This window comes from Pseudomonas sp. AO-1 (assembly GCF_019775695.1).
Classification (GTDB): Bacteria; Pseudomonadota; Gammaproteobacteria; order Pseudomonadales; family Pseudomonadaceae; genus Aquipseudomonas; species Aquipseudomonas parakoreensis.
The window spans coordinates 910,408-968,078 of record NZ_CP079947.1 but is presented as its reverse complement, the minus strand read 5'-3'; the positions used below and the strand labels follow the sequence as shown (position 1 = coordinate 968,078).

Here is a 57,671-nt window from a genome sequence, read left to right as displayed (position 1 = left end):
CCTGCAGGCCGCACTGCAACTCGCCGCTTAGTCCCACTTACTCAACTGTTAAAGCGCCTGGTTAGCTTCTGCTGGCCGGGCGTTTTTATACCGCACAGGAAAACATCATGGGCACGCAAACTCTGCAACAACCCAGCAGCAAACCCCGTCCGGCGTTGCGCCTGGTGGGCACCAAACAACTGCCGCGTGAGGATTGGCTGGCGGTACGTAAACGTGGAATCGGCAGCTCGGATGCAGCCGCTGCCGTCGGGCTTAACCCGTACAAATCCCAGCTGGAACTGTGGATGGAGAAAACCGGCCGTGATACCTCACTGCCCAAGCTCGATCCGCAGGATGAGGAAAGCCCGGCTTACTGGGGCAACATTTTAGAGCCTATCGTGGCGGCGCATTACACTCGGCGCAGTGGTCATCGGGTGCGGCGAGTCAATGCCGTACTGCAACACCCAGACCCGCAACTAAGCTGGATGCTGGCCAACATCGACCGTGAGGTGATCGGTGCGTCAGAAGTGCAGATCCTCGAATGCAAAACGGCCGGTATCAATGGCGCACGCCTCTGGAAGGAGGGTGTGCCCGAGTATGTGCAGTTGCAGGTCATGCACCAGCTGGCCGTGACTGGCAAGCAGGCGGCGGATGTGGCGGTACTGCTGGGTGGCCAGCACCTGGAGATCCACCGCATCGACCGGGACGAGTCGATGATTGCTCGGCTGATCGACTTGGAGCGGTTGTTCTGGGATTACGTAGTCAGTGACACCCCTCCTCCGGCCGATGGTTCAGCTTCAGCCGAAGCGGCGTTGCGTTGCCTTTACCCCGAGGACAACGGTCAGACCCTGGACTTCAGCCAGCACACGGAGCTGGCCACCACCTACCTGGAGCTCAAGGTTGTTCGCCAGAGCATTGCTCAGCAAGAGACGCTCGAGGCGCAACTCAAGCAAATCCTGCAGCAGGCCATGGGCGAAGCCACCCGTGCGGAGTTTGCCGAAGGCTATATCAGCTGGAAGAAGTCCAAGGACACCACTGGGCTAGATGTCGAACGGATGCTCAAGGACAAACCCTACCTGCAGGTCCGCTATCCCAAGATCAAAACAGGCAGTCGCCGCTTCCTGATCGGCTGAACCATTCCCCCTCACCCAAGCCACCTGGACCGTTTACGTCCCGGTGGCTTTTTTACTTTCAGATCAAGGATAACCGTCATGCTCAAAGGTTTAGCCATTACCCCACCCGTGCTCGGGCGCATTTCCATCGGCAAAGTCGTCGAGAAAAACGGCAAGCGCCTGCCCGAGAAAGACGATCAATTCACCATCACCTCGCAAGTACAAAGCCGCGACGGCTGGTTAATGCACCCGCTCAATGAGGAACTGCGCAATGGCCAGGACGGCAAGCTGCGCAGTATTCCGATCCGCTTGCTGTTCAACGAGCCGGACCTGAACTTTCGCGCGGACTACAGCCTGTTCGACCGCACTACTGGCCGACCACTGTGCGTCGGCAATGGAGAGACCTGCAAGCGCCTGACGAAGGATGGCATCCACTCGTTGCCCTGCCCTTCGCCAGATGCATGTTCATTGGCTCAAGGCCATGCCTGCAAGCCTTACGGACGGCTGAACGTGGTGATTGGCGACGATGATCCGCTGGGCAGTTTTGTCTTCCGTACCACCGGTTTCAACAGCATCCGCACTCTGGCGGCACGTCTGCAGTACTTCAGCGCGATGTCAGGTAATCGCCTGGCCTGTCTGCCGCTGGAGCTGCGTCTGCGTGGTAAGTCCACTCGGCAGAGCCACGGTACACCGATCTTCTACGTCGATATCACGGCTCGCAGCGGCCTGAGCCTAGAAGACGCCTTGCTGGAAGCCAAGCAACTGGAGGAAACCCGGCAAGCCGCAGGCTTTGATCAGACCGCCTTGGATCACGCGGCACAACAGGGCTTTAGCAACGGAGCCTTTGAAGACAGTGATGAGGACACCGGGGCCATCGTCGAGGAGTTCTTCCCCGCAGCTGAAGATCAGACCAGCAAGGCAGAAGCCGCCCCCAAACCAGCGACCCCTGCCAAAACCTCACTGGTACAAAAGCTGGAATCCAAATCCCTCCACAGCGGCAGTGACCACTCTGCTCGCGCCCACTGATCACACTTCCAACCTGACCCAAGGTCTTCCAACTCAAGAGAATTCCCATGAAATATCACAAACTCAAAGCTGGTGAAACGACCGGTACCTACGTCATGGAATCACCAGTCACCGAGGCCGACATCCTGCAGATGGCGCAACAACTGGCAATGAGTCGTCTGTCTAAAGGCCGGGCATTGACTGAGTCGAAGCAGGTCTTCAGCCACCTGCAAACACTGCTGCAGTACCACGAGTACGAAGTCTTTGCTTTGCTATTGCTCGACACCAAACATCGGGTTATAGGCTTCAGGGAGCTATTCCGAGGCACCCTGGATGGTGCTAGCGTGTACCCGCGAGAAGTGATCAAGATCGCTCTAGAGCACAACGCCGCGGCCGTAATTATGGTTCACAACCATCCTTCTGGAGATCCCGAGCCCAGCCAAGCAGATCGCACGCTGACCACAACCCTCAAGAACGCTCTGAACATGGTCGGCACCCGAATATTGGATCATGTCGTCGTAGGCCATGAAGGTTGCGTATCGTTGGCTGAACGGGGTTATCTCTAGCCGATTCCGCATAGAAGGTTGTCCCTGGCATCACCAGGGGCAACCTTCAGGACGGGAAACCTTTTATTTTTTGCCCTGGAAAGACTACGTAGCCCGCCGAGAATGCCGGATCGGCAGCTGTTATCGGGACTATCGACAGGTTTCAGCACCTGACCGATGTTCTTGGTCGGCGGTTGATGGTACGCCTTTTAGCAGTCAACTGGAGCCGATTGGCCTTGCGCAACGCCCCTCCGGAACTCGCTACGAAAGATGTCCCCGCAAGCGCGGCAGCCAGTAAAGAAAGGGGGCTGCAGGCCTTAAGAATTGCGCTCGTTAAAAATCGATCGACGCTATTTTCACGCATCGGACGCCGACGCTATCAGCAATCCACGCGGAATCACTCAAAACGCAAAAAACTTTACAGTAAATAAATTTACACTGGCGCCTCGTATCAGGCATCATCTGGACCAGCTCACATTCAGGAATGTCAATGCCGCTCCCCAAACACGAAGCCCTCCTCAGGCTACGCGCGATAGAGCTAATCAGCTATTGGGAGGGTCGCCTGGTCACCACTCAGTTGATGACATGGTTTGGCATCAGCCGCCAGCAAGCTTCATCCGACATCAATCGCTATAACTGCGAATTCAATCCAGGCTCGCTAATTCACAGCCCTGCAGTTAAAGGCTATGTCCCGACGGCTGGCTTTCAGCCCGTACTGAGCGCTGGGCACATCAATGAGTACATGGCACTCATCGGCGATCAATCTGATCAGCCCGTGTCTGAAATTTTGGAAGCTCACCCCAGCGTCACTACTGTCCAACTTCCAGACCGTGCAGCCCGCCCTGAAGTGGTTCGCGAGTTAATCAGAGCCTGCCGCAATGCCGGCAGCCTGAAAATACTCTACGCCTCCATGTCCAACCCGCAAATTCATGAACGTGTGATTTCACCTCACACTCTCGTTTATACGGGTTTCCGCTGGCACGTTCGCGCTTGGTGCCATAAGCGCCAGGCCTTCCGCGATTTTTTACTCTCACGTATCTATCGCACGCCAAAATCGTGCGACGCTCACGCTCCCTTATCGAGTACAGACAGTGGCTGGCACGACCAAGTCAACCTGACACTAATCCCTAATGAACTACTCAGCGATGCCCAAAAGTCTTTAGTTGAGCGCGATTTCGGTATGCCAGAAGGCCGCCTACAGCTAACAGTTCGTACAGCACTTGCCCACTACACCCTTCAACGATATCAGGCTGCCATCACCTCAGAAGAAGCCGAGCGAGTACGCGAGCATCCATTGCAATTGCTTCCAACTGATCGCGCCAAGCTAACTCCCCTCCTCTTTAGCAGTGATGGGGAATAGGCATGCATAGCTTCCATTACGACTCTGACTTAATCGGCGGCTCGTTGCAGGTGCGTGAATCACGCATCGTTGCAGACCTGCTGCTGCAGGACGCCAGCCCTGAGCAATGGCATGAGGTCATACAGCAACAGAACCGGCTGCAGAAGCGCGCACCGGCTTCGGCCAAGCGTGTGGCTCAAGCCATCCGCAAGCGTCTGGAGCGATTGGATGCCCCTTTCTGGCGGGCAATTCGAGATGGAGATGATGAACTCGCTACCCAAGTGGTGTTCTGCTCGGCCTTGGAGCGCAACCTGCTCCTCGTCGAATTCATCGAGACCGTCCTCAAAGACGCTTTCGTCACCCGCGCCGGCGTGCTCGAATCCTACCACTGGAGTGAGTTTCTGGATGAACGCAGCCATCGAGATTCGGCCATCACCACCTGGACGGAGTCCAGTCGCAAGAAGATGGCGCAGGTCGTCTATCGCATGCTGACCGAGGTCGGCCTGTTGAAAAGCACCCGCAACATGAAACTACAAAACCTGATGATTCGGTCAGAGGTCCGCGTATTACTGGATGACAGCTACCGCAACCGCATAAAAGCCTGTTTGGAAGTATCCAATGCCACCGGATAGTGGGCGTGGAATAAGGAGTGTTCGCATGAATCAGCAACTGCAGGATCGGCTAAACCAGATCGCAGACAAAATCCTCACCGAAGAGTTCCTGAGGAGCCAAGGATTGGGCAATGAGCTCGGTTTCTGGATCTTCGACTACGCCCCCGAGGATGAGCTGCAGGTGCGCGAATACCTCAGTTTTCTGCAGGGGTTCCTCGCCAAGAAGCAGAGCCAGCTCAAAGTGGCTCATATCAATTTGCTGCAGGCTATGCGCGAATATCTGGATCAACGCAGCTTCACTGAAAAAGCCATTCAGATGCAGCAAGCCAAAGGTGACCTCGCGCTGCTCAAGGCGCTGTCCGGACCGCTGCATATGGACAAATTCGCGCCCTTCCTAATGGAACACAGCGACGCCGATCAACACGACGTGGTGCTAATCAGTGGTGTTGGCTCAGTTTGGCCGGTTCTTCGCGCCCACAACCTTCTCAACAAGCTACACGCGCTGCTTGGCCACAAGCCTCTGGTTCTTTTTTACCCCGGTCATTACTCAGGGCAGTCACTCGCCTTGTTCGACCGCATTCCCAGCAACAACTACTACCGCGCCTTCAAGCTGGTTCCCTGATAAATAAGGACGATTGCCGTGAGCATTAAAGATATTTTCTTCAAGGAACTCGATCGCCCGATCAACGGCGTGGTTAAGGCGGATCAGTCCGACGACGCAACCGTGCACCAAGAGCTGGATGAATACGTTGTCACCAACGAGCTGGAAAAACACTTCCGCAGCTTCTTCGAATCCTACAGTACTGACTTGAACGATCCCTCCATCGCCAACCGCGTGGGCGTATGGATCAGCGGTTTCTTCGGCTCGGGTAAGTCGCACTTCCTCAAGACCTTGTCATACCTGCTGGCCAACATCGAAGCCCGCGATGCTCGGGGCAAGGCTCGCAAGGCTGTTTCTTTCTTTGATGCGAGCAAACTGCGTGATGCCACCATCCGTGCCGACATCGACAAGGCCGTTGCCAACAGTGCCGATGTCATCTTGTTTAACATCGACAGCAAAGCCAGCTCCAACGATGCTGGCAACCCGATCCTCAATGTCTTCCTACGGGTGTTCAACGAGCATCAAGGTTTCAGTGGCGACCATCCCCACATCGCCCACATGGAGCGTCATCTGGCCCAGCGCGGCGTCTATGAGCGATTCAAGCAAGCCTTTAATGATTCCACCGGGATGGACTGGACTGAGGAGCGTGATGGCTATCAGTTCTACCAGGATGACATTGAGCAAGCGGTAGCCGCAGCCCTCGATCTGTCTGCTGAAGCCGCGCACAAATGGTTCGAAGATTCCGAGCAAACGTTCAGCGTCTCAGTCGAGAACTTCTGCAACTGGGTGCGGGAATACCTCGACACCCAGCCAGCCAAACACCGCGTGCTGTTCCTGGTGGACGAAGTCGGCCAGTTCATCGGCAGCGACACCAAACTGATGCTAACCCTGCAGACCATCACCGAAAACCTCGGCACCATCTGCAAAGGCCGCGCCTGGATCATCGTCACCTCTCAAGCCGATATGGATGCCGTACTGGGCGAGCTGTCCGCCTCCAAGGCCAACGACTTCTCGAAAATTGCCGGGCGCTTCAAAACCCGACTTTCACTGTCCAGCTCCAACACTGACGAGGTCATCCAGAAGCGTCTGCTGCGTAAAACACCGGAAGCTGAAGCCGAACTTCGCGCCCTCTGGGAACATAAAGGCGACATCCTGCGCAACCAGATCACCTTCGACCGCTCCGGCCCGACCCTGAAGAACTTCGATGGTCCGGAAAGCTTCATCAGCAACTACCCCTTTGCGCCGTACCACTTCCAGCTGGTGCAAAAGGTCTTCGAGGAAATCCGCAAGGTCGGTGCCACCGGGGCGCACCTGGCCTACGGCGAGCGTTCCATGCTCGATGCCTTCCAGATGGCAGCCATGGCCATTGCGGAGAAACCGCTCGGCGCGCTGATTCCCATGTACAGCTTCTACCGCGCCGTCGAAGGCTTCCTCGATACCGCCGTCAAGCGCACCATCGATCAGGCGGGCGAAAGCAGCGTCCTCGACGCCTTCGACGTACAAATCCTGCGCACCCTGTTCATGATCCGCTATGTCGACTTGATCAAGGGCACCCTCGACAACCTCGTCACCCTCTCCATTGAACAGGTCGACGAAGATAAACTAGCGCTGCGTCGCCGCATCGAAGAAACCCTCCAGCGCCTTGAAAAGGAAAGCCTGATCACCCGCAATGGTGACGAATTTGTCTTCCTCACAAACGAGGAGCGCGACATCACTCGCAAGATCAAGGCCACAGAGATCGCCGGCTCAGAAGAGAACAAGGCACTGTCGGACCTGATCTACAAAGACCTGCTCAAGGACAAGAACAAGTTCCGCTACAGCGTCAACAAGACCGACTACAGCATCGGTCGCTACCTCGACGGCCACAGCCTGGAAGGCCGCTACGAGCACGACCTCCGTGTCGAAGTGATCTCGCCACTGGATCTCGACTACGCGCTCTATGGCGAAGCCGGCTGCATCAATAAAAGCAACGAAGCTCCTGCCGGCATGGCACTGTTCAAATTACCTGACAGCAAGGAATTCTTCACCGAGCTACGCACCTGGCTGAAGACCAACAAATTTATCCGCCTCAACGACGACGGCAGCCAGCCTGAGCTGAGCAAGATCCTCGCCGAACGCGGCCGCGAGAACCAGGAGCGTAAAAAGCGCCTGCGCTTGCTACTAGAAGAGCTGGCCGAGCGCGCAGAGATCTATGCGCAGGGGCAGCACCTGAAGCTCAACAGCAACAATATCGTCAGCAAGTTCGACGAGGCGTGCCAGTATCTCCTTGAAAACACTTTCACCAAACTGGGCTACCTGCGAGTACTACAGCAGGAGCCAGAGCGTGAACTCCACGCCATTCTGCACACCAACGACATCGGCCAACTCGGCCTGACCCTCGATGGTGACGAAGGCAATCCGCAGGCCATCAAGGAAGTTGAACAGTTCATTTCGCTGCGCGCCTCCGGTAACGAACGCTTGCTGGTCTCAGACATCATCGAGCGCTTCAGTAAGCGTCCCTATGGCTGGCCGGATGGAGAGATCCTGCTAGTTCTCGGTCGCCTGGCCGCTTCAAGCCGTATTTCGTTCCACGCCGCAGGCCCCAGCATGCCGCTGCCGGACGCCTTCGAGTACCTCACCAACAGCCGTAAGCGCCGTGAAGTCTCGGTGCAGAAGAAGCGCCAGACCGACGAAGGACTGCTCAAGCAAGCACGTAATCTGACCCAGGAGCTATTCAACGCCCTTGGCCCAGCAGGCGAGAAGGAGTTGTTCGAGTACTACTGCGTGCACTTCGGCAACTGGCGCATCAACCTGGAAAAATACAAAGCAACGGTTAGCGCCGGGCGGTTCCCTGGCAAAGAGGCCATAGAGCAGGCCTTGTTCAGCCTGCAGCGCCTTCTAAGCAACACCGACAGCGTCGATTTTTTCAAAGCTGTGGTCGACAACAAGGATGACTTCCTGGATCTGGAAGAGGACTACCGTGATCTACATGAGTTCTTCACCAATCAGCTCCATACCTGGCAGCAACTTCAGCAAGCTTTGCGTCGTTTCGACAAAAATAAACAAGCGCTGGATAAAGACGAGAAAGCCTGCAAAGCACTGACCGAGCTGAGGGCCATCGAGCAGAACGCCTCGCCCTATGGCCAGCTGCACCAGGTCGCTACTCTGGTTGAAACTGTAGAAGCCATTAACGCCGCAATACTGTCTGAAAAGCGTCAGTACGCTCTGGCTCGTGTCGACGAGAAAATCGCCCAATTGCAGGCCGAGATTGCAAAGAGCGGTATCGAAACCGCCGAGCTGAGTAACCGTCTTCTGCGCCCACTGCAACTGGTCAAGGCGGATCTGGAAACAGAAACCAGCATCGCCAACATCTACATGCTGCAAACCCAAACCGCTGACGAGCGCCTGCATGACGGTGTATTCGATCTGGAACGTGCCATCCAGGTCGAGGCCGAGCGCCAGCAGAAACTTCAGCAGGAGCAGGCCAAGGCCGCACAATCAGCCAATTTGGCAAGCGGAGTCAAGGAAGACCGAGCGCCTGCCTTGGTGCCCACACCCAAACCTGTAACGCCGCCCAAGCCAGTAGTCGAGGTAACCGCCACCAGCGTGTTCAACAAGCTCGGCAACGGCCTGTATCTAGAAAGCCAGAATGACATTGAACGTTTTATCGAGGCACTCAGGGTTGAGCTGGAAGTTGCAATCAAACAAGACACGCGCGTTAGGATCCGCTGAAGCCATGGTCAGCTATCAGCGGTGAGCGTGAGCCGAAGGAGCAAAAGGACTTGCTCTAAAAGCTGATAATGTCACCAGTCTGAACGGATAATCGGCCACTGAGCCAGCGCCATCACATTCGGGTTAGCACAATATGATCAAATCCATCTGGGTAGATAATTTTAAATCACTGGTGAAGTTCGACCTACAACTGGCTAGTTTCACCTGCTTAGTAGGATTAAACGGAGCCGGTAAATCCACTGTTTTACAAGCCATAGACTTTATCGCCCGGTTAATGCTCGGCGACTTGGACGGCTGGCTGAAACAGCGTCAGTGGGACAAGGCCGACATCAACTCCAAACTAACCAAACGCAGCAATATCGAATTCAGGATCACCTTTGAAGATGCCAATTTTGGCACTCTGGTCTGGAGTGGCAGCATCAATAGAACCACCCTAAATTGTACGCAAGAGCACGTAACAGCCGATGAAGCGACCTTGCTGAAAGTGGAAGAAGGCAGCTACAGCATCGTTAATCCCGCTGCTCCACAGAAAAGTCTGGAGCGCAGCAAAATCGTTTTTGAGTATCAAGGTTCGATTCTTTCAGCACTAAAAGACTCCCAACTCAGCCCAGAATTGCTCGCACTTAAATCAGCCGTCAGCCAAATCCATTCGCTGGATTTGCTCTCACCGGAGCTGCTCAGATCTAAAACGCGAGACGCAGAAGGCCATTTAGGGCTTGGTGGCGAAAGACTTTCTGCCTATATCCACGAGGCCCGCCCTGAGCAAAAGGAGCGCCTGCGCCAGCAACTGAGCACGGTTTATCAACAGCTAGAAAAAATTGAAACCCGCGCCCTGCGATCTGGCTGGAAGCAGCTGGATATTGTCGAGCGCTTCGGCGATCAGGAACTAAAAACCTCGGCCCGCCACATGAACGATGGCATGTTGCGTCTGATGGCGATCCTCTCTCAACTGGCATCACAGCATCACTTTCTGCTGTTTGATGAAATCGAAAATGGCATAAACCCAGAACTCGTTGAGTATCTGGTCGATCGGCTGGTCAGTAGTAATCACCAGGTCATGGTCACCACCCATAGCCCGATGATCATCAACTACATGGACGACCGCGTCGCAGCTGAAAGCGTGGTCTATCTATACAAAACACGTGAAGGCTTCACCCGTAGCATCAAGCTCTTTGACATCCCGTCCCTGAAAGAAAAACTGCAATTCATGGGGCCAGGCGAGGCATTTATTGATACTGATCTTACCCATCTCTATCAGGAAATCGAGTCAGTGCAACACGTGAACAAAGGGGGCATGGATGCATCTTCTATTGAGCGGTGAAGGCCCTGGTGATATTGGCACGTGTAACCCGGCGGCGGACCATTGCACAGCGCAGCAATTCCGGCCTGGCCCAATGGCCTGGTTCGTTGACCAGCTGGTAGAGATCTTTCAAGGTTATGAGTTCTCGCACCTCGGTAATGAATGCGTCACTTACTTGTCAGAAAGCTATCTAGCAGCCAACAAACCCGTTCGCTCACGCAAAAGCATGTCAATACCGGGCAAGAAAAGTCCGAAAGAAACTCATTACTACTATGCCAACGCCCGTGCTCTGGCCATAGCAGCGACAGACAAAGCAACTGAACTCACCGACACAGTCATTGCTGTGCTATTTCGTGATGGCGATGGCACTGCATCGGCCGGGCGCGGCCAGTGGCGCGAAAAAAGGCAGTCGATGATTGCCGGCTTCCAAGCAGAAGCCTTTGCATTTGGTGTGCCCATGATCCCTAAGCCCAAATCTGAAGCCTGGTTACTCTGCGCAGTCAAAGCGAGCCCATACCAACATTGCAATCTGCTTGAGTCCGAGTCAGGTAATGATCGCGGCATGAACCCACTGAAAGACCAATTGGGAGTCGCGCTTGCTGCGGAAAACAGCACCCAGCAAATAAATCAACGTGTCATCAGCGGCGAGATAGATGCCCAGCGTATTGACATGGACTCCTTCAACGAATTCAAAAATGCCTTACAAGATGCCGTGCATAAGGCGATGAGGCAAGAGAGAGATCGTGTGTGACCATCGGCTCAAGTCGCTCCGCATCGCTCGGACCAATACATAGGGAAAGCCCATGAACACTAGCAACATTAAGCGCTACGCCCCCAAGGCGCGTACCGCCTTTATCGCCGCCATGACAAAGCGCGCGGCGCTCTTTGGCATCCGCGAATCCAGCATCCCTAGCCAGGGCATTGAGCCGCTGGAGCAGAAAGGCGATCTAGCCCTGATCGGCGATCGGCCTTTCCCGGCCAGCATCATCCGACCCCGCGCTGCGTTGGTGAAAAAGGTCGAGCAAATGGGCTTTGCCCAGGCTATGGAGCAAGCAGCTTACAGCTGGTTCAACCGTCTTTGTGCTATTCGCTACATGGAGCTAAAGGGCTATTTGGATCACGGTCGTCGTGTGCTCAGTCACCCAGATCATCCCGGCGGCTTCCAAATCCTTGATGAGTGCCTGGATTTTGAGTTGGAAGGGCTGGATAAGCAGCGCATCGCCGAGCTCAAACTCGACGGCACCAAAGACGAGGAACTCTATCACGAGCTGCTGCTGGCTCAGTGCCACGCCCTTCACCAAGCCATGCCATTCCTGTTTGAGGCTGTGGACGATGCCTTGGAGCTGCTGCTGCCGAACAACCTGACCAAGACCGACTCGTTGATTCGCGAACTGGTGGAAGCTATCCCCGAGGAGAATTGGGGCAACGTCGAGATCATCGGCTGGCTGTACCAGTTCTACATCTCTGAGAAGAAAGATCAGGTCATCGGCAAGGTGGTGAAGAGTGAGGACATACCCGCTGCCACTCAGTTGTTTACCCCCAACTGGATCGTCCAGTACCTGGTGCAGAACTCCGTGGGCCGTCAGTGGCTGCAAACCTACCCTGACTCGCCACTGAAAAAGAAGATGCCCTACTACATCGAGCCAGCCGAGCAGACGCCCGAAGTATGGGACCAGCTGGCCGCCATCACACCGGATAACATCGACCCGATGACCATCAAGGTACTCGACCCTGCCTGCGGTTCCGGGCATATCTTGGTCGAAGCCTACAAGGTGCTCAAGGCCATCTACGAAGAGCGTGGCTATCGTTCGCGCGACATTCCGCAGCTAATTCTGCAACACAACCTCTACGGCCTAGACATCGATGACCGCGCCGGCCAGCTTGCCGGCTTCGCCCTAATGATGCTGGCCCGCGAAGACGACCGCCGCATTTTTACTCGCGAGATTCAACTCAACGTCCTATCCATGCAAGAAAGTCGCCATGTTGATTTCGACAAGCAGTGGAAGGCCCTTAACCTGACCAGTGAGTGGCGGCTCGGTCAGTCACAAAGTCTATTTGAAAGCGAGCAGAGGGATCTGAGTTCCGCCAGCGCCGACAACCGCTACCAATTTCTTCAAAATATCCTGGCGCGCTTTATCCAAGCAAAGACCCTCGGTTCGTTGATAGAGGTGCCAGCGGAGGATGCCAAGCAGCTAAGCGAGCTGCTGGTGCAATTGCGTCAACTGGCCAGAGACGGTGATGTGATGCAAAAACCGGCATCGGAGCAGCTGATTCCTTACGTACAGCAAGCTTGGCTATTGGCGCAGCGCTACGACGCGGTGGTGGCGAATCCGCCATATTTAGGTTCAAACAATTTCAATGCAACATTAAAAAATGAACTTAAGAGAAATGGATACAAAATTACCAGAACTGACCTCTGCGTGGTATTTATTCAACGATTATTGAGACTGTGCAATCCAGATAAAGATGTTTCAATGGTAACCATGCGGAGCTGGATGTTTACCGACTCATATGAGGATTTTAGGCTATCCATCATCAACGAAACCACCATCAAATCCCTTATACACCTTGGCTCAGGAGCATTCGAATCCATTGGCGGAGAAATTGTATCCACAACAATGTTTACATTCGGAAATGGTTACAAAAAAAGATACATATCCAACTTCAAGCAGCTCTCAGATGCAAATGGAAATAGCAAAGAAAGTGAGTTTTTCAACTCGCAAAACAACTACACCCTAGTTCAGAGCGAGCTAACAAGAGTCAAAAGCCAGCCATTCGTATTCTGGAAGGGAGACTTCCTAGCCAAACTATATGAAAAAAACTTGCCAATAGGCGAATACTGCTCAATCAGAGAAGGAATACATACTGGAGACAACCCAACATATATAAGAAGCTGGTGGGAGGTTAGCAGTCGTAAAACACTAAGAACCGCAGAAAGCATCAGCGACATTGATGATTTCGATGCAAAATGGATCCCGTACAATAAAGGCGGCGGTTGTTATCGGTGGTATGGCTACTATGAATTTGTTCTGGCTTTCGACAAACGTTCTAGAGAGGAAATGGCTAAACTTAAAAGTCATGTCAGGCCTAGTCAAAATTTATACTTCTTGGAAGGAGCCACATGGTCTGACATCGGGACAAAAGGCTTTGGAGTAAAATACTATCCAAAGGGCTTCCTTTTTGACCAAAAAGGCCCTGCCTGCGTTTCAAAAAATATTTATCATCTGATTTCCGCTTTAAACTCAAAAACTTTCACACACATAGCGGAGACATTGATGCCCACTGTTACATATAGGTGCGGCACTGTATCCGAAATCCCTTTACCATTAGTTACGGACGAATCAACACCCAAACGAATTACTGAAGAAGCCATCTCAATAGCAAAGAGCGACTATGACAATCAAGAGTTAAGTTTTGACTTCAAAAGACACCCTATCTCAGGTGGGGCACGAAGCATTTTTGAGAGCCTCGCTAACTTCAGGAGCATCTCAAACAGGAAAACTGAACAGCTTATTGAACTGGAAGAGGAAAACAATCTATTCTGGTCAAACGCCTATGGCCTTTCTGGTGAAATCAACAGTAAAGTGATAGCAGGTGATTTAACCCTATTTTCTAATTTGCCATACAGATATCGTGGAGCTATAGAAAAAGGCACCTCTCTAGAGGAAGTTGAAGGCCAATATCGCTCAGAGCTTTTAGTGGAAATAATCAGTTATTTTATTGGCTGTGTTATGGGCCGCTACTCCCTCGACTGCGAAGGACTGGTCTATGCCCATGTCGGCAATCTAGACTTTGCCGAATTAATTGCTGCGGGTGCCTATAAAACCTTCCCCGCCGATAGCGACGGCATCCTGCCACTCACTGATCAGGAATGGTTCACCGATGATGCCAGCAATCGCTTCCGCGAGTTTGTCCGCATCGTTTGGGGCGAAGAGCACCTGCAAGAAAACCTCAATTTCGTCGCTGAAAGCCTGTGTCTACAAGCCATCAAGCCCAAGCGCGGCGAGTCTGCACTGGACACCATCCGCCGTTATCTTAGTATCCAGTTCTTCAAGGATCATCTTAAGACCTACAAGAAGCGACCGATCTACTGGCTGTTTAGCTCCGGAAAGCACAAGGCCTTCGAGTGTCTGGTATACCTACATCGGTACAATGAAGTCACCTTGGCGCGCATGCGTACCGAGTACGTCATTCCCCTCACTGCCAAACTCAATACTTATGCTAACAAGCTCGAACAAGATATCAACGCTAGTACTAGCACTGCCGAAAGGAAGGCTCTCGAAAAACAGCTAACCACGCTGCACAACCAACAAGCCGAACTATCAACCTTCGACGAAAAACTTCGCCACTATGCAGACCTGCGCATCAGCCTAGATCTGGATAACGGCGTGAAGGTGAACTACGGGAGGTTTGGGGACTTGTTAGCGGAAGTGAAAACCGTGACAGGGGAAAAAGCTTGAAATTAAATCCGTTAGCCCACAGGAGAAGGACTATTAGGCCCTCTGTGGGCGCAACCAGTAGACAAATGAGCTGCGATCCAACAGGTTAAGCCCATAGCCATAAAATGTCGATTGCAGGAGCTGAGCCCCCCCTTCGGTTAGTAGGTGGGGTTATGGATCAGTTACGCTTTTTCGGCCTCAGCTCTTAAAATTCGTCATGTAGAAAGTAAAAATAACTGGAACCAGAGCAAGTGCCTGAAGCAATTTAAACGAAGGAATGGCGCAAACCATTTTCATGACATAGAGCCATGCGGCATCGGGTTGCAGCGCCAAATGAGAAGCTAAAGAAGCGCAGAGTGTCTAAGCATCTTGCACGAGAAGGGGGAAACTCACGGAGCAAAACAGCCTGTCCGGCAGGCTGCAGTTAAGCCAGGAAGGGATTACTGATGGTATTGCGCAGAAAGCTCATGCACCGCACGCAGGAAGGCGCCAGCGTGTTCCGGGTCGACTTCTGGGGTGATGCCGTGGCCGAGGTTGAACACATGGCCACTGCCTTTGCCGTAGCTGGCGAGGATGCGGGCGACTTCGGCTCGGATTGCTTCCGGTTTGGCGTAGAGCACGGTGGGGTCCATGTTGCCTTGCAGGGCAACTTTGTTGCCGACGCGCTCGCGAGCGTTGCCGATGTCGCAGGTCCAGTCCAGACCCAGGGCATCCGCGCCGGAGTCGGCGATGCTTTCCAACCACAGGCCGCCGTTTTTGGTGAACAGGATCACCGGGATTTTGCGGCCTTCGTGCTCGCGGATCAGGCCGCTGACGATTTTGCGCATGTAGGCCAGGGAGAATTCCTGGTACGCCGCCGCCGACAGGTTGCCGCCCCAGGTGTCGAAGATCTGTACCGCCTGGGCACCGGCCTTGATCTGGCCGTTGAGGTAACTGGTGACCGACTGCGCGAGTTTGTCCAGCAGCAGGTGCATGGCTTGCGGGTTGTCGTAGAGCATCGCCTTGGTCTTGCGGAAGTCTTTCGACGAGCCGCCTTCGACCATGTAGGTGGCCAGGGTCCACGGGCTGCCGGAGAAGCCGATCAGCGGCACGCGGCCGTTCAGCTCACGACGGATGGTGCTGACGGCATCCATCACGTAGCCGAGGTCTTTGTGTGGATCAGGAATCGGCAGGGCTTCGATGTCAGCCAGGGTGCTGATGACTTTCTTAAAGCGCGGACCTTCGCCAGTTTCGAAGTACAGGCCTTGGCCCATGGCATCGGGAATGGTCAGGATGTCGGAGAAGAGGATCGCCGCATCCAGTTGTGGATAACGGTCGAGCGGCTGCATCGTGACTTCGCAAGAGAACTCCGGGTTCATGCACAGGCTCATGAAATCACCTGCCTTAGAGCGGCTGGCGCGGTATTCCGGCAGGTAGCGCCCAGCTTGACGCATCATCCACACCGGGGTGACATCTACAGGCTGCTTGAGCAGGGCACGAAGGAAACGGTCGTTCTTGAGGGCAGTCATGTTGGCATCCGCAAAAAAAGTACGGGTATTTTCTCAGAGCGCGACGCAAAAGGCACGGCAAGAGCCGTGTATTTTTCACGGGGAAATCGGTCTTCCAAACGACACAGCCCCTATGGGAGTAGGCTCTTCGCAACCGAGGGGGATCTTGAGATAAATCACCATCTCAAGCAAGTCGGCTCGGCTCTCTGGCCCATGGCACAGGCGAGACGCTCGACCAGAGCGCTGGAATCTGGCTCGTGGACTTCAGCCGATGACACGGGACGGCATCTGAATGTCAGGAAACAACCCCAAATCGTGGATAATCGGCCCTTATCTGGCGGAGCAAGCATTTGTGCAAAATATGCAAAAACGTTTGCTGGCCTAAAACAACAACTCGGCAACTGACGCCAAGTACGCCACGAGAGGACACTGCTCATGTTGAGCAGTCCACAGCAGCCAAGTCGGCTGTAGAATTCAAGCCACCCCTGAACTTCCTGACCGGCGACAACAGCTTGGGCAACTGGGTTACGAATTGAACAAGGATTGAACGAATGAACACCCAGCAACTGATCCAAGGTCTGCAGCGGGCTTTTTTTGCGGAGAACCAGCGCATTGTTTTTTGGTACGACCCCGAACGGAGTTTTACCGAAGAGCTAGCGCAGCTGGATCTGCCAGATGTGCAAGTGCTAAACATGCAGGGCGAGTCCACCTTCGGCACCAAGCTCAAGCTGGAGCTTGAGGACACTGAAGGTAAGTACCTGCTCTATTTTCCTTGCGCCGAACCAGACGTAGATGGTGACTGGCTGCTGGACATCAAGCTTTACTCGCGCAGTTTCTATGCTGACAAGGTCTCCCTGATCTTCAATGACCTGGGCTTGCACCAACAGGTGCTCCGGGAGCATCTAGCCAGCCGTGAGCGCTTCCTTAGCAGCAAGGCTCGCCTAGCCAGCCTGAAGCGCTTGACCCAACCAACTGACACCGAGCATGAGTTGGATCTGGCGATGATTGCCGTTGTGCTGTGTGCAAGTGGCAGTGACGTCATGACGCTGCTTTGCACCCTGGCTGATGGTGCCGTACGTGACGATCTGGGTCTTGAGCAGAATCCTGCGGCCATCGATGAGCTGTACAAATTCGGCCTAATGCCGGCATTGCTGCAGGCCCTGCGTGAAGAGGTTGGCTATCAGGCCTCCATCGAGGAAATCAGTGGTGATAAACCGTTCAGCTTTGGGTATTTCCTTATTCGACTGCTAGCGACTGGGTTCTGCGAAAGCATCGGCGAAATACCCAGCTGGGCATCAGCGATTGCTATTCCCTCGGCCAGCGCACGCGCTACTTCACGCGCACTACTTTCCCGCTGGCGTGATAGCTCACGGTTTTACCAAGCCTACGATGAGATTTCCGGCTGGGTCGGTGAGGCTCTGCATATCACCCAGAAGATTGGTGAAATCTCCTTGGAGAGCTTGGCCAATGTTGCGACCTTCGAAGCCGTCGAGCGGCAGATCATTGTCGACCTGACCAAGGCTATTCCAGAGGCTGATCCGCGTGACCTCGGTTTGTTTGCGAAGATCATCTCCGAGCGACTGGATAACTACTGGGCGACTCGCCATAAGGACGATGAGACACGCCGCAAGTACCGGCGGCTATACACGGCGCTGTCAGCTGCAATCGACCTCTTTACGCAGCGTCACCAGCACGCTGCAGGCTTTCACTTTGCCAGTACCGAGGCGTTGTACAAAGCCTATGAAAGCGAGCTGTACCGTTTTGACACGGCTTACCGCCATTATTTCGCCGCCTCTCAGCGCGCCCACGTCGAGCTGCTGAAGAAGCTTGATGAGGCCGTCGAGCAGTGCTATGCGTATTGGTATCTCGATCAGCTCGGACGCTCCTGGGGCGACCGAGTTGAGGCCGAACAGCGCTTGGATTACTGGAAAATACCTGGCGTTCCTAACCAGCATAATTTCTATGAGCGTTGGGTAGCACCCTTATTGGAGGGGCATCGTAGCAAGCGCGTTGTAGTGATTATCAGCGATGCCTTCCGCTATGAAGCCGCCGTCGAGCTGTGCCAGCGCATCAATGAAAAGCGCTACAGTAAGGCCAGCCTGAATAGCCAGTTGGGCGTATTGCCGAGTTACACCACGTTGGGCATGGCGTCCCTGCTGCCACACCAGACGTTGGAGTATCGCGAGGGCAGTGATGGTGTTTTTGTAGACGGATTCAATACTGGCAACACCATCGCTCGCGACAAGGTTCTTGCCCAGCATGGCGGCATGGCCGTGACGGCACTGCAGGTCAAAGAGTGGTCCCGTGACGCTGGACGTGAAGCGCTAAAGGATCAGCAGCTGGTTTACGTCTATCACAACGTGATCGATGACCGCAGCGACAAGGGCGGTGGCTCCGAGGTAGATACCTTCCACCACGTCGAGTTCGCCATTGAGGAGCTGACCGAGCTGACCCGCAAGATCCTCATGCACTTCAACACCAGCACGGTGTTGATCACGGCCGATCATGGGTTCCTCTTCCAGCAGAGCAAGCTTGAGGCAGCGGATCGCACCTCACTCGCAGAGAAGCCGGATAGTGCGATCAAGAGTAAGAAACGCTATGTCATTGGCCATACGCTGCCTGCTGCCAAGGATGTCTGGCAGGGATCGACCAAGCAGACTGCGGGCACAACATCGGACACTCAGTTCTGGATACCCAAAGGCGCGAATCGTTTCCACTTTGTCGGCGGTGCACGCTTCGTCCATGGCGGAGCCATGCCTCAGGAAATCGTTGTTCCTGTGCTGACGGTCAACCAGTTACGCGGTGAGAAAGCGGAGAAACGCACCAAACGCAAAGTCGGGGTGATCTCGCCGAAGTCAGCCCTGAAGATGGTCACCAATATCCAGCGCTTTGACCTGATCCAGACCGAGTCGGTCAGCGAACAGGTGCTGTCGGTTACGGTTGCAGTGGCGATCTACGAAGGGGAGCAGCCGGTCTCCAGTGAGGAGGTTGTGACGTTCGACTGCGCGACGGATTCCATGAGCGAGCGCCTTAAACAGGTACGCCTGTCACTATCAGGCAGCGACTTCGACCGGCAGAAAGATTACTTCCTGGTGATCCGCGATAAAGATCTGAACACTGAGCTTGAGCGCTACCGTGTGACGATTGACCTGGCCTTCACCGACGACTTTTTTTGAGAGCACGAGACTAAATGGAAACCCAAGTGGATAAAGATCTCGATCAGTTGCTCAACGAGCACTTCGCCGGTCGCGTGGTGCGCAAGGATCTGACCAAGCTGATAAAGGAAGGTGCGAACGTACCGGTTTACGTCCTTGAGTACCTGCTGGGTATGTACTGCGCGTCCGATGACTCAGAGGTGATCGAACAGGGCCTGAAGAACGTCAAGACGGTTTTAGCGGAAAACTATGTTCGCCCGGATGAGGCCGAGAAGGTCAAGTCTCTAGTTCGCGAGCGCGGTACGTACAAGGTGATTGACCGGGTCACCGTGCGATTGAATGAGAAAAAAGATCGCTACGAAGCCTCTTTCAGCAACCTCGGCATCAAGGACGCTGAGATCTCTGCCGGCATCGTCAAGGAATACGAAAAGCTCCTTGTGGGCGGCATCTGGGTGATCGCAACCCTGAGCTATTACCACGAGGAAGGCCAATCGGGGTCGCCTTTTGGCGTCACGCTGCTCAAGCCGATCCAAATGCCGAACATGAACATGCGGGAGCTGTTCGCCGGGCGCGCAGCGCTGAATACACTGCAATGGCGCGAGGCTTTGATCCGCTCCATCGGCATGGAGCCCTCGACCCTGGATGAGTCCGTGCAGTGGCATTTACTGGCCCGCATGGTTCCCTTCGTGGAGAACAACTACAACGTCTGCGAACTCGGCCCACGCGGTACAGGCAAGAGCCATATCTACAAGGAGTGCTCACCGAACAGCATGCTGGTGTCCGGCGGCCAAACCACCGTCGCTAACCTGTTCTACAACATGAGCAGTCGCCGCATCGGTCTGGTCGGTCTTTGGGATGTGGTGGCCTTCGATGAGGTGGCCGGCATCAACTTCAAGGACAAGGACGGCGTGCAGATCATGAAGGATTTCATGGCCTCCGGTTCGTTTGGTCGCGGTCGCGAGCAGATGGAAGCCTCAGCCTCCATGGTCTTCGTAGGTAACATTAACCAGAGCGTTGAATCGCTGGTTAATACCAGCCATCTGCTGGCCCCGTTTCCTGAGCAGATGATCGACGCAGCCTTTTTCGACAGATTCCACGCTTACATTCCTGGCTGGGAAATCCCGAAAATGCGCCCGGAATTTTTCACCAACAGGTACGGGCTAATTGTCGATTACCTGGCTGAGTTTTTCCGCGAAATGCGTAAGCGCAGCTTCGCCGACGCCATCGACAAACACTTCAAACTGGGCAACAACCTAAACCAGCGCGATGTGATCGCAGTACGCAAAACAGTATCTGGCCTGCTCAAGCTGCTCTACCCGCACGACGTATTCACCAAAGAAGACGTGCGCCAGTGCCTCGAGTACGCACTACAGGTCCGCCGACGAGTGAAGGAACAGCTGAAGAAGATCGGTGGAATGGAGTTCTACGATGTTCACTTCAGCTACATCGACAACGAAACCCTCGAAGAACACTTCGTCATCGTGAAAGAGCAAGGCGGTGGTGGTCTTATCCCTGAAGGGCCAGGAAAGCCCGGCTTTATCCACACTATAGGCTTGAGTGGCAAAGGCATGCCCGGGTTATATCGCATCGAACTGCAGGTGACCAAGGGTACTGGCAAGCTAGCTACCTCCGGCCTATGGAACTCCAGCTCTGCCAAAGAACAGGTGAAGATTGCCTTTGACTACTTCAAGGCCAACGCCTCGCGCATCAGCGCCTCAGCTAAGGTGCTGGAGCACGACTTCCATTTACATGTTGTTGAACTGCAAAACACCGGCCCTCTTACACATATGGCCCTACCCAGCCTAGTAGCTTTTGCGTCTGGCCTCATGGGCAGGCCTGCGCAAGGTCAAATGGTCGTGCTCGGCGATATGAGCTTGGGCGGCAGTATCACGCCAGTTGAAAGTATCGCCGAGTGCCTGCAAGTGGCTTTTGACGCGGGAGGCAAGCGCGTTGCGCTTCCAATGAGCAGCGCCAAGGACATCCCCAGCATCCCAGCCGAACTGTTCACCAAATTTCAGACCAGCTTTTATGGCGAACCAGTAGAGGCTGTATTTAAGGCAATGGGTGTGGATTGAAACAGGCCCATCTATTAGCCCGCTTGCGACTTTGAGGCGGGCTGCTTGAGACTTACTCTAAAATCTCATCCGCACCACAACCAAACGCGCAAACTTCCACTTAGCTAACCAAGTGGAAGTTTGTATCTTTAACACGCAAAATTTCCGAGCAAGCCATTTCAAAAACAGGGTCTTACTAGTGCATTTCAATCCACAGATGTCGTAACTCGATAGACCCCAACCCACCAGTCCGAGAGTGGCAAGACTGCAGAAGCCCTAGTTTCAAAGCAGTATCATGCTTACTTAAAATAATTCTATCTGCCCCTCTCCAACCAGGCTTCTTAGCTCGAACGAGAATATTAGTCCAATGACTCAACTTTTTCTCCCAAGGCAATATTGCTTCATCCTGAATAAAGCCAATCATTGCACCTAATTTGTGTGAGGCTCCGTGGTGCCCTTCTTTGAAACGGGCAACCCCTCCAGTAGAGTAATGCCTACTACGCAGATATTCCATCTTGTCACGATAAGTTCCGCTAGGTGTAGGAAGTCGCTTACACTCGATCGGCAATAGCGGATCGAAGTCGTAATGTTTTCTTCCATCAATCCAAACAACACACCCGCTGGGAGCAGGAACAAGATCAATTTTCCGACCAGCAGTTACGTCGTCAGGCTCCTCTGTCCGAAATTGGATATAGTCCCATTTAGAGTTACGTGACGCGCTGTTCATATGAGCGCAAAAATTAGACGTTAATACCGTTTCGGACGTTGCGGGCTTACGCTCTGAACGATCACGCCATCTAGGTAGCTCACCCGCGATAAACTCAATTAGCTTAAACAGCGACGCAGACTCTAGAAAAAAACTTTTCGTAATAGAACCAGACTGAATTTGAGGCGATCCATCATCTGCCAGCATATATTAGAATCCTTGCATTCGCAGATCAGCCAAGGTCTCGTCAGCATCCCGCAAAGCAATGGAACGCAACCAATATCGGAGTCGGTCTGGCTTCAGCAAAAAAATAAAACTACGGTCGTAAATACGTGCAATACGTGTAATAGATAAAGCAGATCCACGTTGCTCGCACAGAAGAGAGTTCAACTTACCCTGCAATCTATCAGCACCTTCCCAATCGACATGCCCCTCACCAAATGCAAATGGATAGCAGATCACACCTGGCCATATCTGCGGCTGAAGAGGCGTAAGCGGAACATCCCCATACACAGCATTAATTTGGCTGACATAGCAATCTGCAAAGCGTTGCAAAGCAGCCTCACCCTTTTCCTTCAATAAGCTGGACTCATCACCCAATCGAACGAAATCACACTGATACTGCACAATATCTGAAGCTATAATTTCCTCATTCTCACTCAACTCCAATGAGGCACCATCCCAATAAGGCAATGACATTACGTCAGCGCTAGATAACGCTGTTGCCTTGCGAGTGAGTAGCCGTGTACTGATACCCGCAGCATATGCTCGCAGCGCTGTATTTTCACTGGAAATCCAGTTAGAAACTCGCTCCAAACCGTCACGAGGCGCACCATTAGCAGCAAAGCCCACCAACTCGCTTTTGTAGGTAAGATACTCCCCCCCCCAAACCGCATGTTGGAGATTAGCGTGCTTTCTAATTACAAGAAATGGTGGAGTAAATCGTGCAACCGAACGAGGTCCTTCTATTTTTTTCTCTGGAACCACGCCAATTTTTGTCACGTCAACACCGTCATCTGCCACCGCATTGGGGGGTAACAGTGGACGCCCAATCAAATGTTCCGCAGGACTTGACTTCCCATCAGCGCCCTCAATAAATCCTTCCCCAAAGTCCCAACCTTGCTCGCCCGCATAATCACGTAATGTTGGATACTCCATCAGGCGCTTCATAAAGCTAAACACCCGACCACCACCAAGCAAATTCGAACGCCAAATTACCGGATATTTACGTAATAGAGTGCGAGGCACCCAATGCATGTCATAGTAGTCAATATCAAAAACTTGTTCAGCGTCTGCTCTGCCAGTCCTTCGAAAAATCGCATGCAGGATTTTATTTTCTGGCTCAGGACGCTTAGCCTCCGCTACTACCACTACAACTTTTGTATCAGCACCACCCTTCTGAAACAAGCCGCGCACCGATATAAAGTCCAGTAACTCACGAACATTCCACCTATCTAAAAATGAATCACGAAATTCAGCCGACTTCTGATTATAAATAAAGCCATATTGCTGAAGCATGGCGAGAACACCACCCTCAACAACTAACCCCATAGCTTCATGAAGAAATAGATAAGCAACTTGATTGTCCGGCAATCGCCCGTGACTATCATCCTGATCATACCTATCACGGCTTCTCCGCGCTCCCGGCGTAGCTAGTCGAGATACAAAGGGAGGATTACCAACAACAACACCAACCTTATTAGACAACAACCCTTTTTCTTTAGCTTCGAAGAAACAACTATGATGAAGAGAAGATCCATTCAAAGAAGGAAATAGCTTAACGCTCACCCGAATTGCTTCAGGCTCCAGAGCGTCACAAAGAGCGAGACACAAGCTGAATGCTGCGAGCTCAACCGCCCCTTTTTCGAGATCAACACCATGAACATGCGTAAGAAGTGCTCGAAGCTCGTCGACATTCGGTTTAGCCCACGAATTTCGGCTACGCCAGTGCAAGACTAGGCGCTTATATGCTTCTACGAGGAATACCCCAGAACCACAGGAAGGGTCTAAAATAACCTCTTCTCGCTCAATCAAACGATCTAGTCGACCCCAACTCAAAGCTTCTTCTAAGATAAGCCGCACAAGCGCTGGCGGCGTATAAACCGAACTACTACTATCGGTTACAAATAGTTGATAGATATGGCTAATTAGCTCAACAGGCAAATCTTTAAATGAATACAATTTCCAGAAAGATAGCTGACCACTAGCTTCTTCATGCGCCTCAATTAGGCGCGCAAACCTGACCATATCTGGCGATGATACTAGCGCTTCACGCTCCTCATCTGTCAACGTGAAAACATGCCCGTTAAAACGTGCTTCCAAGTCCTTAAGCATAGCTACTAAGGCCGGCCCATCCTCAAGCACTTCAAAGAATCGAGTTGCACCAGACTTTTGTTTTGAGAAATAGTCTGGCAATAAAATCTTGCGCTCTTCAAGGTAGGCAATTAGAAGCGACAAAATGAGAAGATGACGGCGCAAGTCTTTACTAAGTAGATCTTGCTGGCTCAAGTCTTTACTAAGCTGCCTCACCGCCTCAACCAAACTTCTATGAGCGGACTTAGACGAAGATAGCATTAACTTACAAACAACTGGATCATCCCAGAGTGTTCCATTACGTAGCTGGGTGGCATCCCACCAAGCACTCGCAGAGGCCACTTTGGCAGCAAGATCAAACATCTTTATAGGACGGCAGACTGGGACGCCTTCTGGAGTCGCGAAGTCGGGCTTATGTGCACAACGGAAAAGTTGAACTAGCCCAGGACTCTTTCGGTAAACAAGGGGTACACCACCCCAGCTCCAAAGACGTTTATGAAGCTGAGCGAAAGCACCATCTTCATCTGGCCCCGAAGAAAGAAATATGAAAGCTTGTGCTACAGGTGCGCGTCCACTACGACTTGCCTCGAAGAAAACCGCATAGGCCCCATATGCACGAGCTTTCTCCATCATTGCTACTTCTTCAGGCCATTTACTCTCGCCGCCATAAGTAGCGACGATCACTAAGCCGTCAACGTCGCAATCTCGCTCCGAACCAAGCGATGCAAGCCAAGACTCTGGTTTAGAAAACTCACCCACGAGCGGCCTCGTCATGCACGGTACATTTATGATCGTTCATGATAGCTCACGTTGTTTTTTACTCAGGGCAAAACCTTCTTTGAGCAGATCCACCATGGTCATTCCTTGACTTACGGCATAGCCTTTGAACGCTTTTTTGAAATCCGGATCGACTTTAAAATTCAGCGAACCGAACCTCTCAGCCTCGTTTTGATAGCTCTTTACAGAACCTGTCTTACGCATCTTTTAGCCTAAAAACAACAGATTAAGCTCGGATTATCATAGTAATTCTGCATTTCTTGCAAGCCAGAAAGCCAGAAAGCCAGAAAGCCAGAAATTCCACTAATAGGTTTTGGGCATCAAATGAGAAGCCCAGGTCAATCTGGCACCCGAGCAGCACCTACCCCTCACGTTAAGGGCTCGGCAGGGCGTTATCGGGCCGCTTAGGTTACTATTCTGCCTAAGGCTCAGGCTCCTCTGTAAGAACGAAACCTCAAAGTGGGGGGGCAAATGGGGGGACAAAAATACAATTTGCCAAAAGCACCAGCAAAATAAGGCCAAAACAGCACAACAATGCTGGCCACAAGCCGGCTTTTTAATGCCTGAAAGAAAGCCAGGCCTACCGTCTGAAACCTGAATTCCCATTTGCCTGGTTCGGTGCCCCCTGCTACCGTAACGACAAACGTCATTACAGGTATTGCATCATGGCCTCCATCAACATCCGCATTGATGATGAGCTGAAACAACGCTCCTTCGCCGAGTTGGAGAAGCTCGGCGTCACACCTTCAGAGCTTCTGCGCCAAACACTTCAATACGTTGCTGATCGGGGAAAACTGCCGTTCAAGACCGCACTTATCAGCGAAGAAGATGAAGCGCTCATTGCCGTTGTTAGCGAACGTCTCGCTTCCCCTCAACGAGTCAAGGTAAGTCTGGATGACCTATAGTCTTGAATTCGATCGTCGTGCTTTAAAGGAGTAGAACAAACTGGGCGATACGGTTCGCCAACAATTCAAAAAGAAACTCCTAGAGGTATTGGAGAGTCCTCGAATAGAAGCCAATCGACTTCGCGAGCTACCGGATTGCTACAAAGTGAAGCTGAAAAGCGCTGGATATCGCTTGATCTACCAGGTGCTTGATCAGGAGATCGTTGTGTTTGTAGTCGCTATCGGGAAGCGTGAGCGAGAGGCTGCTTACGAGGCCGCACAGGATCGATTGGAGCCTGAGTGCTGATAACTCCACTGTCGGCGCACTGAATTTGTGCAGCAAGCCACTGCACAAATTGATTCCCCCTCACCCTTGGTGCACCTCGGCAACCAAACGCTTGCCACCCCCTCCACACATTGCTAAATCCCACCCAACACCCATACCCTCTGTTTTGCCCGCATGCCCGCCATCGGCCGGAGCTGACAGTTCAGTATGGGCGTGGCGACCACTCGCGAGTCCGGCTACGACCGGTCGCGCCAACTCTCGGAGGCCGATCAGGTGCTATACGGTACTAAAGACCAGAGAAGAAACCGCGTACAAACCCTGCGTTCTTTATACCTGAGCCTTTCGCAAGACTAACCGGACAGTGCCCGCCAGTCAGGCATCGCACTAAGCCATTAGCACATCCGCCCTAATTGCCCCGCGCCCAACCTCACCACTAAATTTCCATTCTGTTTTTGTGCATTACAAAAGCGCCAAGGAATGGAGCAACACCATGTCGTCGTTTTTCAAACTCACTCAATCCGCTGTTCTGCTGACCGCACTCCTGACCGCTACCACTTCAGCCTTGGCGGACGAGCCGAAGCTTGTTGGTGACTGGTGGATCATTTACGGCAACGGTATTCCCCACAAGAACATCATGTATGTCGCCGACAGTACTTCAGTCGTGCCGTCGAAGCAGACCAAGGGGGCCAAGTTGGTCGCCGTGACGCTGGTCTATGAGGAACCCGGCAAACCGATGATCGATGCCTACAACCTCGAAGTTCAGTGTTCGACGAATAAGGTCCGAATGCTCAATGGCCAGTCGGTTGATCGCATCGCTTACATGATGCGCAACTTGAAAGTTAACGACCAATGGCAGCAGCCGAAGGAGTTCTGGGTGCAGCGCACCAGCGAGTTTGTTTGCTCACCCAATAAAAAGGACATGATTGCGCTGGGCAAGATGGAGTACCTGCAGATGATTCAAGGTATGCAGCAGATGTTCTTCAAACTGGCGCCGATTCAGGAGAAAGGCCAGATGATGGACAACCTCGACTCGATCCTGGGCAACAAGTAAGCGGCGGGAATCACAATGAACCCATGGACTAAAACGTTATTGGCGCTGCTGATAACGCCCGCTGTTTTGCTGATCAATGGTTGCCACTTGATTGCCCAGTCGCGCTGGGAAGGACGCGATGTTCAGGAAGCGCTCGATCTGTTCGGCAAACCCGACTCGATGAAAAAGCAGACCGGCGCCAATGGCGAGAACCTCGCTGTGCTCACTTGGTATAAATCGTCCAGTTGGACCACCACGGAAGCGGCCGGTACTTCAATGAATCACACCGGTAACGGCATGGTTTACACCGAGTATTACCAGACGGTCGGCCACAGTTCCGATTGCAAACTCGAAGCCACAGTCAATAAGGCGAAAAAGATCGTGCTGTTCAGGATCGAGGACGGAAAGATCATTCACGGCAAGTGCATCAACGTGCCGTTCGTGCCTGGTTACATTCCGCCTGGTTTCTAGTGCAACCCTGAGCAGGCTGCTGCTCAGGGATAGCTGAACGACTTCACAAGCGTCAGTTCACCCACCGCTCGCATCGGCACCACAAACGTCTCCATCTTCTCGCTCGGCGTCCCCTCTTCGGTAATCACCGTCACCTGCGCCGTGGTCAGCGGCTGCACCGCCTCTTCCCCGCCCTCATCATCCCCGCGATAACCACCACCGAAGTAGTTCACATACACCAGATACTGGCCCTTGATCGGCGCCGGCATGGCGAAGATTTCCGGGCCATAGCCGGTGGTGACGTCGACGTCGAGCGCGGCGCCGTTGGGTGCGACGCGGTCGCCGTACCAGATGTGCGCGCCGTCGGGGGTGATCAGGTGCAGGTCGAGGTCGGTGCCGTCGCTGTCCCACGACAGCAACACGCGCAGTTTGGCCGGGGTGGCGCCGCCGCTGGCGTTGAGGAACTGCGTGCGGTGGCGTTGCTGGCCGTCGGGGCTGCGCACTTCGACGCTGTTGCTGCCGTTGGGGAAGGAAAACGGGCGGTCGAAGCGGCCGCTGTCGTCGATTTTCAGCGGCATGCTGACGCCGTTGACGATCAGTCGCCCAGGCTCCTTGCTCTTGGGGGTGGCTTTGATTTCGCCGCTGATGCGTGCGGTGTTGGCCTGGCCGACCGGGGTGTTGACCGACGAGGCCGGGTAGTTGACGGTCTGGCGGAAGTTCTCGCCTTCGCCCTCGGGCGCGCCGGTGCGCCAGCCGCCGACCGGGGTATCGAGTTTGACGCTGTCAGCGGCCATTGCCATCGGCCATGCATTGAACGCGCAGAGCAACAGCAAGACCTGTGGATAACGGAGTGTCATGGTCTATTCCAGCAAGAGGTGACGGGCGAGCCCTTCGATGTAGGTTTCATCCTGGCCGTTGGGATGTGCTTCAAAGGCCAGGTGCAGGTATTCGTGAGTCAGGTCGAGGCGATCCTGCAGCGTGAGCACGCCGCGCACATAAATGCGCTGGCGTTCGCGATCGACAAACGGGTGGCCGAACGCCAGTTTGCACACGGCGAAGGTGCTGACTTCGTTGTAGCCGGTTTCGCTTTCCAGCGTGGGACGCCAGCCGCGACGCTGCTTTTGCAGCCAGTCTTGCGCGGCGGGCAGTGCTTCGCAGGAGGCCACCGGGTTGTCCCAACGGCTGAGGCTCGCGCGCGGATAGGCGTGCAGCAGAATCGCGTCGTAGCGCTGACCGGCATTGGCCTGCTCGACGGCCTGTTGCCAGGCCAGTCTGTCCGGGCCGGGCTGGTCGGAGTGATAGGTGACGGTGCTGCCGGCCAGCACCAGATCCGCTGTCCATGCGGCGATGTTGCGCGACTCGGCGGAGGCCGGACGCGGAGCGACGCGCTGACGGTTGCTGCTGTCGTCGATGCTCAGGCAATCGCCGTTGCGCGTGGCGTTTTGCAACAGATAGGTGCGGATCGCCACGGCCAGCGCTTTGGCGGCTTCGGCGGGTTCCGGTTTGGCTTCACGCTCAAGGACGCGGGCGACGTATTCTTCGCGATCAAGTCTGGCGACCAGTTTGTCGTTGAGCAGAAACAGTTCGCCGGCACTGTGGATATCCAGCGCATTGCCGTTGGCGAATTCGACGCGGTAGTCGCCCTGCAAAGGCCCAGAGCCAGCGACGCGCTCACCCGACAGGACTCGCGAAAGCGGATAACGCGAGAACAGTCCGACCTCAACACAACGCCCTGCTTCCGCCGGCCAGGAAGCAGGCAACAGCGTCGCCAACGCCTGCCCGTAATGGCGCAAAACCATCTGACTGGTGCCACGCCCACCGGCCCAGATCGGCGAGCCGTCCGCCGTCCAACCGGCGAAACCACCCTGGCGCGATTGCGGATCCTGATCGCCGAGCCAGCTCCAGGTTTTCACCCGCAGGCGCCCGCCCAGCTCACCGACGACATTGCCGTCCGCCGCGTTCAGCACGACGTCGAGCAACACGCGGCGCATCTGCTCCTGTGCCGGCAGCAACGACAACACTTTCAGCAAATCAGCCACGGAAACCCGGGTAGCCGGTTGCACGCCTGGCAAATCCAGCAACCACGCCGGCGCCTGCCGCGCCTGCCAATACGTGCGCCAATCGGCAGCTGCGATGCCCAACCGCGCAGGCTCGAAGTACAAGCCGCAGGATTTGACCAACGCCTGATCACGCTCGATCCTGCCGCCCGCCGAACAGCAATAAACCTCGTCCTTCGACTGCCCGCGACATTCATACGCCGGCTCGCGCGCACCGGTATCCACCAGCCACGCGTAGACGAACAATTTCCACAGACTGCCCAGCGGCGTATCCAGCGTCGGCGGCAACGGCTCGCGCGCGATCAGTTGCGTGTGATTCAACGACAGCAACTCACCCTTGTACGCCAGCCGCAGCGGCTCATCCTGCGCCGTCGCCAGCGCAGGCATCACACACATCAGCAGCCACAGCAGCGGCCGGTTCATGTCAGTTGACCGTGACCTGACCGAGGGCGGCTTTCGCTTCCTGGGCCTGATGCTGCGGCGCGTAGACCTGAGTGAAACGCACCGGCGGCAGGTTGAACTGGCCCTTCTGCGAGAATCGCACCAGATGGCGCAAACGCAATTCGCCGCTCAGTGCATCCACCGGCACCGCGTAGGCCAGTTGCCCCGGTTCGAAGCGTGCTTTCTCCAGCGCGGTCGGTTCGGTACCGTCCTTGCCCTGCAACTTGATGCCCCAGGTAGTGCGCTCGACATCGGCACCCGGTGGCAGCGGCACTTCAAGCATGCCGTAGCGCAGCGGTTTCGGCGCCTTGCTGGTGAGGATCACTTCGTCCAGGTACAGGCTGTCGCTGGACAGCGGTTTAGCGCCGACCGGCTCCAGTTTGAAGGTGAACGCTTCGTCGCCCGGCACCAGTCGCGACAGACGCCGGGTGATGGTCACGGCCATTGGATCGACCGGCGGTTGCGCAGTCTGGAAGCTCAACGCCGCGCGCAGCGGACGCTCCTGAGTGCCGGACACCGACAACACGCTCGGCACCGGCGTCGCACCCTGCCAGGTCCAGTAGATCTCGCCGGTGGTGCCGTAGTTTTTCTTCCAGCCTTCACCCGGCAGCAGCGCGATGGTCGGCGAGGCCTGAGCGATGCTGCGTTGCAACCAGCTCAGCGCCAGCGCACGTTCGAGGGTCGATTGCTGCGGCAGCAGACGTTGCAGCAACGCCGTCGCGCGGGCCTGATCGAACGCTTGCAGCGACAGGTTCAGCGCCTCGGCAAACGGCTGCGAACTGACCGCCAGACGCTGTTGCGCCGCACCGACCTGTCGATTGAACGCCTCCGGCAACGCGACTTTCGACTGGGTCGCCAGCGCCGCAGTCAATACCCGCGCCGCCGCCAGCCCTAGCGCCGAATCCGGATCGCTCATCACCAGGCTGTCTTCGCCGTCGTCCATCAGGGTTTCGGCGTTGCCCTCACCGGCCTTGGCCAGATCGTCGATCAAACCGCTGAGCAGGGTATTCACCGGCAGGTGCATCTGCTTGGCGAACGACAGGATCAGCGCCCGCTGCAGCAGTGGCGTGTTCGGCGCTTGCTTGGCGTAGACCTCCAGCACCCGCTGCCAATGCTCCGGCGGCAGAGTCAGTTCCAGCACCTGACTGGCGTTCCAGTCGGCGTAGTAGGCGTAAGCAGTCAGGAACGCGTCCGGCTCGCCGTCGAAGCCCCACCAGGTGAAGCTCGCCGACGGCCCGGCCATTTGCACCAGACGCAGGCGGCTGTTCTGCATGATCAGGCGCAGTCGATCGCGGATCTGCGGGTTCGACGCCAGCGACGGATAAGCAATGCTCAGCGGCAGCAAGCGGCTGGCGGTCTGCTCGACGCCACCGTACGGATAGCTCAGCAGATCATCGAGCGCGGAACGGAACAGCGCTTGCGGACTGTCATCCAGACGCAGGCGAATATCGGTGGCATCTGCTGGCAAACTCAACGGTGTGTCGCCGCTGGCCACGTCGAGGCTCTGGGTTTGCGTGACTTGCCAGCCGTCACCCGTCGCACTCAGGCGCACGGCGAGGGCGTCAGCGATTTTGCCGTCCTGCACCAACTCGGCGGTCCACTCACCCGAGGCCAGGGCGAACGCTGGCAGCGGCACGTAGTTGATGCCGTTGTTCAGGGTCACCGGCAGGCGTTGTTCGGCGCCAGCGTAATGGGTGACCAGTTCTGCCTTGACCGGTTTTTCGGCCTGGCTGAAGGCGAACACACCGAGTTGCGGCTGATCGCCTTTGCGGAATTTGCTCGGCCCGCTCCACTTCAGGTACAGCGGTTTTTCCGAACGGACAAACTGCTTCTTCTGCCCGACCTGGCCGTCATCGGCAATGGCCCGCGCGGTGATGCGCCAGCGGGTCAACGAGTCCGGCATCTTGAAGGTGAAACGGGCTTTGCCGTCGGCACCGGTCAACAACTCTGGCTGCCATGCGGCGGTGTCGACGTCTTCACGACGCGGACGCTCCAGCACTTTCACCCCGCGCTCACTGCGGTTGGCCTTGCCCGGTGCGCCGGGGCTGCCCGGCAGCGCGACGTCGTAACTGATGAACGACAGGCTGGCGCTGGTGCGCACGTTGTTGCGCCGTGGGTGATAGAAGAACTGGTCGATGGTCGGCGCGACTTCCGGTTGCAGCGCGTAGACCATTTCATCGACCACGCTGACGGTCAGGTGCGCCGGTACCGCTTTGCCGGCGAACTGCGTGGTCAGATCGACGGTGACGGTGTCGCCCGGCTGATACAGCGCTTTGTCGGTGCTGATCGCCACGTCGATTTGCGGTGCGACCACCTTGATCCCGGCGTTCTGGAAGCTGTACTGCCCGCCCTTGGTGTACAGCACCGAGAAGGTCAGGTTCGGCGCGAAATTGTCCTTCACCGGAATCCGCGCGCGGTATTGGGTGTCGCTGAGTTTTTCCAGCTTCAGCCAGTCGCCGCCCTTGGCCAGCAGCGCGGTGGCTTCGACTTTGTCGCGTTCCAGCGACAGCAGGGCATCGCTGACCGGCTCCGGGAAGGTGATCAGCGCCAGTGCTTCATCGCCAGCCTTGTACTCAGGCTTGTCGAGGACGATTTCCACAGTGCCCGGCACCGCTTTGACGCCCTCCCCCGTAACCGAATGGCCGGTGGCGCCGAGGACACGACCGTGCTGATCTTTCAGCGTCAGGTTGTAAGTACCCGGACGTTCGAAGGCAATGCTGAAGCCCTTGTCGGTGGCCGCCAGTTTGCCTTCACCGGTGCTCTGGTCTTCCAGGCGCACCCAGTTGTAGCTGCTCGGGGTGACCGCTTTGCTCTGCTCGCTGCCGCCATCGTTGACGTAGCGGAACGCAACTTTGTCGTTGACCGCGCTGAAGCGTTGCGGCGCGCTCAGGCGGAAGCTCGCGGCGCCACGGTCGATGAGGATTTCCTTGGTGGTTTTGACCCGATACGCCGCGCCATCACTGGCAAACACGGTGAGCATGTAGCGGCTCGGTTTGTCGGCGGCCGGCAGGTCGAGGGTCGCGTTGCCCTTGCTGTCGGTGGTCAGTTCGGTGCTGGTCAGTTCCACCGGGAATTGCCCGAGGTATTGCAGCTCGTTGTCGACCATCGACAGTTGCTGGGCGCGCAGGCTCAGGCTCAATTTGGCGTTGGCCACCGGTTTGCCGTCCGGGTAGAGCAACACCAGACTGCCCTTCACTGGCTCACCAGTGCGGTAATCCTGCTTGGCCAGGTTCAGCGAGATTTCGAAGTGCGGCTTGATGTATTCGGCCACACGGAAGGCGCTGCTGTAGGCCTGATCCTTGTAGTTGAAGCGGATCTCGTAGCCACCGGCCACGGCGTTGTCCGGCAACTGGAACCGGCCTTGTGTACCGGCCTTGGAATCGAGTTTCAGGTCGAGGTGCTGCAGCTCGGTGCCGGTGGCATCAAGCACACTGACCGTGACGTCAGCCGCACCCGGCAATACCGAATCCCGCGCACTCTTGAACTCGCGACCGACGATTTTCAGCGACACCCAATCTCCCGGGCGATACAGCGGCCGGTCGGTGAACGCGTAGAGTTTGGTGTCGTAGATTTCGCTGTCGTAGTAGAAGTTTTCCGAGACGAACACCCCGCCCTCTTCATCCTCGCCAATGACGAACGAGCGCTCGGGGCTGACGTGTTTCAGGCGCAGCAAACCATCGGCATCGGTGGCACCGCTGCTCATCACGCCGAGGCCGTCAGTCCACAGCACATTGACCTTCGGCACCGAACTGCCTTCGTGTTTGCGCGCGGCCCAGACCAGCAATTCATCGCCGGCAATCTTGCTCACCGCCACGGTGTTGGAAACGAAGACCATGGTGGTCGCGCGGTACTTGCCGATCAGCGCTTCGACCAGGTACAGGCCCGGTTTCAGGTTGCCTAGCGGGATGTACACGTTACCCGGCGCAACGCTGACGAACTCGCTGGAAGACCCGGCCAGATTGACACCGGCCGGCGGCTGGATCGGTTTGGCCTGCCACAGCGGATAACGGAACTGGCTGACCACCGGCAGACCCGGAATCAGCGCGAATTGCGGCTGCGCGTCGTACGGGGTCGGCGCGGCGATGGCGTTGCCCATCTTCAATTCCGGCACTTCTTCGGTGACCTGCTTGCGCGACTCATAGGAGAACGCACGCTGCATCACCCGCCGCGACTTGCGGTACCAGTTGTCCCACAGGTACGCGAGGGTGTTGGACAGGCCTTCGCCCTTGAACTGACCGTCGCTGACCACGCGGTGCAGGTTCTTCTGGCGCTTGAGGAAATCCAGCGGCTTGTCGATGCGATACACGCGAATGTCGGCGCCGCCATAGGGTTCCATACGAAAGCGGCGGTAGTCGCGGCCCGGCGCTTCGAGTCGGACCATTGCCTGCTCGTCGGCGGCGAAACTGCTGTCGGCCAGCAGGAAGAAGCTTTCACCGGCGACCGGCGTGTAGCCACTCGGCTCCACCGAATCTTCAGCGTTGACGGTCGCCAATGGCAGCAACAGCGCCAGCAGCAGAGGAATTCGAGCGCAGAGTCGCAGCATGCGGGCACCGGTCATTGGGAGAGAAAGTTCAGTCGATAGACGCCGATGAAGTTGGGGTTGGCTGCGTCGGGTATCCATCGGGTGTCCTTCCATGTCATGAGTTGCTGCAGGCTTGCCGAACGCATGCCGTTGTCAGTGGGGGTGGTGGTGCCGGTGTGATAGGCGATGTAGCGGCCCATCCAGATCATCAGGTGCTGATCGTCGCCCTGATCGAAAAACATCAGGTCGCCGGGGCGTGCCTGGGACACGTCGCGGCTGACCAGATGGCTGTTGAACTGAATCAGTTTGATCGCGTTGACGTACGGCCCGACCTTGCCGCCGCCCTGCTGCCATTGCCGGGCGAGCTTGCGCTGCTCATCGCTGAGCGACAGTTCCGGCGGCAGGTAGCGATTGGACAGGCCGTTGCTGCGCAGCCATTTGTCGTCGTGGACTTTCAGCGCTTCGTTGGCGGCGAAACGCACAAGGCCTGCGCAGTCCTGCTGATACCAGCGCGGGCTCGGGCCCTGGCTCAGTTGTTCCTGAGCGATGCGCACGAACCAGGCGCGGAATACCTGGGACTGCGCCGGATCCAGCGCCGGCGTTTCGACGGCTCGGGCGCCCGCGCTGAGCAGTAGCGCGAGCAGGCCGAGGCTGCGGATCAGTGTCGTCACAGCGCTTTCCACTCCAGCGGCAGCCATTGCCAGTGGCCGTCAGGCTCGCTGCCTTCCGGCAGGGTCAGGGCGTATTTGCCGTAGCCGCCGAGGGTGCGCAGTTTCGGAATCAGGTAGGTTTGCGCGGCGTTGTAGAACACCGGCTCCATGTCCTGCGGCAGGCTGTCGAGGGTTTCCTGCTGCATCAGTTGCGCCATCGAATCCGGACCGAAGTAGATCGGCATCAGCACATCTTTCGGCAGCACGTCGGCCATCGGCGGGAAGCGCTTGTCGAGAGTACCGAGAGCCTTGTCCACCAGTTTGTCGTCGAGGGAAAACAGCAGCGTCGAACCGTGGCGCGCGAGGCTGACTTTCATGAAGGCGCGGCCGCTGATCGCGTCCGGATTCTCGGCAGTCTTGGCGGCGTACGGGCCGAAATTGGAGCTGACCTGACGCTGCCAGACATGGCTCTGGCCTTCCTGCTTCTCGACCACCGGGAATGCGTGTTCATCGACATTCGTCTCGTAGGCGCCCACCATCGAACCGAACAACGTGCCCAGGTCGCCATCGAGCTTGCTGCTGTCTTCGTTCTTCAGGCTGGCGACCAGCAACGGCGTGTACAACCGTGAATCGGCGTACCAGCACAGGCCCGCCGCGCCGGCCACATGCTCGGTGAGCTTCTGCGCCACCGCTTCGTCGGCGCCGAGTTTCACCAGCAGCGGTTTCTGCGGTTCGGCCGCCACCGGCAAGGTCACGCAGGCACTGGCGCCCAGCGGCATGGCTTGCCACACCGGTTTGAAATCGAAGTCCGGCTGATTATCCAGTTCGTCCATGGCGAGGTAGCTGTGCCAGCCCTTGTCATCCATGTCGAAACGCAGCCCGGCGAAGTTCGGGATGAAGCGCTGATAGCCCATCGCAAGGACGCTGGAATTGACCGACAGCCGCTGTTTGATCTCCGGCGCCTTCGCGGGCAGACCGAAAGCCTCGGGGAACAGTTTGTCGCCGTTGAGCAGCGCTGCCAGCGCTTGCGGCGAGACGTGCCCGGACTCTTCCGATTCGCCATTGGCCGGGTCGTAATATTTGTTCGGGTTGGACAGCACCACCAGTTTGTCGCCGCGCGACGCGAACAGCAGCGATTTGCTGGCGTTGTAGCTGAGCTGGTACAGCGGCACTTCGTCGCTGCCGACCTTGAGGCTGCCAAAGACGCTGAGTTGAGAATCGTCCAGCGCCACTTTCGCCAACGGTTCAAGCAGCTTCGCCAGGCCGCCGCGATCCATCACCAGCAGGAAATCCTTGAGCCGGCCATCGGCACCACGCCAAAGCGCGACGTCGGCCGGTTGATCGAAAAGCTGCTCGATCAGGCTGTCCTGCAGCTTCAGGTCGTGTTCGTAGATGATCCGCCGCAGGCTGCCGATCAGCCCCAGGCGATCGGCGTGGGTTTCGTAATAGAAGACGAAATCCTCGGTGAGCGTAGCCTTGAGGAACGGCACCGTCAGCAGGTCCTTGGGCAACTGGCTCAGGGAGCGGGTTTCCAGCAGCGCATCCGGACGGCTCAGGCCGAGCCTGTCACTGGCCAGTGCCGCCGCCGGCACCTTGGGCTTGTGCAGGAGCCAGCCAAGACCACCGGCCACCCCGGCCACCAGGACCAGCCCGATCAGCAGCGCCGGCCAGCGCCGGGAAGGTTGGCCGGCAGGTGTCGGGACGGCCGGAGAAGCAGCGTTATCACTCATGTTCACAAAACCCGAAGTTCATCCGTGGAGCGGGATGCTTAATAGTTGAAAGTCTTGACCAGCAGCAGGTCACCGATCGCCCGCAGGGGCACGATGAATGTTTCGCGTTTTTCGTCGACCGTGTTTTCGTTGAGCACCAGCGTGATTTGCGAGGTGATGACCTCGTTCTGGTTGCTGGCCTCCTCGAAGTTATAGCCGCCGTCGCCGAAGTTGCCCCAATAGTTGACGTAAACCAGATAGGTGCCATGCAGCGGCGCGGTCATGGTGAACATTTCCGGGCCGGGGCCATCGACGCCATCCGGATCCAGACCGCCGCCGTTGGTCAACGCCGTGTGGGCGAAAAACGCATGCTGGCCGTCCGGGGTAATGATGTGCAGATCGAGCTCGGCCTTGGGATCATCCCAGCCGAGCACCACACGAATCTTCGCCGGGGTGCGCAGGTTGTTCGCTTCATAGAACTGCACACGCTTGAGCGACTGACCCTCGGCACTGCGCACTTCGACACTGTTGGAACCGGCGCCGAACGCATAGGGCCGGGCGAATCGCCCGTCATCGTCGGTGTACAGATTCAATGGATTGCCGTTGACCGCCAGCGTGTGCGGCCCGCGCTGATTGCCGATGGCCTTGAGCTGGCCCTGGATCATCGTGCGATTGCGCTGAATGCCGCGATCGATCGGCGGCGTGGGATAGGCGACTTGCGGGTTTTCACTGCGATCAAGCAGGCCGTGATAACGCCAGCCACCGGACGGTTCTGACAGCTCGGCAGTCGGCGCCGCCAGCAGCGCAGGCGCGCAAGCCCAACCGATCAGCAGCCAAAGAAATGAACGCATGTAATGCCTCCTGCCATGCCTGAACGAAACCTTGCACCCGATCCTCGGTACTTAACAGCGGTGAAAACTGCGTTTCGTCTGAAAGACCCCGTGACTAGCGGGTCGTAGAAGGCGCGAAGATTAGCGATTCGGCAGTTTTTTAACAATCGGATACATCTGGATTTGCGGTAAGAATCACGTCCGCTTGGTGGACGATGAGCCGAATAGGCGTCATATTCGGCTCACGAAATGAGCCGAATAGCGTTTCTATTCGGCTCACGCACTCAGGAATGGCATTTCATGGCAACTCACTGGATCTGGCAGCAGCCCGACTGGCCCGACTTCAACTGGCAGGCAGAGCGTCTCACTGCGCTGTTGCGCGAATGCGTTCAGGCGCAGGGACAATTGATGGGCATGGCGGGATCAGTGGGCAATTCATTGAGCGCTCAGACTGAACTGGACGCGTTGCTGCAAAACATCGTGACCTCCTCGGCCATCGAGGGGGAACAATTGAATGTTGAATCCGTGCGTTCTTCACTGGCACGACGCCTGGGGCTGGAATCGCCTGATGGCGACAACGTCAGCAAGCGCAGCGAAGGGCTCGCGCAACTGATGCTCGATGCCACTCAACGCTTTGCCGAACCGCTGACACTGCAACGATTGCTGGAATGGCATTCATGGCTGTTTCCAGAACAGGAGAGTGGTTTCCTTTCGCGTGCAATCAATGTCGGCGCATTACGCGGCGATGAGCCGATGCAGGTGGTTTCAGGGCGAATCGACCGTCCGACCGTGCACTTCGAGGCGCCACCGCGACAAGGCCTTGAGCGGCAACTCGACAGTTTTCTCAAGTGGTTCGACGCCAGTCGGCAACAGGCAGGCCTCGATCCATTCTTGCGAGCTGGTATCGCACATTTCTGGTTCGTCACCTTGCATCCGTTCGACGACGGCAATGGACGCCTGACTCGCACCCTTACCGATCTGGCACTGGCTCAGAGCGAAGCGCAGGCGATTCGTTTTTATGCGATGTCCGCCAGCATCCTCGATGATCGTGCGGGCTATTACCGGATTCTCGAATCCAGTCAGAAAGCCACGCTGGACATTACCGACTGGCTCACATGGTTCCTGCAAACCTTACTGCGCAGTCTGCAACAGGCCATCGCGCGGATTGAAAGTGTGTTGGGAAAATCACGCTTCTGGCAGGCGCACCGCGAATCCGGGCTGTCGGCGGAGCAGATCAAAGTGCTCAATCGTTTGCTCGACGGTGGTGAGCGCGGTTTCGAGCACGGTATCAGTGCAGCGCAATACCAGAGTGTGGCCAAGGTCTCCAAAGCCACGGCCACCCGACATCTGGCGGAACTGCTGGAAAAAGGCTGCCTGCAACGTCTTCCGGGCGGGGGGCGGAGCACTCGGTATCAGATTCAATATCCGGGTGACTCGACCGACTGACACCCTTGTCCGTCGGCCCACTCATTTGCCCATAAACCCCCTATCTGCTAGTGTCGCGCCGGTTTAACGTCAACCGGAAATCGCCGCCATGGCCCGCAAAAAAGCTGCACTGGATTTCGAACAGTCCCTCGCCGACCTGCAAACACTGGTCGAGCGTCTGGAGAACGGTGAATTGTCGCTGGAAGACTCGCTGACCGCTTTCGAGCAGGGCATCGGTCTGACCCGTGACTGCCAGGCAGCGCTGGCCCAGGCCGAGCAGAAGGTGCAAGTGCTGCTGGAGCGCGATGGCGAACTCGCCGAGGAACCCTTCGACGCGGAACAGCCAGAATGATTGCGGCGTATTCGGCGACCAGCCAGGCGCGGGTCAATGCAGCACTGGAAATCCTCTTCAAGGCACCGCTGCCGGAGCTGTCGCGCCTGTACGAGGCGATGTACTACAGCGTGATGATTGGCGGCAAGCGCGTGCGTCCGCTGCTGGCCTACGCCGCGTGCGAAGCGCTGGGCGGCAAGGCTGAACAAGCCAACGGCGCGGCCTGCGCGGTGGAGCTGATCCACGCTTACTCGCTGGTGCACGACGATTTGCCGGCGATGGACGACGACGATCTGCGTCGCGGCCAGCCCACCACCCACAAGAAATTCGACGAAGCCTGCGCGATCCTCGCCGGCGACGGCTTGCAGAGCCTGGCCTTCAGCGCCCTGCTCGATCCGCGCCTGAGCAATCTGGATGCCGACATCCGCCTGCAACAGGTCACGGCGCTGGCGCACGCGGCAGGCCCGGCGGGCATGGTCGGCGGTCAGGCCATCGACCTCGGTTCGGTCGGTCTGAAGCTCGATCAGCAAGCGCTGGAGCAGATGCACCGGCACAAGACCGGCGCGCTGATCGAGGTCAGCGTCAAACTCGGCGCTCTGGCCAGCGGCCGTGCCGAAAAAGATCAACTCAAGGCTCTGCAGACTTATGCACAGGCCATCGGTCTGGCCTTTCAGGTGCAGGACGACATTCTCGACGTCGAAAGCGATACCGAAACCCTCGGCAAACGCCAGGGCGCCGACATCGCTCGCGACAAACCGACCTACCCGGCCCTGCTGGGACTGGACGTGGCCAAGGCCTATGCCCTTGAGCTGCGCGATCAAGCCCTGCACGCGCTGCGACCGTTTGACGCGGCCGCCGAGCCTTTGCGCGACCTGGCCCGGTATATCGTCGAGCGGCGCAACTGAACGCCAACCTGCCAAAAAAGACCAACGCGTGGGCAGGGGGCGATGCATCAGGTAAACTGCCGCATCTTTTATACCTATAACGATTCGCCTGATGCCCACGACGTTTCATGAGATTCCCCGCAAGCGCCCGACCACGCCCCTGCTCGACCGCGCGAACACGCCGGACGGCCTGCGCCGGTTAGGCGAAGCCGAGCTGGAAACCCTGGCCGATGAGTTGCGCCTGGAATTGCTCTACACGGTCGGCCAGACCGGTGGGCATTTCGGTGCCGGCCTGGGCGTCATCGAGCTGACCATCGCGTTGCATTACGTCTTCGACACCCCGGATGACCGGCTGGTATGGGACGTCGGTCATCAGGCGTATCCGCACAAGATCCTCACCGGTCGTCGCCAGCGCATGGAAACCTTGCGCCAGAAGGACGGCATCGCCGCCTTCCCGCGTCGCGCCGAGAGCGAGTACGACACCTTTGGCGTCGGCCACTCCAGCACCTCAATCAGCGCAGCGCTGGGCATGGCGATTGCCGCCCGCCTGCAAAACAGCGATCGCAAGGCGATTGCGGTGATCGGTGACGGCGCGCTGACCGCCGGCATGGCGTTCGAGGCGCTGAACCACGCGCCGGAAGTCAACGCCAACATGCTGGTGATCCTCAACGACAACGACATGTCGATCTCGCGCAACGTCGGTGGCCTGTCCAATTATCTGGCAAAGATTCTTTCCAGCCGTACTTACGCGAGCATGCGTGAAGGCAGCAAGAAAGTCCTGTCGCGCCTGCCCGGCGCCTGGGAAATCGCCCGTCGCACCGAAGAATACGCCAAAGGCATGCTGGTTCCCGGCACCCTGTTCGAAGAGCTGGGCTGGAACTACATCGGCCCGATCGACGGCCACGACCTGCCAACCCTGATCGCCACCCTGCGCAACATGCGCGATCTGAAAGGCCCGCAGTTCCTGCACATCGTCACCAAGAAAGGCAAAGGCTTCGCTCCGGCGGAAGTCGACCCGATCGGTTACCACGCGATCACCAAGCTCGAACCGCTCGACGCCCCGGCCGCTGCGCCGAAAAAGGCCGGCGGGCCGAAGTATTCGGCGGTGTTCGGCGAGTGGCTGTGCGACATGGCCGCGGCTGACCCGCGTCTGGTCGGGATCACCCCGGCGATGAAGGAAGGCTCGGACCTGGTGGCGTTCAGCGAACGTTTCCCGCTGCGCTACTTCGACGTGGCGATTGCCGAACAGCACGCCGTGACGTTCGCCGCCGGCATGGCCTGCGAAGGTGCCAAACCGGTGGTGGCGATCTACTCGACGTTCCTGCAACGCGGCTACGACCAGTTGGTGCACGACGTCGCGGTGCAGAACCTCGACGTGCTGTTCGCCATCGACCGCGCCGGTCTGGTGGGCGAAGACGGCCCGACCCACGCCGGCAGCTTCGACCTGTCTTACCTGCGCTGCATTCCGGGCATGGTCATCATGACCCCGAGCGATGAAAACGAACTGCGCAAGATGCTCACCACCGGCCACCTGTACAACGGCCCGGCGGCAGTGCGTTATCCGCGCGGCACCGGCCCGAATGCGAGCATCGACAAGGATCTCGAACCGATCGAAATCGGCAAGGGCATCATCCGTCGTCAGGGCAGCAAAGTCGCTCTGCTGGTGTTCGGCGTACAACTGACCGAAGCGCTGAAAGTCGCCGAGAAGCTGGATGCGACCGTGGTCGACATGCGCTTCGTCAAGCCGCTGGATGAAGCATTGGTACGCGAGATCGCCGGCAGCCACGAGTTGCTGGTGACCATTGAAGAGAACGCGATCATGGGCGGCGCCGGTGGTGCGGTCAGCGAATTCCTGGCGCGGGAGAACATCCTCAGGTCGATGCTGCACCTGGGCTTGCCGGACATCTACGTCGAACACGCCAAACCGGCGCAAATGCTGGCCGAGTGCGGGCTGGATGAAGCGGGCATCGAAGCCTCGATTCGCGAGCGTCTGACTCTGCTCAACAAGTAATCACCATGCCTGTGGGAGCGGGCTTGCCCGCGATGAGGTCGGCACAGTCAACATTGATGTTGGATGTACCGACGCCATCGCGGGCAAGCCCGCTCCCACAGTGTTTTGTGTCGCTAGAAATTTTGTGCACACCAGAAATACCAACGGAACACCGATGAACCTCTCGCGCCTCGCCCTGCCCCTCTTCCTGCTTCCCACCGCCAACACCCTCGCCGACACCTTCGAACGCGATCAGGCCCTGAAACTGCCGGACACGCTGATCAGCGCCAACCGCCAGGTCGAAGCGCGCAACGACAGCAGCGCCGCCAACACCGTGTTCACCCGCGAAGACATCGACCGCCTGCAACCGGGCAGCGTCACCGACCTGCTGCAACGGGTGCCGGGCGTGCAGGTGGCACAGGCCGGCGGGCGCGGTAGTCTGCCGGGGATCTACATTCGCGGCACGCAATCGGCGCAGAGTCTGGTGCTGGTCGACGGCCAGCGCATCGGCAGTTCGACCTCCGGCGACAGCAATCTGCAGCACCTGAACATCGACCAGATCGAGCGCGTGGAAGTGTTGCGCGGTTCGCGTTCAGTGATTTACGGCAGCGATGCGATTGGCGGGGTGATTCAGATTTTCACCCGGCGCGGCAACGAGCAGGGCCTGCAGCCGCGCTTGCACGTCGGCTTCGGCAGCAACCAGACCTGGGAACGCAGCCTCGGCCTGTCCGGGGGCGATGACAAAACCCGCTTCAACCTCGGCGCCAGCCTCGATGACACCGCCGGTATCGACCGTACCCACGAGTCCTACCCCAGCGACAGCGATCATGATGCCTATCGCAATAAATCCGTCAGCCTGAGTCTCAGCCATGCACTGACCGATGACATCGAAGTCGGCGCCAACCTGCTGGATAACCGTGGCAAGAGCGAGTTCGACAATCCGTTTGGCCGCTTTGACACGAGCACCTTCGAGTCGGTGCAGCAACAGCCCTACAGCGACTTCAACGTCAGCAGTGTCAGCAGCTACGTCGACGCGCGGGTCAACGAAATCTGGAAAACCCGCGTCGAATTCGGTCACAGCGAGAATCGCGAGAAAACCTTCGACAAACTCAGCGACGAGCGCACGGTTTTCAATACCTATCGCGACTCGGTGAACTGGCAGAACGACCTGACCCTGGATGCGCGCAACAGCCTGCTCCTCGGCGGCGACTGGTACGAGGACCGGGTCAACAGCAGCACCGCATTCAACGAAGACAGCCGCTGGAACCGCGCCGCGTTCATTCAGCATCGCTATCAGGCCGACAGCTTCTCCACCGAACTGGGTCTGCGTCACGACGATAATCAGCAGTTCGGCAGCCAGAACACCTGGAGCGGCACCTTTACCCTGCCGCTGAACCCGGACAACGACCTGCTGCTGAGCTACAGCGAAGGCTTCCGCGCGCCAACCTTCAACGACCTGTACTACCCGGACTTCAGCAACCCGGACCTGAAACCGGAAACCTCGAAAAGCTACGAACTGCAATGGCGCAGCCAGTTGACCGATAGCAGCCGTTTGGAAGCGTCGATCTACCGCACGGATCTGCAAGACGCGATTATCTTCGGCAGCAACTCACGCCCGGAGAACGTGGCCTCGGCGCGGATCAATGGCTTTGAAGCGGCGTTGAAACAGGAACTGTTCGGCTGGCAAAGCAATCTCGGTGTGGCGATTATCGACCCGCGTGATCGTGATACCGGGCACACTCTGGCGCGTCGTGCGCGGCGTACATTGAGCTGGGATTTGGATCGGCAGTTTGACCAGATCGGCGTCGGAGCGAGTTGGCAGGCTGTTAGCAGCAGTTATGACGACCTGAAAAATGAAAACCCGCTGGGTGGCTACGCCTTGTTCGGCTTGCGCAGCAGTTGGGCGCTGAACCGCGAGATCAAGCTGGATCTGAAGGTCGATAACGTTTTCGACAAAGGCTACAGCCGGGCGAATTACAGCTATGACGGCAGCCGGTATGGCTATCGCGAGGAAGGTCGAGTCTGGATGTTTGGGGTCACCTGGACTCCAGGACTTAACTGAACTCCCTGTAGGAGCTGCCGAAGGCTGCGATCTTTTGATCTTGATCCTCAGCGACTCCAAGTCAGCCACAAGCAAGATCAAAAGATCGCAGCCTTCGGCAGCTCCTACAGGGGTCAGCGGTGTGGCTGAATGAGTTGGCAGAGTTTGGCGGTCGCTTCGATCATTTGGCCGCTTGGGCGCTCCAGGCCTTTATCCGTGACCAATAGCAATTGTCCTCTCCTCACCGCCGCCACTTGCGGCCAGGCTTTCCACGCATCAAGCTGCGCCTGATCGCCAGCCAGAATCACCTGCGGATCGCGCTGTAACACCGCCTCGATACTCACCTGTGGCGCCGGCAAACTCAGGTCGGCAAACACGTTGCGAGCGCCACACACCTCAAGCGCATCGCTGATGATCTGCCCGCCACCGACGGTGTACAGCGGCTTGTCCCAGACTTGATAGAACACGTTCAGCGGCGTGTCCCGGCGGTAGCGCTGGCGCAGGTCATCGAGTTTCTGGCGCAGTTGCGCCGCCAGTTTCACTCCGCGCTCAGGCCGGCCTAGTTGCGCGGCAATAGCTTCGATCTGTGCAGAAAGTTGTTCGAGACTGTGCGGTTCGGCGACGTAAGTCGGGATATTCAGGCGTTTGAGTTGATCGCGTTGCGCCGGACCGACGCTGCCGGGCCACAGCAACAACAAATCAGGCGTCAGGCTGAGCAGGCGTTCCATGTCCAGCTGACCGTAGTGGCCCACTGACGAGATATCCTTGAGTTCCTCCGGACGCTCGCCAGCATCGAGTACGCCCACCAGCAGGTCCACCGAATCCAGCTCAACGACGATTTCCGACAGCGAAGGCGCGAGGCTGACCACCCGCAGACTCGCCAGCACCGGGCCGGCGCAGGCCAGCAGCAGAACCGCCAGCCACAGACGACGCATCAGCCGAGTTGACGCGGGATACGGTAGAGGTAGAACAGCACGGCCGTGGACAGCGCCAGCAACATCAGCGGTACGGCTTCAAGGCCGACGAATACCGCCAGCGCACCGATCCATGCCGGCAACGATGCCGCGAGCAAGGCAATACGGCGCTGGGTGGCCAAAGCAATCCAGGCCGTCGGTTCATCAGGGGTGTCGAGGGCTTTCTGCGTGGCGATCAGCGCGTGTTTGTAGCGCCCGAAGAACTTCAGGCTGACAAACATCGACGCAACGCCGGCGATGAACAATGGCATGGTCAGCACCGGCACAATGCCCTCGCCCTGACCGAACAGCAGGTTCAGGACAAACAGCGGCAGCAGCGCCAGCGCCAGATACTTCCACCAGTCGACCGCCAGGCGGCGCCGCACCTGACCGCGGGTCACGCGCGGTCTACCTCGCCCTGATGCTCGTTGCCCATCATGTGGTCGAGCTTGCTGGCCTTGGTTGCCAGATACAGTTTGTTGTGCGGGTTGTGCCCGGTGTGCAGCGGCACACGCTCGGCAACGACGATGCCCATGTCGGTCAGGGCTTTGACCTTGCGCGGGTTGTTGGTCATCAGACGCAGCGACTTCACGCCCAGATGCTCGAGCATCGGCAGGCACATGGCGTAGTCACGCTGATCGGCGGCAAACCCAAGACGCTCGTTGGCTTCAACGGTGTCGGCGCCGCCGTCCTGCAACTCGTAGGCGCGGATCTTGTTCAGCAGACCGATGCCGCGACCTTCCTGACGCAGGTACAGCAGCACGCCACGGCCTTCACGGGCGATGGCCTTGAGTGCCGCTTCGAGTTGCGAGCCGCAGTCGCAGCGCTGGCTGAACAGCGCGTCACCGGTCAGGCACTCGGAGTGCAACCGGCCGAGCACCGGGGCACCGTCGTCAATTTCACCGAGGCTCAGCACGACGTGCTCGCGGCCGGTGGCTTCATCGAGAAAACCGTGCATGGTGAATTGTGCAAAAGGCGTTGGCAGCTTGGAAGCGGCGACAAAAACGACAGGCACCGGTGTGCTCCTGATCTAAAAGTCTGAAGATTCGCAGGCCGGCATTGTAACAGCAGGTTCCTGCAGACGCTTAGGCTGAATTATCGGGCATAACGATCAAAAAGTTTGATAACACCTCGGACAACAGGGATCCCTGCAGGAGCTGTCGAGTGAAACGAGGCTGCGATCTGTTGATCCGTTTTTTAAGATCAAGATCAAAAGATCGCAGCGTACCGCAGCTCCTACAGGGAGGGGCGTCAGTTCGACTCGAATGGATAAGGCTGCTTCCACCGCTCGAAAACCGGCTTCAGCTCCCCGCTCTTGACCAATTGCTCCATGCGCCTGTCGAAGAGCGCCATCAGTGTGCGCGCTTGCGGCGTGTCGGCGAAGCACAGGTACAGCGGCAATTCGGCGATATGCGTCTTGCGAAACTGCGTCGGATCCTTGGCCCGGCCGATCACATAATCGATTTCGGTCTGCGCATCGATGTAATAGTCCGCGCGGTTGTGGGTGAGCATCGACAGGATGCCGGTGCGCCGCACGACCTCATTGTAGTTGCGCACATTGGGCAAATAATCCTGATAGTCGTAACCGCGTACCCACGCCAGGCGATAGTTGCCGAGGGTCTCCGGGGTCGGTGACGGATTGCTCGCCAAGCCCAGGGCGTAGATGTGATCGGTGTCGAAGTTCCAGCGCGGGTATAGCAGGTCGCCGGCCTCGTTTTTATACGAACCAACGCAGGCATCGACTTCGCCGCGCTCGGCCAGACCGACGGAGCGCGTATAGGGTTCAGTGCGGATATCGAGCTTCACCCCGGCCGGTTCGAACACCTTGCGCAGCACGTCCCAGCCCAGGCCATGGCCGTCGGCGGCGGTGTAATCTTCCCAGTCTTCGCTGGCCAGATGGATGACCGCAGGCGTCGGCGCAGCTTCCTGCGCACTGGCAACAGTGCCCAGCAAGGTCAAAAACACAAGCGCCAGCCAGCGTCGAGCCATCCCTCGTTTCCTCACTTAACCCTGACGATCCGGATCAGGCGAAAATCCACACCAGCCCCTGCATCGCCAGCCAGGCAAACACGCCGGCCAGCACGTCGTCGAGCATGATGCCGACGCCGCCGTGGACATGCCGGTCGATCCAGCGAATCGGCCATGGCTTGAGAATGTCGAAGAAGCGGAACACCAGGAACCCCGCGAGCAACCAGTACCAGCCTTCCGGCACCAGCCACAGGGTGATCCACATCCCGACCATTTCATCCCAGACGATGCCTTCGTGGTCGTGCACCCGCAGATCGTCGGCCACCTTGCCGCACAGCCAGAAGCCGAACAGCATTGTAATTCCGAGCATCAGCCAGTAACCCCAGTCGGGCAGCATCTGCCACAACGGGATAAAGGGTAGCGCAACTAACGAACCCCACGTGCCCGGTGCTTTCGGCAAGGTGCCGGAGCCGAAGCCGAACGCGAGGAAATGCCAGGGATTGCGCCAGACCGACGGCGGAACGAATTCGGCCGGAACCTGTTTCGGGTGATCTGTCACGGTGTCTCCTGAAAATGTTGATAACCGCGGATTTGCGGGGTGATGTCGTGTCCTTCGCGATCCAGCAGCACCACACCCTGGCCCTGCGCCACACGCCCGATCACATGGATCGGCCAACCATCGGCCAGCAGCGCCGGCAACTCGACGGACGGTAGCGTGAAGGCCAGCACATAGTCGTCGCCGCCGCTCAACGCTGCCCGTTCGGCACCGCGCTGACCGAGAAACGCCACTAAAGCATCGGACAACGGTACGCGCTCGCGTTCAACTTCGAGTCGAACCCCCGAGGCCAGAGCGATATGCCCGCAATCGGCGAGCAGGCCGTCAGAGATGTCGAGGGCCGATGTGGCCTTGCCACGCAAGGCCTGACCGAGCGCCAGTTGCGGTTGCGGCGACCAGTAATGATCGAGCAACGGCTGGGCGATATCTGCTTCGGCCTCACGCTGGCCAAGCACCAGCGGCAACGCCCCGGCGGCATTGCCCAGCTCGCCGCCGACGCAGAGCAGATCGCCCGGTTGTGCGCCGCTGCGGGTCAAGGCCTGCCCGGCCGGAACGCGACCGAATACGGTCACCGTCAAGCTCAACGGCCCGCGCGTGGTGTCACCGCCGACCAGCGCGATGCCGCAGCTCTGCGCCATGCGATTCAAACCGCGGGCGTAGGCTTGCAGCCAATCGGCGGTCACCGTCGGCACAGTCAGGGCAAGGGTAAAGGCAACGGGCGTAGCGCCCATGGCGGCCAGGTCGCTGACCGCGACGGCCAGCGAGCGCTGACCGAGCAGAAACGGATCGCAGGGATCGGCGAAATGCACGCCGGCCACCAGCGTATCGGTGGAAATCGCCAGCTGCTCCCCGGGGGGAACCGCCAGCAAGGCGCAGTCATCGCCGATCCCCAGAGCAACGCCCTCGCCGCCCTGCGCACAAGGCGCGGCGGCGAAGAAATTGCGGATCAGCTCAAACTCGCCCATGAGGTCTCAAGCGCGTATCAGCGCTTGAACGCCTTCACTTCAGCTTCACGCAGGCGCGGAGCCAGCTTGTCGAGTACGCCGTTGACGAACTTGTGGCCGTCGGTCGAACCGAAGACTTTCGCCAGCTCGATACCTTCGTTGATCACCACGCGGTACGGCACATCGACACGCTTGAGCAGTTCCCAGGTGGACAGGCGCAGAACCGCCAGCTCAACCGGGTCCAGCTCTTCGATTTCGATGTCCAGGCATGGCTTGAGCGCGGTGTCGATTTCGCTCTTGAACTGCGGAACCCCGTGCAGGATCTCGCGGAAGTAGGCGCCATCGACATCGGTGAAATCGTTATCAACGCGAAACTGCGCTTCGATCTCGTTCAGCGATTGCCGGGCCATGTGCCACTGATACAGGGCCTGAGTCGCGAGCTGACGGGCTTCGCGGCGCTTGGCGCTCTTCGATGGCTTGCCGGCATCCGCAGGTTTCGGATCGCGCGGGTTGAAACGATCGCTATCGTCGCTAATCACTTGGCCTCCAACTGCGCCAGCAGGCTGACCATTTCCAGAGCGGACAGGGCAGCTTCAGCACCTTTGTTGCCGGCCTTGGTGCCGGAACGTTCGATGGCTTGCTCGATGGAGTCAACGGTCAGGACGCCGAACGCGACCGGTACGCCGAATTCCATGGACACCTGGGCCAGACCCTTGGTGCACTCGCCTGCCACGTATTCGAAGTGCGGAGTGCCGCCACGAATGACCGCGCCGAGGGCGATGATGGCTGCGAACTCGCCTTTCTGGGCGACTTTCTGCGCAACCAGCGGGATTTCGAAGGCGCCAGGTGCGCGGATGATGGTGATGTCGCTTTCGCTCACGCCGTGGCGAACCAGGGCATCAACTGCACCGCTGACCAGGCTTTCAACCACGAAGCTGTTGAAACGGCCCACTACCAGAGCGTAGCGGCCTTTAGGGGCGATGAAGGTACCTTCGATGGTCTTCAGGGTCATTCGTCAGATCTCTTAAAGAGCCGGGACGCGTCTCGTACGCATCCCTCAGTGATATTAGCCACAAATTCATGACCGGAAACACCGCATTGCTGTTCGACTACACCCTGTGGCGAGGGGCTTCATCCCCGATGGACTGCGCAGCAGTCCCAACCAAATAGGGCCGCTACGCAGCCCGTCGGGGATGAATCCCCTCACCACAAGGATCTACATCAACAATGCCGAATTCACCGGGTCATTATTCGGAGGGCACGTATTCTACAACTTCCAGATCGAAACCGGATATCGCATTAAATTTCATCGGTGCCGACATCAGGCGCATTTTGCGCACACCGAGGTCACGCAGGATCTGCGAACCGGCACCGACGATGCTGTAGGTGGTCGGTTTTTTCACCGCCGCCTGATCAGCAGTTTCGCGGATGTGCGCCAGCAACACGTCGCCATCAAGCGGGTGCCCGAGCAACAGCACCACACCGCTGCCGGCCTCGGCCACCGCAGCCATCGCGGCGCGCAGGCTCCAACGGCCCGGTTGCTTGACCATCAGCAGGTCGCGCAGCGGGTCCATGTTGTGCACGCGCACCAGGGTCGGCTCTTCGGCGCAAACGGTGCCCAGCGTGAGGGCCATGTGCACGTCGCCTTCCACCGAATCACGATAGGTCACCAGGTTGAATTGGCCCAGTTCGCTGTCCAGCGGCTGCTCGGCAATCCGCTGAACGGTACGTTCGTGGATCATCCGGTAATGAATCAGGTCGGCGATGGTGCCGATCTTGATGTTGTGTTCGGCGGCAAACGCTTCCAGCTCGGCGCGACGGGACATGGTGCCGTCGTCGTTCATCACTTCGCAGATCACGCCGCTCGGCTCGAAACCGGCCATGCGCGCCAGGTCGCAGGCGGCTTCGGTGTGACCGGCACGGGCCAGCGTACCGCCAGCCTGGGCCATCAGCGGGAAGATGTGGCCCGGGCTGACGATGTCTTCAGCCTTGGCGTCTTTTGCCGCCGCCGCTTGCACGGTGCGCGCACGGTCGGCGGCGGAGATACCGGTGGTGACGCCTTCGGCGGCTTCGATCGACACGGTGAACTTGGTGCCGAAACCGGAACCGTTGCGCGGCGCCATCAGCGGCAGCTTCAACAGCTCGCAGCGCTCGCGGCTCATTGGCATGCAGATCAGGCCACGGGCGTGCTTGGCCATGAAGTTGATGTGCTCGGCCTTGCAGCATTCGGCGGCCATGATCAGGTCGCCTTCGTTCTCGCGGTCTTCGTCATCCATGAGGATGACCATCTTGCCTTGGCGGATGTCTTCAACCAGTTCTTCGATGCTATTGAGCGCCACAAGGCACCCCCTTCAGTCAGGATTTGAGGTAGCCGTTGGCGGCCAGAAAGCTTTCAGTGATACCACCGGACGTCGGCTCTGCAGCCTTGTCGCCCAACAGCAAACGCTCCAGATAACGCGCCAGCAAATCGACTTCCAGGTTCACCCGGCGGCCTGGCTTGTAGGAGGCCATGATGGTTTCGCTCAGGGTGTGCGGAATGATCGTCAGCAGGAATTCGGCGCCATCCACCGCGTTCACGGTCAGGCTGGTGCCGTCGACGGTGATCGAGCCTTTATGGGCGATGTACTTGGCCAGTTCCTTCGGCGCGCGAATGCGAAATTCCACGGCGCGGGCATTGTCGCTGCGCGACACCACTTCGCCGACACCGTCGACGTGACCGCTGACCAGATGCCCGCCAAGACGGGTGGTCGGGGTCAGGGCTTTTTCCAGATTGACCGGGCTGCCGCTTTTCAGGTCATTCATCGCGGTGCAATCGAGGGTTTCGCGGCTGACGTCGGCAGCAAAGCCGTTGCCTGGCAGCTCAACCGCCGTCAGGCACACGCCGTTGACCGCGATGCTGTCGCCAAGTTTGACGTCGCTCAAATCGAGCTTGCCGGTTTCGACATGCACCCGCACATCACCGCCCTTTGGGGTCAGTGCGCGGATACTGCCGATGGATTCGATGATGCCGGTAAACATGGGGTTCTCCTTGAGAACGAAGCCAGCGCTAAGGCGATGGCCGGGAATTATACGCTCGCCGAAACGACTGGCGTCGCAGTGACTCGCCAGTCATCGCCAACCGCGCGGATTTCAGTGATTTTCAGCTCGGGAGCGTCCTTCATATAGGCCAGCGGCCAGTCCAGCAGCGGCCGCGCCGTGGAGCCGAGAAACTTGCCGGCGATGAAGATCACGAACTCGTCGACCAGCCCACGCTGCGCGAACGCGCCGGCCAGACGCGGGCCGGCCTCGACCAGCACTTCATTGACGCCACGGTTGGCCAGTTCGATCAGCAACTGATGCAGATCGACCTGACCGTCATCACCCGGCACGATCAGGCACTCCGGGCCATTGGCATATTGCTCTTCGACCGCCATGCAGGTGGCGACCAGCGCCGGGCCGGCCTTGAAGAACGGCGCGTCCAGCGGCACCCGCAGACGCCCGTCGATCAGCACCCGCAGCGGCGGACGGCTCATGGCCAGTGCGGTTTGCTCGGCATCCAGACCCAGTTCGTCGGCGCGCACGGTCAGGCGCGCACCGTCGGCCAGCACGGTGTCGGCCCCGGTCAGCACCACTGCAGCCTGCGCGCGCAGACGCTGCACGGCGGAACGCGCCGCTGGGCCGGTGATCCATTGGCTTTCGCCGCTTTCCATCGCCGTACGACCGTCGAGACTCATGGCCAACTTGACCCGCACGAACGGCAAGCCGTGTTCCATGCGTTTCAGAAAACCTTGATTGAGTTGACGTGCTTCGGCTTCCAGCACGCCGCTTTCGGTGGCGATGCCGGCATCGGCCAGGCGCTGCAAGCCACGTCCGGCGACATGCGGATTCGGATCGCGCATCGCGGCGACCACCCGGGCAACTCCGGCATTTACCAGCGCATCGGCGCACGGCGGCGTGCGGCCATGGTGGCTGCACGGCTCAAGGGTCACGTAAGCCGTGGCGCCTCGGGCCAGCTCACCGGCTGCGCGCAAGGCGTGGACTTCAGCGTGGGGTTCGCCGGCACGCTCGTGAAAGCCTTCGCCGACAATCTGCCCGTCCTTGACGATCACGCAGCCAACCCGGGGATTGGGATGGGTGGTGTAGTGGCCCTTGCGCGCCAGTTCCAGCGCGCGTGCCATGAAACGGGCGTCGAGGATCGCCTGCTCGGCGGCGCTGGTCATTCTTTCACCGGTTCGCGGGCGAGGCGGTCGATCTCTTCGCGAAATTCGTTGAGGTCCTGAAAGCGTCGGTATACCGAAGCGAAACGGATATAGGCGACTTCATCGAGCTTTTGCAGCTCGGCCATCACCAGTTCGCCGACCACGAGGGATTTGACCTCGCGCTCGCCGGTGGCGCGCAGCTTGTGCTTGATGTGGACCAGGGAGGATTCGAGACGCTCGACGCTCACCGGACGTTTCTCCAGCGCGCGTTGCATGCCGGCGCGGAGTTTTTCTTCGTCGAACGGTTGGCGGCTGCCGTCGGTTTTGATCAGGCGCGGCAACACCAGTTCGGCCGTCTCGAATGTCGTGAAACGTTCGCCGCAGGCCAGGCATTCACGCCGGCGGCGCACCTGTTCGCCCTCGGCGACCAGACGCGAGTCGATGACCTTGGTGTCGTTGGCACCGCAGAAGGGACAGTGCATGGTGGCTGGCAACAAAAAAAGGGAGGGCCATGGTAGCGCATCCCGGTGGCAAGACAAGCCATAGGGTTTGCGGTATACAGACTGCCATGATCGTTTGATCCACGGATTTCATTTTCTGGAGCTGCCAATGTCGCTACGACCGCTCGTTTTGCTCAGTCTTTTCGCCCTGCTGGTGGCCTGCGGTAGCGATAAACCCAAACCGCAACCGCCAACACCGGGCCCGGCGCCGCAACAGGCGCAGAAAAAAGCCAAGGAAGCCGCCGACCTGGGTCCGCTGCCTGCCTATCAACGGGAACTGAGCGGTACCCTGCAAGGCGTGCCGGCCGGGGCCGAAGTCGAACTGGCGCTGCTGGTGATCGATGAAAAATCGCGTCCGCAACAACTGCTCGCCAGTTCCAGCCTGATTGGCAACAACCAGATCCTGCCGTTTCGCCTGCGCTTCAATCCGGAAGCCTTTCCGGCTGGCGCACGAGTTGAACTGCGCGGTCGTGCCACGCAATCGGGCCAGTTGATCCTGCACCTGCCGTCACAAACCATCACCCAGCCGACCACACAGGCGCTGGGCCAGTTGCAATTTGTCAAAGCACCATGAACGTACCGCTCGACCTGCAACAGGCGCTGGGTGAATTGCTCGGTGATGCGCGGCTCAAGGCCTGTGCGTTACCGGGCACCGATTTGCAGTTGTGGCTGATCGACGGCGACAACATGGATCGTGAATTCAGCCCGGATGAAACCCGGCGCATCCTTCACGAACCGCCCTACTGGTGTTTCTGCTGGGCCAGCGGCCTGGCGATGGCGCGTTATCTGGCGGAGTTTCCCGAGTGGGTGCGTGGCAAGCGGGTGCTGGATTTCGGCGCCGGCTCCGGGATCGCCGCGATTGCGGCAGTCAAGGCCGGGGCGTTGGAAGTGGTGGCCTGTGATCTGGATCCGCTGGCGATTGCTGCGTGTCGGGCCAACGCTCAACTCAATGATGTGCAGATGAGTTATTCGACGGACTTCTTTGCCGAGGCTGATCGCTTCGACCTGATTCTGGTGGCGGACGTGCTCTACGATCGCGAGAACCTGCCGCTGCTCGACGCGTTTCTGAGCCGTGGCCGCGAGGCGCTGGTAGCAGATTCGCGGGTTCGGGATTTTCGTCATCCGTTGTATGAGCGCATTGAAATGCTTGAGGCGATGACGTTGCCGGATCTGGCGGAGCCGGAAGAGTTCAGACATGTCAGTCTTTACCATGCGCGGCGCTAACCAAAAGCATCGCGGGCAAGCCCGCTCCCACAGTGACCGAGTCGAACCAACATTTCTTCTACGACACAGAATCCTGTGGGAGCTGGCTTGCCAGCAATGGCGTCCTGCCTAGCGGTACACCTCTCAAATCTGCCCCGCTTCCGGCCACACCCCGCCAAGCCGTATAGTTGCCCCATCCACGCTTTTACGAGATCCCCCATGAGTCAGCAAACGCCGTACATCTTCGACGCCACGACTGCCGATTTCGACCAGTCGGTGATCGAAGCTTCCTTCAACAAACCGGTGCTGGTGGATTTCTGGGCCGAATGGTGTGCGCCGTGCAAGGCGTTGATGCCGATGCTGCAAGGCATTGCCGAGAGCTATCAGGGCGAACTGCTGCTGGCCAAGGTCAACTGCGACATCGAGCAGGACATCGTGGCCCGCTTCGGCATTCGCAGCCTTCCGACCGTGGTGCTGTTCAAGGACGGTCAACCGGTCGACGGTTTTGCCGGTGCGCAGCCGGAGTCCGCCGTGCGCGCCCTGCTCGAACCGCATGTACAGATGCCACCGCCGGCCGCTGCCGATCCGTTCGAACAGGCGCAGGCACTGTTCGATGAAGGTCGTTACGCGGAAGCAGAAGCCGCGCTGGTGGTGATGCTCACCGAAGACAACAGCAACGCCAAAGCGCTGATCCTCTACGCCCGCTGCCTGACCGAACGCGGCGAACTGGGTGAGGCGCAAACCGTGCTCGACGCAGTCAAGAGCGATGAGCACAAGGCTGCACTGGCCGGCGCCAAAGCGCAGATCAAATTCCTTGGCCTGGCCCGCGACCTGCCGGATGCCGCCGACCTCAAGGCACGCCTTGCACAGAATCCGCAGGACGACGAAGCGGTGTATCAACTGGCGATCCAACAACTGGCGCGTCAGCAATACGAAGCGGCGCTGGAGGCCTTGCTCAAGCTCTTCATCCGAAACCGCAGCTACGGTGAAGGCCTGCCGCACAAGACCTTGCTGCAGGTGTTCGAACTGTTGGGCAACGATCATCCGCTGGTGACCGCTTACCGCCGTAAAGTGTTCGCTGCGCTTTATTAAGATCAAAAGATCGCAGCCTTCGGCAGCTCCTACAAAGGATCGTATTCACCGCTTATTTTGCGCAGGAACGCTGAACCTGTAGGAGCTGCCGCAGGCTGCGATCTTTTGCGGCTTACTCGATCCAGCTATAGAGCGGCGTATCCCCGCCGCTCGCTACTTTCACCTGTGAACTGTGGCGTAGACGTACCAACAGCCGTTTGCCTGCAGCCGCGCTGCCAGTCAATCCCTCAAACTGCTCCAGCAAATCCGGCCCGCTGAGCTGCCCGGCCTTGCGCAACAGATCCTGCGCGACCTGCCACAACGCATCGTCCTGGTTCAGTGGTTTCGCTGCCGGCGTGCTCAATGCCGCTTCAGGCTGATCACCCTGCGGCTGCGCGCCAAGGGCTACGCCGAGCTTCACCCAATCGCTGTCATCCAGCTCCACCGTCAAATCCACCGGCGTCGCGCCAACGGTTCCGCGTATCCGCAACATCTGCTTCGCTCCTGCACATTTCTGACCTGCATGCTCCCACGGGACTTGTGCAACGCCAAGCGCACGGGCAAACTCTGCGGACTTTCGTTATAAGATTACATAACAAACTCTTCACTTTACTTTCCGGAGACCGCCATGCGTCGTCTGCTGCTCGCTTTGCCGTTTGCCCTGTTGCCGCTGGCCGTCGCCCATGCTGCCGATGAGCACGATCATGACCACGAGCACGGCAGCCTCGGTGCCCACGAACATGGCGTCGGCCGCCTGAACGCCGCGCTCGACGGCCAGACTCTGGAGCTGGAACTGGAAAGCCCGGCGATGAACCTGGTGGGCTTCGAACATGCCGCCACCAGCGATGCCGACAAGGCCAAGGTCGCCGCCGCACGCACCAAACTGGAAAACCCGCTGGCGCTGTTCAGCCTGCCAGCCGCCGCCGGTTGCAAGGTCACCAGCCAGGAACTGGAAAGCCCGCTGTTCGGCGACAAACCGGCTGCCGACGAGCATGACGATGATGACCACGACGAAGATGCCAAGGGTGGTGAAGCGCATCACCACGATCACAGCGAAATCCACGCCCACTATCAATTCAGCTGCGCGGCCTCGGGTGCTCTGAAGACCCTGGATCTGGCGAACCTCTTCAATACCTTCCCGGCCACACAGAAAATTCAGGTACAACTGATCGGCCCGAGCGGCCAGCAGGGTACGGAAGTGACGGCCAAGGCTGCCGCCCTGAAATTCTGATTGCCTGAAAAATCCCCTGTAGGAGCTGCCGGAGGCTGCGATCTTTTGATCCTGTTTTTAAAGGCAAGATCAAAAGATCGCAGCCTTCGGCAGCTCCTACGCGGGCCCGTGATCAAACATGAAACCGGTGCCATGACCCAAGCACTCATCGAACTATCCGACCTGGGCTTCAACTGGCCCGGTCACCCACCGCTGCTGGACATCCCGGCGTTTCGCCTGGAGCCCGGCGAAACCCTGTTCCTCAAAGGCCCCAGCGGCAGTGGCAAGACCACCCTGCTCGGTCTGCTCGGTGGCGTGCAGAAGCCCGGGCGCGGCAGCATTCGCTTGCTCGGCCAGGAACTGACCGAACTCGGTGCCGGCGCCCGCGACCGCTTTCGTGTCGATCACACCGGCTACATCTTCC

Annotated in this window: 50 protein-coding genes (2 of these 50 only partly in view); 27 read left to right on the top strand and 23 right to left on the bottom strand. The window is 57.8% G+C overall.

Annotated features, from left to right (window positions below):
* The 11 genes from KVQ82_RS04500 to pglX form a co-directional block, all read left to right on the top strand.
* Positions 1-31 carry the final stretch of a DUF932 domain-containing protein gene (locus KVQ82_RS04500; RefSeq protein WP_222018176.1) on the top strand. 938 nt of this gene lie to the left of the window's left edge, so the window shows 31 of its 969 coding nt (coding positions 939-969); its start codon lies off the left edge, out of view; it ends in the stop codon at positions 29-31.
* Positions 32-107: 76 nt separating this feature from the next.
* The gene (locus tag KVQ82_RS04495; protein WP_222018174.1) at positions 108-1,112 is read left to right on the top strand and encodes a YqaJ viral recombinase family protein; all 1,005 of its coding nucleotides are present in this window, start codon (positions 108-110) and stop codon (positions 1,110-1,112) included.
* A 78-nt stretch (positions 1,113-1,190) separates the two neighbouring features.
* Positions 1,191-2,117, top strand: a complete 927-nt coding sequence (locus tag KVQ82_RS04490) for a hydrolase or metal-binding protein (protein ID WP_222018171.1) — start codon at positions 1,191-1,193, stop codon at positions 2,115-2,117.
* Between the two features lie 47 nt (positions 2,118-2,164).
* Positions 2,165-2,662, top strand: a complete 498-nt coding sequence (gene radC / locus KVQ82_RS04485; protein WP_222018169.1) for a DNA repair protein RadC — start codon at positions 2,165-2,167, stop codon at positions 2,660-2,662.
* Positions 2,663-3,131: 469 nt separating this feature from the next.
* On the top strand, positions 3,132-4,001 hold the full coding sequence (locus KVQ82_RS04480) for a YafY family protein (RefSeq protein WP_222018168.1): 870 nt from the start codon (positions 3,132-3,134) through the stop codon (positions 3,999-4,001).
* A gap of 2 nt (positions 4,002-4,003) precedes the next feature.
* A complete protein-coding gene (locus tag KVQ82_RS04475; RefSeq protein ID WP_222018165.1) occupies positions 4,004-4,612 on the top strand; it encodes a DUF1819 family protein in 609 nt (202 codons plus the stop codon).
* A 25-nt stretch (positions 4,613-4,637) separates the two neighbouring features.
* Positions 4,638-5,213 (top strand): DUF1788 domain-containing protein, encoded by a 576-nt coding sequence (locus KVQ82_RS04470; RefSeq protein ID WP_222018163.1) that lies wholly within the window; start codon positions 4,638-4,640, stop codon positions 5,211-5,213.
* Between the two features lie 18 nt (positions 5,214-5,231).
* Positions 5,232-8,903, top strand: a complete 3,672-nt coding sequence (gene brxC, locus KVQ82_RS04465) for a BREX system P-loop protein BrxC (protein ID WP_222018162.1) — start codon at positions 5,232-5,234, stop codon at positions 8,901-8,903.
* A gap of 133 nt (positions 8,904-9,036) precedes the next feature.
* Positions 9,037-10,224, top strand: a complete 1,188-nt coding sequence (locus KVQ82_RS04460) for an AAA family ATPase (protein WP_222018160.1) — start codon at positions 9,037-9,039, stop codon at positions 10,222-10,224.
* A complete protein-coding gene (locus tag KVQ82_RS04455; protein ID WP_222018158.1) occupies positions 10,202-10,954 on the top strand; it encodes a hypothetical protein in 753 nt (250 codons plus the stop codon). The genes KVQ82_RS04460 and KVQ82_RS04455 overlap by 23 nt, the downstream gene beginning before the upstream one ends.
* A gap of 52 nt (positions 10,955-11,006) precedes the next feature.
* The gene (gene pglX, locus KVQ82_RS04450; protein ID WP_222018156.1) at positions 11,007-14,663 is read left to right on the top strand and encodes a BREX-1 system adenine-specific DNA-methyltransferase PglX; all 3,657 of its coding nucleotides are present in this window, start codon (positions 11,007-11,009) and stop codon (positions 14,661-14,663) included.
* A 419-nt stretch (positions 14,664-15,082) separates the two neighbouring features.
* On the opposite strand, the gene hemE is transcribed toward pglX, so the two are convergent.
* A complete protein-coding gene (hemE, locus tag KVQ82_RS04445) occupies positions 15,083-16,150 on the bottom strand; it encodes a uroporphyrinogen decarboxylase (protein WP_222018154.1) in 1,068 nt (355 codons plus the stop codon).
* Between the two features lie 530 nt (positions 16,151-16,680).
* Between hemE and pglZ the strand changes: the two genes are divergently transcribed.
* Both pglZ and brxL read left to right on the top strand, forming a co-directional pair.
* Positions 16,681-19,305 carry a BREX-1 system phosphatase PglZ type A gene (pglZ, locus tag KVQ82_RS04440; RefSeq protein ID WP_222018152.1) on the top strand — a complete coding sequence of 875 codons (2,625 nt, stop codon included), beginning with the start codon at positions 16,681-16,683 and terminating at the stop codon, positions 19,303-19,305.
* A 14-nt stretch (positions 19,306-19,319) separates the two neighbouring features.
* A complete protein-coding gene (gene brxL, locus KVQ82_RS04435; protein ID WP_222018150.1) occupies positions 19,320-21,359 on the top strand; it encodes a protease Lon-related BREX system protein BrxL in 2,040 nt (679 codons plus the stop codon).
* 175 nt (positions 21,360-21,534) lie between these two features.
* Here brxL and KVQ82_RS04430 read toward each other — a convergent pair whose 3' ends face one another.
* From KVQ82_RS04430 to KVQ82_RS04420, 3 genes are read right to left on the bottom strand one after another with little or no spacing between them, the layout of a single operon-like run.
* A complete protein-coding gene (locus tag KVQ82_RS04430) occupies positions 21,535-22,251 on the bottom strand; it encodes a hypothetical protein (RefSeq protein ID WP_222018149.1) in 717 nt (238 codons plus the stop codon).
* Between the two features lie 3 nt (positions 22,252-22,254).
* A complete protein-coding gene (locus KVQ82_RS04425; protein ID WP_222018147.1) occupies positions 22,255-25,116 on the bottom strand; it encodes a class I SAM-dependent DNA methyltransferase in 2,862 nt (953 codons plus the stop codon).
* Positions 25,117-25,152: 36 nt separating this feature from the next.
* Positions 25,153-25,338 (bottom strand): hypothetical protein, encoded by a 186-nt coding sequence (locus KVQ82_RS04420; protein ID WP_084571080.1) that lies wholly within the window; start codon positions 25,336-25,338, stop codon positions 25,153-25,155.
* 461 nt (positions 25,339-25,799) lie between these two features.
* Here KVQ82_RS04420 and KVQ82_RS04415 point away from each other — a divergent pair, with 461 nt between their 5' ends.
* The 4 genes from KVQ82_RS04415 to KVQ82_RS04400 all read left to right on the top strand — a co-directional run bounded on the left by KVQ82_RS04415 (position 25,800) and on the right by KVQ82_RS04400 (position 27,805).
* Positions 25,800-26,039 (top strand): type II toxin-antitoxin system RelB/DinJ family antitoxin, encoded by a 240-nt coding sequence (locus KVQ82_RS04415; RefSeq protein WP_222018145.1) that lies wholly within the window; start codon positions 25,800-25,802, stop codon positions 26,037-26,039.
* A gap of 40 nt (positions 26,040-26,079) precedes the next feature.
* Positions 26,080-26,325: a type II toxin-antitoxin system RelE/ParE family toxin gene (locus tag KVQ82_RS04410; protein WP_260688111.1), complete on the top strand. Its 246-nt coding sequence runs from the start codon at positions 26,080-26,082 to the stop codon at positions 26,323-26,325.
* A gap of 469 nt (positions 26,326-26,794) precedes the next feature.
* A complete protein-coding gene (locus KVQ82_RS04405) occupies positions 26,795-27,355 on the top strand; it encodes a hypothetical protein (RefSeq protein ID WP_222018143.1) in 561 nt (186 codons plus the stop codon).
* Between the two features lie 15 nt (positions 27,356-27,370).
* The gene (locus KVQ82_RS04400) at positions 27,371-27,805 is read left to right on the top strand and encodes a hypothetical protein (RefSeq protein ID WP_047296849.1); all 435 of its coding nucleotides are present in this window, start codon (positions 27,371-27,373) and stop codon (positions 27,803-27,805) included.
* A gap of 23 nt (positions 27,806-27,828) precedes the next feature.
* On the opposite strand, the gene KVQ82_RS04395 is transcribed toward KVQ82_RS04400, so the two are convergent.
* From KVQ82_RS04395 to KVQ82_RS04370, 6 genes are read right to left on the bottom strand one after another with little or no spacing between them, the layout of a single operon-like run.
* Positions 27,829-28,641, bottom strand: a complete 813-nt coding sequence (locus KVQ82_RS04395) for a YfaP family protein (protein WP_108183924.1) — start codon at positions 28,639-28,641, stop codon at positions 27,829-27,831.
* 3 nt (positions 28,642-28,644) lie between these two features.
* Entirely contained in the window at positions 28,645-30,264 is a 1,620-nt protein-coding gene (locus KVQ82_RS04390; RefSeq protein WP_222018141.1) for a DUF2300 domain-containing protein, read from the bottom strand.
* Between the two features lies 1 nt (position 30,265).
* Complete coding sequence (locus KVQ82_RS04385) at positions 30,266-34,840, bottom strand: alpha-2-macroglobulin (RefSeq protein ID WP_222018139.1); 4,575 nt, start codon at positions 34,838-34,840, stop codon at positions 30,266-30,268.
* Entirely contained in the window at positions 34,837-35,502 is a 666-nt protein-coding gene (locus KVQ82_RS04380; RefSeq protein WP_222018137.1) for a DUF1175 domain-containing protein, read from the bottom strand. Before KVQ82_RS04380 ends, KVQ82_RS04385 begins: the two co-directional genes overlap by 4 nt.
* On the bottom strand, positions 35,472-37,184 hold the full coding sequence (locus KVQ82_RS04375; RefSeq protein WP_222018135.1) for a DUF2138 domain-containing protein: 1,713 nt from the start codon (positions 37,182-37,184) through the stop codon (positions 35,472-35,474). Before KVQ82_RS04375 ends, KVQ82_RS04380 begins: the two co-directional genes overlap by 31 nt.
* 38 nt (positions 37,185-37,222) lie before the next feature.
* Complete coding sequence (locus KVQ82_RS04370; protein WP_086793070.1) at positions 37,223-38,014, bottom strand: YfaP family protein; 792 nt, start codon at positions 38,012-38,014, stop codon at positions 37,223-37,225.
* A 279-nt stretch (positions 38,015-38,293) separates the two neighbouring features.
* On the opposite strand from KVQ82_RS04370, the gene KVQ82_RS04365 reads away from it, so the two are divergent.
* The 5 genes from KVQ82_RS04365 to KVQ82_RS04345 all read left to right on the top strand — a co-directional run bounded on the left by KVQ82_RS04365 (position 38,294) and on the right by KVQ82_RS04345 (position 44,685).
* Positions 38,294-39,439, top strand: coding sequence for a Fic family protein (locus tag KVQ82_RS04365; RefSeq protein ID WP_027612924.1), 1,146 nt, complete (start codon positions 38,294-38,296; stop codon positions 39,437-39,439).
* Between the two features lie 88 nt (positions 39,440-39,527).
* On the top strand, positions 39,528-39,770 hold the full coding sequence (locus KVQ82_RS04360) for an exodeoxyribonuclease VII small subunit (protein WP_003228627.1): 243 nt from the start codon (positions 39,528-39,530) through the stop codon (positions 39,768-39,770).
* The gene (ispA, locus tag KVQ82_RS04355; protein ID WP_222018132.1) at positions 39,767-40,654 is read left to right on the top strand and encodes a (2E,6E)-farnesyl diphosphate synthase; all 888 of its coding nucleotides are present in this window, start codon (positions 39,767-39,769) and stop codon (positions 40,652-40,654) included. The genes KVQ82_RS04360 and ispA overlap by 4 nt, the downstream gene beginning before the upstream one ends.
* A 91-nt stretch (positions 40,655-40,745) precedes the next feature.
* Positions 40,746-42,644 (top strand): 1-deoxy-D-xylulose-5-phosphate synthase, encoded by a 1,899-nt coding sequence (gene dxs / locus KVQ82_RS04350; RefSeq protein ID WP_222018130.1) that lies wholly within the window; start codon positions 40,746-40,748, stop codon positions 42,642-42,644.
* A 154-nt stretch (positions 42,645-42,798) separates the two neighbouring features.
* Complete coding sequence (locus tag KVQ82_RS04345; RefSeq protein WP_222018129.1) at positions 42,799-44,685, top strand: TonB-dependent receptor; 1,887 nt, start codon at positions 42,799-42,801, stop codon at positions 44,683-44,685.
* A 113-nt stretch (positions 44,686-44,798) separates the two neighbouring features.
* Here the strand turns inward: KVQ82_RS04345 and KVQ82_RS04340 are convergent, their stop codons facing one another.
* From KVQ82_RS04340 to nrdR, 12 genes are all read right to left on the bottom strand, one after another.
* The gene (locus KVQ82_RS04340; RefSeq protein WP_222018128.1) at positions 44,799-45,599 is read right to left on the bottom strand and encodes a cobalamin-binding protein; all 801 of its coding nucleotides are present in this window, start codon (positions 45,597-45,599) and stop codon (positions 44,799-44,801) included.
* Entirely contained in the window at positions 45,599-46,018 is a 420-nt protein-coding gene (locus KVQ82_RS04335; protein ID WP_041074521.1) for a hypothetical protein, read from the bottom strand. Before KVQ82_RS04335 ends, KVQ82_RS04340 begins: the two co-directional genes overlap by 1 nt.
* Positions 46,015-46,632: a GTP cyclohydrolase II gene (gene ribA, locus KVQ82_RS04330; RefSeq protein ID WP_041074519.1), complete on the bottom strand. Its 618-nt coding sequence runs from the start codon at positions 46,630-46,632 to the stop codon at positions 46,015-46,017. The genes KVQ82_RS04335 and ribA overlap by 4 nt, the downstream gene beginning before the upstream one ends.
* A 236-nt stretch (positions 46,633-46,868) precedes the next feature.
* A complete protein-coding gene (locus KVQ82_RS04325) occupies positions 46,869-47,606 on the bottom strand; it encodes an ABC transporter substrate-binding protein (protein ID WP_222018126.1) in 738 nt (245 codons plus the stop codon).
* Positions 47,607-47,640: 34 nt separating this feature from the next.
* Positions 47,641-48,144 carry a phosphatidylglycerophosphatase A gene (locus tag KVQ82_RS04320; protein WP_007910933.1) on the bottom strand — a complete coding sequence of 168 codons (504 nt, stop codon included), beginning with the start codon at positions 48,142-48,144 and terminating at the stop codon, positions 47,641-47,643.
* Complete coding sequence (thiL, locus tag KVQ82_RS04315; protein ID WP_198759038.1) at positions 48,141-49,106, bottom strand: thiamine-phosphate kinase; 966 nt, start codon at positions 49,104-49,106, stop codon at positions 48,141-48,143. The genes KVQ82_RS04320 and thiL overlap by 4 nt, the downstream gene beginning before the upstream one ends.
* A gap of 17 nt (positions 49,107-49,123) precedes the next feature.
* The gene (gene nusB / locus KVQ82_RS04310; RefSeq protein ID WP_041074513.1) at positions 49,124-49,624 is read right to left on the bottom strand and encodes a transcription antitermination factor NusB; all 501 of its coding nucleotides are present in this window, start codon (positions 49,622-49,624) and stop codon (positions 49,124-49,126) included.
* On the bottom strand, positions 49,621-50,097 hold the full coding sequence (gene ribE, locus KVQ82_RS04305; protein WP_003228649.1) for a 6,7-dimethyl-8-ribityllumazine synthase: 477 nt from the start codon (positions 50,095-50,097) through the stop codon (positions 49,621-49,623). Before ribE ends, nusB begins: the two co-directional genes overlap by 4 nt.
* 235 nt (positions 50,098-50,332) lie before the next feature.
* A complete protein-coding gene (gene ribBA / locus KVQ82_RS04300; protein WP_007966103.1) occupies positions 50,333-51,424 on the bottom strand; it encodes a bifunctional 3,4-dihydroxy-2-butanone-4-phosphate synthase/GTP cyclohydrolase II in 1,092 nt (363 codons plus the stop codon).
* Positions 51,425-51,440: 16 nt separating this feature from the next.
* On the bottom strand, positions 51,441-52,103 hold the full coding sequence (locus tag KVQ82_RS04295) for a riboflavin synthase (protein WP_007955571.1): 663 nt from the start codon (positions 52,101-52,103) through the stop codon (positions 51,441-51,443).
* Between the two features lie 47 nt (positions 52,104-52,150).
* On the bottom strand, positions 52,151-53,284 hold the full coding sequence (gene ribD / locus KVQ82_RS04290) for a bifunctional diaminohydroxyphosphoribosylaminopyrimidine deaminase/5-amino-6-(5-phosphoribosylamino)uracil reductase RibD (RefSeq protein ID WP_222018124.1): 1,134 nt from the start codon (positions 53,282-53,284) through the stop codon (positions 52,151-52,153).
* Positions 53,281-53,745, bottom strand: a complete 465-nt coding sequence (nrdR, locus tag KVQ82_RS04285; RefSeq protein WP_003228656.1) for a transcriptional regulator NrdR — start codon at positions 53,743-53,745, stop codon at positions 53,281-53,283. Before nrdR ends, ribD begins: the two co-directional genes overlap by 4 nt.
* 127 nt (positions 53,746-53,872) lie before the next feature.
* Between nrdR and KVQ82_RS04280 the strand changes: the two genes are divergently transcribed.
* The 3 genes from KVQ82_RS04280 (at position 53,873) to trxA (ending at position 56,058) form a co-directional block, all read left to right on the top strand.
* A complete protein-coding gene (locus tag KVQ82_RS04280; RefSeq protein ID WP_041074498.1) occupies positions 53,873-54,337 on the top strand; it encodes a YbaY family lipoprotein in 465 nt (154 codons plus the stop codon).
* Complete coding sequence (locus tag KVQ82_RS04275; RefSeq protein WP_222018122.1) at positions 54,334-54,987, top strand: methyltransferase; 654 nt, start codon at positions 54,334-54,336, stop codon at positions 54,985-54,987. Before KVQ82_RS04280 ends, KVQ82_RS04275 begins: the two co-directional genes overlap by 4 nt.
* A gap of 198 nt (positions 54,988-55,185) precedes the next feature.
* A complete protein-coding gene (gene trxA, locus KVQ82_RS04270; RefSeq protein WP_041074494.1) occupies positions 55,186-56,058 on the top strand; it encodes a thioredoxin in 873 nt (290 codons plus the stop codon).
* Between the two features lie 112 nt (positions 56,059-56,170).
* Here trxA and KVQ82_RS04265 read toward each other — a convergent pair whose 3' ends face one another.
* Entirely contained in the window at positions 56,171-56,530 is a 360-nt protein-coding gene (locus tag KVQ82_RS04265) for a hypothetical protein (protein ID WP_222018121.1), read from the bottom strand.
* 135 nt (positions 56,531-56,665) lie between these two features.
* Between KVQ82_RS04265 and KVQ82_RS04260 the strand changes: the two genes are divergently transcribed.
* Both KVQ82_RS04260 and KVQ82_RS04255 read left to right on the top strand, forming a co-directional pair.
* Positions 56,666-57,268 carry a DUF2796 domain-containing protein gene (locus KVQ82_RS04260; RefSeq protein ID WP_222018119.1) on the top strand — a complete coding sequence of 201 codons (603 nt, stop codon included), beginning with the start codon at positions 56,666-56,668 and terminating at the stop codon, positions 57,266-57,268.
* 132 nt (positions 57,269-57,400) lie between these two features.
* Positions 57,401-57,671, top strand: partial view of an ABC transporter ATP-binding protein gene (locus tag KVQ82_RS04255; protein WP_007966120.1) — the 5' end (the start) only. Its footprint extends 440 nt past the window's final position; the window shows 271 of its 711 coding nt (coding positions 1-271); it begins with the start codon at positions 57,401-57,403; the stop codon falls past the right edge of the window.

Coding starts and splice junctions, on each gene's coding strand:
- radC (WP_222018169.1), top strand. CDS start 2,165: ATGAAATATCACAAACTCAAAGCTGGTGAAACGACCGGTACCTACGTC.
- KVQ82_RS04345 (WP_222018129.1), top strand. CDS start 42,799: ATGAACCTCTCGCGCCTCGCCCTGCCCCTCTTCCTGCTTCCCACCGCC.
- ispA (WP_222018132.1), top strand. CDS start 39,767: ATGATTGCGGCGTATTCGGCGACCAGCCAGGCGCGGGTCAATGCAGCA.
- KVQ82_RS04370 (WP_086793070.1), bottom strand. CDS start 38,014: ATGCGTTCATTTCTTTGGCTGCTGATCGGTTGGGCTTGCGCGCCTGCG.
- pglX (WP_222018156.1), top strand. CDS start 11,007: ATGAACACTAGCAACATTAAGCGCTACGCCCCCAAGGCGCGTACCGCC.
- KVQ82_RS04430 (WP_222018149.1), bottom strand. CDS start 22,251: ATGCTGGCAGATGATGGATCGCCTCAAATTCAGTCTGGTTCTATTACG.
- thiL (WP_198759038.1), bottom strand. CDS start 49,106: ATGGGCGAGTTTGAGCTGATCCGCAATTTCTTCGCCGCCGCGCCTTGT.
- KVQ82_RS04405 (WP_222018143.1), top strand. CDS start 26,795: ATGTCGTCGTTTTTCAAACTCACTCAATCCGCTGTTCTGCTGACCGCA.
- KVQ82_RS04490 (WP_222018171.1), top strand. CDS start 1,191: ATGCTCAAAGGTTTAGCCATTACCCCACCCGTGCTCGGGCGCATTTCC.
- KVQ82_RS04380 (WP_222018137.1), bottom strand. CDS start 35,502: ATGGCTGCCGCTGGAGTGGAAAGCGCTGTGACGACACTGATCCGCAGC.
- KVQ82_RS04390 (WP_222018141.1), bottom strand. CDS start 30,264: ATGAACCGGCCGCTGCTGTGGCTGCTGATGTGTGTGATGCCTGCGCTG.
- KVQ82_RS04420 (WP_084571080.1), bottom strand. CDS start 25,338: ATGCGTAAGACAGGTTCTGTAAAGAGCTATCAAAACGAGGCTGAGAGG.
- KVQ82_RS04280 (WP_041074498.1), top strand. CDS start 53,873: ATGTCGCTACGACCGCTCGTTTTGCTCAGTCTTTTCGCCCTGCTGGTG.
- KVQ82_RS04295 (WP_007955571.1), bottom strand. CDS start 52,103: ATGTTTACCGGCATCATCGAATCCATCGGCAGTATCCGCGCACTGACC.
- KVQ82_RS04460 (WP_222018160.1), top strand. CDS start 9,037: ATGATCAAATCCATCTGGGTAGATAATTTTAAATCACTGGTGAAGTTC.
- KVQ82_RS04260 (WP_222018119.1), top strand. CDS start 56,666: ATGCGTCGTCTGCTGCTCGCTTTGCCGTTTGCCCTGTTGCCGCTGGCC.
- trxA (WP_041074494.1), top strand. CDS start 55,186: ATGAGTCAGCAAACGCCGTACATCTTCGACGCCACGACTGCCGATTTC.
- KVQ82_RS04470 (WP_222018163.1), top strand. CDS start 4,638: ATGAATCAGCAACTGCAGGATCGGCTAAACCAGATCGCAGACAAAATC.
- ribD (WP_222018124.1), bottom strand. CDS start 53,284: ATGACCAGCGCCGCCGAGCAGGCGATCCTCGACGCCCGTTTCATGGCA.
- KVQ82_RS04340 (WP_222018128.1), bottom strand. CDS start 45,599: ATGCGTCGTCTGTGGCTGGCGGTTCTGCTGCTGGCCTGCGCCGGCCCG.
- KVQ82_RS04365 (WP_027612924.1), top strand. CDS start 38,294: ATGGCAACTCACTGGATCTGGCAGCAGCCCGACTGGCCCGACTTCAAC.
- hemE (WP_222018154.1), bottom strand. CDS start 16,150: ATGACTGCCCTCAAGAACGACCGTTTCCTTCGTGCCCTGCTCAAGCAG.
- pglZ (WP_222018152.1), top strand. CDS start 16,681: ATGAACACCCAGCAACTGATCCAAGGTCTGCAGCGGGCTTTTTTTGCG.
- brxL (WP_222018150.1), top strand. CDS start 19,320: ATGGAAACCCAAGTGGATAAAGATCTCGATCAGTTGCTCAACGAGCAC.
- KVQ82_RS04385 (WP_222018139.1), bottom strand. CDS start 34,840: ATGACCGGTGCCCGCATGCTGCGACTCTGCGCTCGAATTCCTCTGCTG.
- KVQ82_RS04360 (WP_003228627.1), top strand. CDS start 39,528: ATGGCCCGCAAAAAAGCTGCACTGGATTTCGAACAGTCCCTCGCCGAC.
- KVQ82_RS04455 (WP_222018158.1), top strand. CDS start 10,202: ATGCATCTTCTATTGAGCGGTGAAGGCCCTGGTGATATTGGCACGTGT.
- KVQ82_RS04400 (WP_047296849.1), top strand. CDS start 27,371: ATGAACCCATGGACTAAAACGTTATTGGCGCTGCTGATAACGCCCGCT.
- ribE (WP_003228649.1), bottom strand. CDS start 50,097: ATGACCCTGAAGACCATCGAAGGTACCTTCATCGCCCCTAAAGGCCGC.
- KVQ82_RS04475 (WP_222018165.1), top strand. CDS start 4,004: ATGCATAGCTTCCATTACGACTCTGACTTAATCGGCGGCTCGTTGCAG.
- dxs (WP_222018130.1), top strand. CDS start 40,746: ATGCCCACGACGTTTCATGAGATTCCCCGCAAGCGCCCGACCACGCCC.
- nrdR (WP_003228656.1), bottom strand. CDS start 53,745: ATGCACTGTCCCTTCTGCGGTGCCAACGACACCAAGGTCATCGACTCG.
- KVQ82_RS04395 (WP_108183924.1), bottom strand. CDS start 28,641: ATGACACTCCGTTATCCACAGGTCTTGCTGTTGCTCTGCGCGTTCAAT.
- KVQ82_RS04265 (WP_222018121.1), bottom strand. CDS start 56,530: ATGTTGCGGATACGCGGAACCGTTGGCGCGACGCCGGTGGATTTGACG.
- KVQ82_RS04495 (WP_222018174.1), top strand. CDS start 108: ATGGGCACGCAAACTCTGCAACAACCCAGCAGCAAACCCCGTCCGGCG.
- KVQ82_RS04375 (WP_222018135.1), bottom strand. CDS start 37,184: ATGAGTGATAACGCTGCTTCTCCGGCCGTCCCGACACCTGCCGGCCAA.
- KVQ82_RS04415 (WP_222018145.1), top strand. CDS start 25,800: ATGGCCTCCATCAACATCCGCATTGATGATGAGCTGAAACAACGCTCC.
- KVQ82_RS04275 (WP_222018122.1), top strand. CDS start 54,334: ATGAACGTACCGCTCGACCTGCAACAGGCGCTGGGTGAATTGCTCGGT.
- KVQ82_RS04325 (WP_222018126.1), bottom strand. CDS start 47,606: ATGGCTCGACGCTGGCTGGCGCTTGTGTTTTTGACCTTGCTGGGCACT.
- KVQ82_RS04480 (WP_222018168.1), top strand. CDS start 3,132: ATGCCGCTCCCCAAACACGAAGCCCTCCTCAGGCTACGCGCGATAGAG.